Below are 57671 nucleotides of genomic sequence, written 5' to 3'. Positions count from 1 at the left end.
ATATAGTTTATGTAGCTATTTAATGTTATATTTTTAAATTTAATCATTTGATTCCCTTAGTAATGACTCAAAATATTCAATGTATTTTTCAGCTGTGGCTTTGTGAGATAGTTTGTCATTGATAATGTTTTGTGAATTAGCAGTTAAGCGCTCCAATGTCTCTGGAGAGTTATATAGAAGTCTTGTTTTTTGAGCTATTGCTTTTGCATCTTTGATTGGAACTATAAACCCATTAACATCATCTTCTATGATTTCAAGGCTGCTTTCATTTGCTGATGCAATAACCGGAGTTTTGCTGGCCAGGGATTCAAGTATTACGCGAGGTAAACCCTCTTTTCTTGTTGAAGCATGTATTAAAACATCAGATGCTGCAATGATCTGTGGTACATCACTTCTGTATCCAGTAACATGAATTCTATTTTCCATACCACTATTTTTTATCTCTGATAGGTAGGGTTCTTGCGATATTTTATTTCCTATTAGAAGAATGTGTAAGTTTTCTAAATCAGCTAGTTCATAAGCCGCTTTAATAACATAAATCAAACCCTTGTGAGGTCTTACATTTGCAACAAAAGCAACATTGAAATTATTTGAGTTTGTGTTAAACTCATCTAGATTTGTAGGCATTTGGTTATACCATGATACATCATGCCCTTTGTATATAGTGACAATCTTTTTTGATTTTGAAAAAACCTGTTTTGATACATGGTTTGTAACTGCTTGAGATACGCAAATGACACCGTCTACTCTTGGATTTAATGCATTTAAATATGAACTTGGATCATGACGATAGAGTCCGCCGGTTGTTCCTCTGTAGCTCACTAGTTTGACTTTAGTAGCTACACAAGCAAATGTGGCATTTGAAATTGCCCTAGAGTTCGTAGCATAAATGATATCAATATTTTTTTCTTTAATTGTTTTTTTAATTAATTTAATACTTTTGATGCTTATTTTTTTGTTGAAGGTTGTATCTATTATATCAATTTTATACTTATCAAATCTGGCTGAATAAGCACTCTCTTTTTGAGTCATAAGTGTAATATTGTGCCCAGCTTTAGCCAAAGATATATAAATTTCCAGTTCGGGTCTAACACTGTTAAATGAGTCGTTTGATGATGTTAGTACTAAAATATTCATAATTTACAATATGACCTTAATTAAGGATTCTAATTTTTAATAATTAAATTCTGTGGATTTTATCTAAAGTTTACTTATAAGCAGATTTTTGCAGTTTATTGGCTATTTTAACGATTTTGGCTACTTCTATTTCATATATTGAAAAGTCATTTTTATTTAGTCTGTAATGATTTATCTTACTGCTTGATTTTATGACTTTGTTGATTGGTGTGATATAAACACGATTTATTGGAGTTGGACCAAAAATAGTTATTGATGGAATATTTAGACCCCATGCCATATGCGTTGGTCCTGTGTCATTTCCTATAAGCAAATTGCATTTTGAGATGACATATTTTAAGTCGTTTAAAGAGCCTTTTGGAAGTACATGTAGATATTTTGATTGCTCTTGCATCCAAAGTGCTTTTTGATGTTCTTCCTCACTTCCCCAAACTATGTAAGTTTCTGTTTTTAACTCTTTTGCAATTTCTACAAACTTCTCTTTTGGATAGTTTCTGCTCTCCCAAGTTGAACCTATGACAAATAGGTTGAAAATATCCGGTAGATTTTCTACATGTGAAGAAGAAAAAAGAAATTTTTCTTTATTGATTATTTTCTCGCTTGTAACCTCTATTCCAAGTGGTTTACAAATAACGGTTGCATTTCTGTCAATTGTATTTGCGTCATAAGGTATATGTACTTTTTTGTTATAAAAAATAGAAGCTATCCCTTCACGAATTGAATCTTTATCAAAACCTGCAATAATTTTTGCACCTATTATTTTAGAAACAATTGCAGATTTGAGTAATCCTTGAGCATCTATAACAATATCATAATTATTTTTAGAGTAAGTCTTCAAAATTTTATATTGAGTAAATATTTCGCTTTTTTTCTTTTTGATAGATTTTATATTTACAGCTAAGATGTTGTCAATATGAGGATTGTTTTCTAAAATACCTTTGAATCCGCTCTCGACAACCCAGTCTATTTTAGCATCCGGTAATTCTTGTTTTATAAACTGTAGAGCCACCATCGCGTGTATGATATCTCCCATAGCCGATAATTTAACTATGCATATTTTCATAATAGTATTAACATTTGTCTATAATGTCATATAGTTTTTCAACTTGTGTGTCATGGTCAAAAACTTTTTTTACTTTTTCATAACCAGCCTGTGCCAAAGCTTCTTTTTTATCTGTATCATTATATAAAAATTCTATTTTTTTGGCTAAGTCGTCACTAGTTCTATCAAACAAAAGACCATTTATATTATCATCGATTATCTCAAGAGGACCGCCATTATTAGTAGCGATCATGCATATTTTATTTGCCATAGCCTCAATGACAACAAGTCCAAAAGTCTCTTTTTTTGTAGCTAGGACCATGGTGTCGCAAAGTTGCATATGCTCATTGACATCTCTGGTAAAGCCTGTAAATATTATATTGTTTTGTAAATTTAAACTCTTAATTTGTGTTTTTAATTTGTCAAGATAGTTTTCATCCATAGTATGTCCAATGATTAAAGCTTTGATGTTTAAGTTTTGTAGTTTTTTAATTGCATCAATTAGTATATATTGCCCTTTTTCAGACTCAATTCTACCAACCATACCAACTATAAATTCGTTTTCTTTGATTTTATATTTTTCTTTAAACTGGTCAATTTTTTCTTTATCAACTTTAGGTTCATTAACACCTAGGTAAACTACTTCAATAGGAGGTCTTATAAAGTCAGGTATAAACTTTTGCATCTGTTCTTTTACTTGATTTGTAACAGCATGAAGTATATCTATGTTTTTGTATAACCAATTATGATACATGTCATCTTTAAATCTTGTCATGCTCATGTGCCTAGAGTGTATTATTTTTGGTTTTCTTTTACTTAAAAGCTTTCCAAGAACAACGGTTATTATATCTTTTCCCCAGTGAAAATGAATAATATCTACATCATTTGTATCTATAAATTTTGCAAGTTTTAAGGCAGGTAAAAAAGGCAAGAGCTTGTTTCGTTTTAAAGTGAACTTATTTTTATCATCTACCGACTTGTCGAGTTTAGTATCGGGTGCAACCATTAAACTACATTTTGTTTTAGTTTGAAAGCATTTAAAATAATCTACAACACATAGCTCCAATCCACCAAAGCCATGCGCAAGACAAAATTCCAATATATGTTTGTTTTTCATGAGTGAATTTTACATAAAAAAGTATGAATATAAGATAATTTACAGGCTATTTTTATTTTTTAGCTAGAATACAGACTTAAATAAGAACTTTTGGAATAATTATTGAAAAAAACTTTAAAGCGATATCTACCATATATAAAAGATTATAAATTACAATATTTTTTAGTATTAATCGGTATACTTTTTACTGTTAGTGCTACAGCTGCAACAGCACATATTATGAAACCTTTGATGGATGAGATGTTTATTGAAAGAAAAGCAGAGATGCTCTACCTTATTCCAATTGGTTTAATCGTTATATACATCTTTAAGTCAGTTGGCAGATATATTCAATCGGTCTTTATGAAATATATAGGCTTGCATATCATCACTAGACTTAGAGAAACACTTCTTGAAAAAATCATCAATCTTGACATGGCTTTTTTGTATGTAAACCGTAGCGGTGAGCTTATATCAAGGATTACTAATGATATAGAAAGAATTCGTTATTTTGTATCAAATATGTTACCGGAGCTTTTTCGTGAAAGTTTGACTGTTGTTGCTCTTATAGGATATGTTATATACTTAAATCCAATGTTGGCATTCTACTCTTTAGTTGTTTTGCCAGCTGCTATTTATCCACTAATATACATAGCTAAAAAATTAAAAAAATATTCTCACAGATCACAAGAGAAAAATGCAGATGTTGTTAGTAGGCTTACAGAAGTTTTTAATAACAGTGAAATTATAAAAGCAAATGCAACTGAAAAATTTGAGATGGATCGTTTTAACATTCAAAATTGGCAGTTTTTTAAGATAACTATGAAGTCTGTTTATGTTGGAGATATCGTCTCACCTATGATGGAGTTGATTGGGGCAGTTGGACTTGCAGCAGTTATTTTTATTGGGGCTAGGGAAGTTTACAATGAAAACATGAGTGTTGGAGAGTTTACAGCCTTTTTGACAGCTGTTGGACTTGTATTTCAACCTATTAGAAGAATAGGTTCAATATATTCAAAAATTCAAGATGCAATAGCGGCAAGCGAAAGAGTGTTTGAAATTTTAGACACAAAGAGTAAAATAATTGATGGAGAAAAATTTCTTCAAGACAATATTGTACATGTAGAGTTTAAAAATGTAAAATTAAAGTATGAAGATTCATATGCATTAGATGATGTAAATATAAATATAAAACAGGGCGAGAACATAGCACTCGTTGGAGATAGTGGAGGTGGGAAAAGCACATTTATAAATATGCTTCTTCGTTTTTATGACCCGGATGAAGGCGAAGTACTAATAAACAATACTAATATAAAAGAGTTTAATCAAAACTCATTAAAACATCATATCTCTCTGGTGTCACAGAGAATTTATATATTTCAAGACACTCTTGCGGCGAATGTCGCTTATGGTCAAGAGATTGATGAGGATAAAGTAAATGAAGCGCTAAGGCTTGCTGATGCATCTGATTTTGTTAACTCACTTGAAAATGGAATTCATACAACGATGGAAGAGTTTGGTGTAAATTTATCTGGAGGACAGAGACAAAGAGTCGCTATTGCAAGAGCTATTTATAAACACTCTTCACTTATCCTTTTTGATGAAGCGACATCCGCACTTGATAATGAGAGTGAAAAGAGAATTCAAAAAGCTTTGGATGAGTATACAAAAGACAAGATAACCATAACAATTGCTCACAGACTTGGTACAATTGAACATGCTGATAAAATTTTGGTTCTGCAAAAAGGAAAGATAGTTGCAAGTGGAAAGCATAGTGAGCTTTTGGCAAATTCTGAGGTCTATCAAAGATTGGCTGGACAGTTTGAAAAATAAAGAGGAAATAAAATAGATGAGTCAAATGCTAAAACTAATCGGCAGAGAAAAAGAGCTGTTTGAAAAAGATATTAACAATAACGACAAAGAATTAAAAAGTATAGTTTCATCTTCATCTTTTTTGGTTATCGGCGGTGCCGGCTCAATCGGTCAAGCTGTCACAAAAGAGATATTTAAACGCAATCCTAAAAAACTACATGTAGTGGATATAAGTGAAAACAACATGGTTGAACTGGTTCGCGATATACGAAGTTCCTTCGGCTACATTAACGGTGATTTTCAGACTTTTGCTCTTGATATCGGTTCTGTAGAATATGATGCGTTTATAAAAAATGACGGCAAATATGATTATGTTTTAAACCTCTCAGCACTTAAACATGTAAGAAGCGAAAAAGACCCATTTACTCTAATGAGAATGATTGATGTGAATGTATTTAATACTGATAAAACCCTTCAACAATCAATAGATAACGGTACTAAAAAATATTTTTGTGTCTCAACTGATAAAGCAGCAAATCCAGTTAATATGATGGGTGCTAGTAAGCGAATCATGGAGATGTTTTTGATGAGAAAATCACTAGAAATAAATATCTCGACTGCCAGATTTGCCAATGTAGCATTTTCGGATGGCTCACTTTTGCATGGATTTAATCAACGCATTCAAAAACAGCAACCTATAGTTGCTCCAAATGATATTAAAAGATACTTTGTAACACCACAGGAGTCAGGGGAGTTATGTCTCATGTCTTGTATCTTCGGTGAAAATAGAGACATATTTTTTCCAAAACTTAGTGAGGAGTTGGACCTTATATCTTTTGCAGATATAGCAGTAAAATATCTTGAAAATCTAGGCTATGAGCCATATCTGTGCAGTGATGAAGATGAGGCAAGGGAACTAGCTAAGACTTTGCCTAAAGAAGGAAAGTGGCCTTGTCTATTTACATCTAGCGATACAACAGGTGAGAAAGATTTTGAAGAGTTTTTTACAGATAAAGAAGTTTTAGATATGCAAAGATTTGAAAATCTTGGCGTTATTAAAAACGAGGCTTTGTTTGATGAAGATAAGTTGAATTTTTTTACTAAAACTATGCAAGGTTTTAAACAAAATCTCTCATGGACAAAAGAAGATATAGTAAAAGAGTTTTTTAAAATGATTCCAAATTTTGGACATAAAGAGACCGGTAAATATTTAGATGGGAAGATGTAATATGCAAAAAATTGTAGATTTTATTCAGGATACTTTTAAAACAAAAGAGTTTATCCCCTTACATGAACCAAGATTCATTGGAAATGAGAAAAAATATTTAAACGACTGCATTGACTCTACATTTGTCTCAAGTGTCGGTAAATATGTCGATACATTTGAAGCAGAATTTGCTAAAAGGGTTAGTGCTAAATACGCAGTAGCAACTGTAAACGGTACAGCAGCTCTTCATATATCCCTCCTTCTAGCAGATGTGACTAAAGATGATGAAGTAATAACACAACCGCTTACTTTTATTGCTACATGTAATGCAATAAGCTACATCGGGGCAAAACCTATTTTTGTTGATGTTGATTTGGATACTATGGGTTTATCTCCTAAGTCTTTAGAGGAATTTTTAAAAGATAACTGTGAAATAATAGGCAACAGATGCATAAATAAAACTACTAAAAAAACAATTAAAGCATGTGTCCCGATGCATACATTTGGTCACGCTTGTAAAATTGAGGATATAAAAGATATATGTAATGAGTGGCATATAGCTTTAGTTGAAGATGCAGCTGAGAGCTTAGGTTCATACTATAATGAAAAACATACAGGAACATTTGGAAAAGTAGGTGCATTTTCTTTTAATGGAAATAAAATCATTACTTCTGGTGGTGGCGGTGTTATAGTAACTGATGATGAAACACTTGCGAAAAGAGCTAAACACCTCACGACGACGGCTAAAATTCCACATAAATGGGAATATGTTCATGATGAGATAGGGTATAACTACAGAATGCCTAATTTAAATGCTGCTTTGTTAGTTGCTCAATTGGAAAAATTAGATGATTTTATAGATTCTAAAAGAAATTTAGCCTTGAAATATGAAGAGTTTTTCAGTAGCATTGATGATATTGATTTTATAAAAGAACCTGAAAATTCAGTATCCAACTATTGGTTGCAGGCAGTAATTGTTAAAGATGTAAAAAACAGGGATGACTTTTTAGATTTTACAAATAAAAATGGAGTCATGACAAGACCAATTTGGAAGCTTATGAATGAATTAGATATGTTTAAAGATTGTCAATGTAGTAATTTAGAAAATTCAAAATATTTAGAACAGAGAGTTGTAAATATACCAAGTAGTGTGCGATTATGAAAGAAAAAATACTTTTAATCGGTGGTGGTGGCCATTGTCGGTCAGTCATAGATGTAATTGAGCTAGAAGATAAGTACACCATTGCAGGAATAATTGATAAAAAAGAACTAATTGGCCAAGAGATTTTAGGTTATAAAGTTATTGGTTGTGACGATGATTTAGAAGAATTGTTTCAAAAATATAAATATGCACTTATAACCATAGGACATATAAAATCAAACCTGCTAAGAGTTAAACTCTTTAATATACTAAAAGGCATAGGCTATGATTTACCTCTTATTGTTTCACCATTGGCTTATGTATCTAAACACTCTACAATTGATGAGGGCACAGTGATAATGCATCAGGCGTTAATAAATTCAAATGTTAAAGTAGGAAAAAACTGTATAATAAACTCAAAAGCATTGATTGAGCATGATAGTATTATAGAAGATAATTGTCATATATCAACAGCTTCGGTAATTAACGGCGATGTAAAAGTGGAAGAGGGAACTTTTTTCGGCAGTAATGCTACCTCAAAAGAGGCGATTGTGATAGAAAAAAGTAGTTTCATTAAGGCTGGGAGTTTACAAAAATGAGCGTATTTATAATAGCAGAAGCCGGCGTAAATCATAATGGTTCAATAGAACTTGCAAAAAAACTTATTGACGCGGCAGTAGAAGCTGGTGCTGATGCTGTTAAGTTTCAAACTTTTAAAACAGAAAACTTAGTGTCTAAAAATGCGCAAAAAGCCCAGTATCAAAAAAAGAATATGAACGACAAAGATGATTCACAGTTTAATATGCTTAAAAAGTTAGAACTTGATGTAGAAACTCATCATGAACTTATCTCATACTGCAAATCAAAAAATATCATGTTTCTCTCAACTCCTTTTGATCATGACAGTATTGACATGTTAGATGATTTAGGACTTGAAATATTTAAAATTCCAAGTGGTGAAATAACAAATTTACCATACTTAAGACACATAGGAAAACTAAACAAAAAAGTTATACTCTCAACCGGTATGGCAGATATTGGCGAGATAGAAGATGCTTTGGATGTGTTGGTTGGCGAGGGAACTAAAAAAGAGAACATTACCGTGCTTCATGCTAACACAATGTACCCAACCCCCATGGAAGATGTGAACTTAAAAGCGATGGTAACTATAGGAAATACTTTCGATATAGCATTTGGATACAGTGACCACACTTTAGGTATAGAAGTTCCTGTTGCTGCAGTTGCTATTGGAGCTAGTTGTGTTGAGAAACATTTTACACTTGATTGTACTATGCAAGGACCAGATCATAAAGCTTCACTAGAACCAGATGAGCTCCAAGCAATGGTAAAAGCTATACGAAATATTGAGCTGGCATTGGGCAGTAGTGTAAAAAAACCATCTGAGAGTGAAAAACCAAATATAAAAATTGCCAGAAAGTCTATAGTAGCAAACTGTGAAATTAAAAAAGGTGAAATTTTTACTGAAAAAAATCTTGGTATAAAAAGACCAGGTAATGGTATTAGTCCGATGAGATGGGATGAGGTGATCGGAACAAGCGCCATGAAAGATTATAGTGAAGATGATTTGATATGAAAAGAAAAATATGTGTAGTAACTGGAACGAGAGCAGAATATGGCTTGCTTTATTGGCTCATGAAAGAGATGGGGTCTGATAATGAATTAGAACTTCAACTGATTGTTACAGGTATGCATCTAAGCCCAGAGTTTGGATTAACATATAAAATAATAGAAAATGATTTTAAAATTGACAAAAAAATAGAGATGCTTTTGTCATCAGACACTTCTGTTGGCATCTCAAAATCTATGGGTTTGGCTCAGATAAGTTTTGCGGAGGCTTATGAAGATTTAAAACCTGACATGTTGGTAGTGCTTGGTGATAGATATGAAGTATTTAGTGCAGTAAGTACTGCTATGATTGCTGGAATTCCAATTGCGCATCTTCATGGTGGTGAGACAACTGAGGGTGCATTTGATGAATCGATTAGGCATAGTATTACAAAAATGAGTCATTTACACTTTACGGCAACAGATGAGTATAAAAATAGAGTAATCCAGCTTGGTGAACATCCAGATAGAGTTTTTAATGTTGGTGGCTTGGGTATAGATAATATTAAAAAGCTTAAGTTATTATCTAAAGAAGAGTTTGAGAAATCAATTGATTTTAAACTAAATAAAAAAAATATTTTAGTTACTTTTCATCCTGTTACTTTGGAAAATTCTACTGCAAAAGATCAATTTGGGGAACTGCTTGATGTTATAGATGAACTAGAAGATACAAATATAATACTTACAAAAGCAAATAGTGATACAGATGGAAGAGTTATAAATCAAATGATAGATGAATATGTATCAAATAACAGTGATAAAGCTGTTGGATTTACTTCATTAGGGCAGTTGAGATACTTAAGTGCTTTACAGTGGATAGATGCAGTGGTAGGAAATAGTTCAAGTGGACTTTTAGAAGCACCAACATTTAAAATAGCAACTATAAATATCGGAGATAGACAAAAAGGTCGTCTAATGGCAGATAGTGTTATTAATTGCAGTTCAAAGTATAAAGATATAAAAGAGTCATTTGAAAAAATATATTCAAGAGATTTTAAAAAAATACTAAAAGAGACACAAAACCCATATGGAAATGGTGGTGCTAGTGTTAAAATAAAAGAGTGTATAAAAAGCTTTAGTTTAGAAGGTATATTGAAAAAATCATTTTACGATATAAAGGTTACAGAATGAAAAACTATAAAAATGTTTTGTTAAAACCAACATCAACAGTAAAAGAAGCTTTAAAAATAATAGACAGTGGTGCTATGCAAATTGCTATTGTAATAGATGAAAATGAAAAATTACTAGGAACAATAACTGATGGAGATATAAGGAGAGGACTTTTAAACAATATTTCTCTTGATGACTCTATAGAAACTATAATATATACAACACCAACTGTAGCAAATATTAGTGACACTAAAGAAGAGATTTTAAAAAAAGCACTTGATAAAAAATTGCATCAGATACCAATAGTGGATAATGAAAATAGAGTTGTTGGACTAGAGGAAATTGATGAGCTTGTAAGACCACAAGTAAAAAATAATAAAGTCATTTTAATGGTTGGAGGGCTGGGCACAAGGCTTGGATCTCTAACAGAGAACACTCCAAAGCCAATGTTGAAAGTTGGAGATAGGCCAATTTTGCAAACTATTGTAGAAAAATTTGCTGAGTATGGATATGTAAATATTGTAATGTGTGTAAATTACAAATTTCAAATAATAAAAGATTTTTTTGGTAACGGCAGTGAGTTTGGAGTAAATATTGAGTATGTTCTAGAAGAAGAAAGAATGGGTACAGCCGGCGCACTAAGTTTACTTAAAACTGTACCAACAGAACCATTTTTTGTAATGAATGGAGATCTTTTAACAAATGTAAATTTTGAGCATCTTCATAAATACCATAATTCAAATAATTCAGTATCAACAATGTGTGTAAGGGAATATGACTTTCAAGTTCCTTATGGTGTAGTGAATTTAGATGGTAACCAGATAGTGTCTATAGATGAAAAACCAGTTCATAAGTTTTTTGTAAGTGCAGGAATATACATGTTGTCACCTGAGGTATTAAAGTATATACCTGAAAATAAATTTTATGATATGCCAACACTTTTTGAAAAGCTAATAAGTGAAAAACAAAATACAGTATCATTTCCACTTCGAGAATATTGGCTTGATATCGGAAGAATAGAAGAGTATAAAAAAGCCAATGATGAGTACGATGAGGTGTTTTAATGTATAAAGATAAAACTTTTTTAGCAATTATCCCTGCGCGAGGTGGGAGCAAAAGACTGCCTAGAAAAAATATTTTAGATTTAGCAGGAAAGCCGCTTATAGCTTGGACTATAGATGCTGGATTAAAAAGTAAATTTATAGATAAAGTCGTTGTTACAAGCGATAATGATGAAATATTAAATATAGCAACAAAGTTTGGTGCACAAATCATAAAAAGACCATATGAACTTGCCACTGATAAAGCTACTAGTTTTGATGCGGTTGAGCATACAATTAATAGCTTTGATGATTATGACTACATTGTATTGCTACAACCTACATCACCATTGAGAAATGAAGTGCATATTGATGAAGCAATAAAATTACTAGAGACTAAAAAGGCTGATGCAATTGTATCAATATGTGAAATGGATCATTCTCCTCTTTGGTCAAATACTCTGTCAGAAGATATGAGTATGAGCGGATTTTTAAGAGATGAAGTTTTAAATAAAAGAAGCCAAGATTTAGATACTTACTATAGACTAAACGGTGCTATATATATCTGTAAAACTGATAAATTATTAAAAGAAAAATCATTTTACATAAAAAATGATATATATGCGTACAATATGGATAGAAAAAGTTCTATTGATATTGATGAAGAGATTGATTTTGAGATCGCAAAAGTAATGTTAAATGAAAAATAATTTAAAAAATTTATTTATATTGAGATCACCACTACAGATAATTAATGCACTGGATGCAATAGAGCATTTTAATTTAGAGAATAACATAGTAGTTCCGGTGTATAATCGCTCTGATAGCAATACGCAACAAATGAAGAAATTATTAAGCCTCGGAAAATGGGAACAAATAATTCATATAGAGGAATCTTTTAAGTCGAAATTTTTTAGATATGTAAAAATAATAAGAGCTTTAAAAAAACATAACTATAAGAATATTTTTATTGGAGAGCTTGGAATATTTTACAAAATAGTTGTAGCTAACACAAAAAAAGAAAAGGTTTTTCTTTTAGATGATGGCACTGTAACTATGAAATATTATAATAAGTTTATTATACATGATAAGTACAATAAGTATAATTTTAGGGAACTTAGATTTTTATTTGCAGGATTGAAAATCAAGGTTAGAGATAAAGTTAATTTGTATACTTATTTTGATTTAAAACCGGTACATGGGATAGAAGTTGTGAAAAACAACTTGAATTATTTAAAAAGAAAATATTTAAAAGATGCGAAAAAAGACACCAGTGTAATATACTTCATAGGGCAACCTTTAGATGATGTGAATGTAATTGATGTTCAAATGTATAAAAAAGTTTTAGAAAATATCATCAAAATGTATCAAAAAAAAATTGTATATATTCCACATAGGTCAGAATCTGAAAAACTCAAACAAACGATAGCCTCTATAGATAATCCTCTATTTGAAGTGAATAATTTAAATAAGTCAATTGAGATGTATCTTTTAGAGGAAAAAATATACCCTATGCATATAATGTCATTTTCTTCGACAGCTTTAACAACATTAGGCATGGTTTATGAAGATAGTCAAATAAATGTCATTAAGATTCCTGAAAATAGTAATAATAAAGAGTATTTTGATAACTTTTTAAGGGAATATTATAATAGTACAGACCAAAGTAAAATTATTACATTTAAAGATTTAGGGATAATTAAATAAAAACTTTATGAGTATTTCAACTCTTTTTAGAGATAATCGCGGTAACTATATAAAAAATGGACTATTAATATGTTAGATTTTGCAAAATTTACAAAGTACTCAAAACCAGGACCTCGTTATACGAGTTACCCAACAGCACTAGAATTTAGTGACTCGTTTGGATACGATGAGTATATACAAAAGCTAGAGTCTCAAGACTCTTCTCGACCACTTAGTCTGTATTTCCACCTGCCTTTTTGTAAAAATGCATGTTATTTTTGCGGATGTAATGTTGTTTTCACTTCTAAAGAAGACAAAATGCTTCGTTATATGGAGTATTTAAAAAGAGAGCTGAAAATACTTTCTTCACATGTAGATTGTAAGCGAGATGTTATTCAGATGCATTTTGGTGGCGGTACACCGACATTTTTTAGTGCTTCTCAATTAAAAGAGGTTATAGATGAGATTAAATCATTTTTTCCAAATTTTGTAGATGGTGCGGAGATTAGTTGTGAAATAGATCCTCGTCATATAGATGAAGATCAGATGCGTGTTATGAGCGAGTCTGGATTTAACCGTGTAAGTTTTGGTCTGCAAGATTTCAACGAAAAAGTTCAGCAAGCGGTTCATAGAATTCAACCGTATGGCATCTCAAAGGATGCAATGGATTTGGCAAGAAAATATAATATGGTCTCTGTAAATGTTGACCTTATTTATGGACTTCCATTTCAAACATTAGAGACTTTTAAAGAGACTTTAGCTCTTTCTCTGACACTAAATCCGGACAGATTTGCAATATTTAACTATGCACATGTTCCTTGGTTGAAAAAGACAATGCGTAAGATTGATGAGACAACTCTTCCTCTTCCAGATGAAAAACTTCAAATTATGCAGTATACAATCGATTTTTTAACTTCAAACGGCTATAAGATGATTGGTATGGATCACTTTGCAAAACCTGAAGATGAACTATTTCAAGCGATAGAAAAGGGTGAACTTCATAGAAATTTTCAAGGTTATACTACAAAAGGTGGAGCTGATTTGATTGGAGTAGGTCTGACTTCTATCGGTGAAGGTGTTGATTATTATGCTCAAAATCATAAAGACATGAAAGAGTATGAGGCTGCTATCGATGCGGATAAATTACCTTTTGAGAGGGGAATATCTTTAAATGAAGATGATTTAATCCGTCAGTATGTAATCATGGAGCTTATGAGCAACTTCAAGCTTGATATAAAAAGATTTGAGAAACTTTATAATGTAGAGTTTAAAACATATTTTGCAGATGCGATTGAAGCACTTAAACCTTTTGCCGAGGAAGAACTGTTAACTATGAATGATGATTTTATAGAGTGTAGCGAAACAGGAACTCTGCTTATTAGAAATATTGCAATGCCATTTGATGCATATATGAAAAAACACGCGGCAAGTTCTAAAACATTTTCTAAAACGGTATAAACATTGAGTAAAACGCCCCAGGATATTTTTGATTATGCAAATATAACAGATGATTGCATTAAGTGTGGAAAATGTATACCAGTCTGTACCATCCATAATGTAAATGCTGATGAGGTAACATCTCCTCGTGGTTTTTTAGACCTTTTGGGAGCTTATCAGCGAGGAAATCTAGAGTTAGATCAAAACGCAAAAGATATATTTGAGAGCTGTTTTTTATGTACTGCTTGTGTTGAAGTTTGTCCAAAGTCTCTTCCTACAGATATGGTCATAGAACAAGTCCGCTCAGATATTGCTAAAAAGTTTGGTATTGCTTGGTATAAGAGACTCTTCTTTATGCTTCTTCGTCATCGCTGGATGAATGATTTGGCTTTTAAGCTTGGTTGGGTGTTTCAGACATGCGGATTTAAAATCAAAGCAGATGCGGATTCAATGAATGCTAGATTTAATCTACCGATGTTAAAAGCAGACAGAGTACTTCCAAGTCTTAGAAAAACATCATTTTTAAACTCACATGTAGAAAATATAAATAATGGCGGAAAAAGAAAAGTGGCTATATTTATAGGATGTTTAGGCAACTACAACTATGTAGATGTCGGAAATTCACTTTTAGAGATTTTAGAACATTTAGAAATAGATGCATTTTTGGCAAAAGATCAAAAGTGTTGTTCTGCACCTGCTTACTTTACAGGTGATTTTTACACTGTTGATTATAATGCCAAGTTCAATATCGAGTACTTTGAGAGTTTTTCAAAAGATGTCGAGGCTATAATAGTTCCAGAAGCTACATGTAGCGCAATGCTCAAAATTGATTATGAACACTATTTTCACGACCAGCCTGAGTGGAAAGAAAGAGCTATAGCAATTAGAGACAAAATCTTTATGGCTACCGAGTGGCTGCAGCATCATACCGGGCTTGAAGAACTTTTAGCTTCAAAGAAAAAAGATACAAAAATTGTTACCTATCATGACCCTTGTCATGCAAGAAAGATGCAGGGAATCTTTATGGAGCCTAGAAATCTTATAAGTAAAAATTACGATATAAAAGAGATGAGTGATCCAAATAGTTGTTGTGGATTTGGCGGTGTGACCATGCAGAGCGAGAAGTATCATTTTGCTAAAGCAGCCGGTATTCCAAAAGCTGCAATGATAAATAAAACAAAAGCGGATGTTGTAAGCTCTGAGTGTAGTGCTTGTAGAATGCAGATAAACTCTTCACTTGGATATACAGACGCTAAGGCATTGTTTAAAAATCCTATTGAACTTATCGCTGAAGCGCTGAGATAATAAACCTACATGTCATCATGGAACAATATATATGAAACATTTGATCCGATAGCTTTTAGTCTCTTTTCTATACCGGTTCATTGGTATGGCATTATGTATGTTTTAGCTCTTGTGAGTGCTTTGTATATCGGAAAGTACTTTATTAAAAGAGATAAGCTAGACTTTAAAGGCGAAGAAGTCGACAGTTACTTTATATATGTAGAGATAGGTGTAATACTCGGTGCAAGACTAGGATACATTCTTTTTTACGACACCCAAACATTTTACTATCTTTCGCATCCTTGGCAGATATTTAACCCATTTCAAAACGGCGAATTTGTAGGCATACGAGGTATGAGTTATCATGGCGCTGTTTTAGGTTTTCTAATTGCTACTTACATGTACACTAAAAAGCATAAAATAGCACTAGGCAAGATAATGGACCTTGTTGCGATAAGCGTGCCTTTAGCCTTTGTATTTGGCCGTATAGGAAACTTTTTAAACCAAGAGCTTATCGGACGAGAGACTGATGTGCCATGGGGAATTTTAGTTGATGGAGTGTTAAGGCATCCCTCACAGCTTTATGAAGCCATTTTAGAAGGCATTGGTGTATTTATAGTTGTTTATATCTATAGAAACTATCAAAGATTCAGCGGAGAACTGATTTTAGTTTACGCTATCAGTTATGGAATTTTTAGAGCCATTGCAGAGATTTGGCGTGCTCCAGATGTTCAAATAGGTTATATATGCTGTGATGCAATTACCTTCGGACAGGTTCTAAGTCTAGGTATGAGCGCGGCAGCTTTAATAGCCTGGTTTTATTTTTATGGCAAAAGTAAAAATATAAAATCAAAAAATAATGCATAATTTTGCTGATAATGCGTTATATACGGCGAAAAATAATGGACGCGATAGAGTAGAGATATATAAGACTTAATTACTGAGTTTAATTATTTGTTTCTATGGTGGCGGTGAAGTTTTTTATCTCTATGGACTGAAGATATCCAAAAGCGATTTACTAGGTAATAAGCTAAGGATGAGACGACTACTGAATAAAAAACTGCTCCAGTGTACAGAGGAATAAATATATTTCCAATGTTTTCACTAAACCAATCCATCGTCATAACTACGGGAGTTGTATCCATGCCTAAAATATAACTTCCGGTGAGATACTCCATATAATACATTGCCGGCATGGTAAAAGGGTTGCTTAACCAGCACATTGCCAGAGCAATAGGAACATTAAACTTGCTAAAAGGTATAACGGCGATAACTGCCAGCATCTGCATCGGCATCGGTATAAAAGCAATAAGGAGACCTATGAAAATAGCTTTTGATACCATTCTTCTGCTAGTAGAGAGATACTCCGGCGGAATTTTATATTTTTTTATAAAGTCTTTTAATTTATGATGTTTACTTGTTTTTTTAAGAGTTTTTCTTATCATTATGTATACCATTATTACAAAGTGTAAAGATTATATCTATAAAGAACTTATATTTTTAATAATATATTTAAATTTGTAAATAATTTCATAGAATTATATATAAATTTTCATGTTTAAGTATTAGTATACTGAGTTAGGATACAATATTGCTAATGAAACGACAAAACATCATCTTTTTGGCACTACTGTTTGTTATGAGCTTTTCTATTATTCATGAGTATCTATTTGCTATTTATGATGATGATCACTGCAGTGCAAGTGAGTATGTTTTAGAATTAGAATCACCGAGTGACCATGGGGATTTATGTGAGATACACTTTGAATATCATTCACCGTATATCTTAACTCAGAACAATGTTTTTAGCTGCGTTAAACAGCTTGATTTCACTATATTTTTTAAACACGATAGTTACGACTTTAAAGCAAGTCTTGATTTCTTAAAACCGCCAATAGTATAACTCCTTTTCTCAACCTATATTAATACCAAATTTTTATTTACAAAAGGATAGTTATGTTGAAAAACATACTTATGTCTTTATTTCTGTGTGCACCTATTTATGCAGTAAATTTTGATATTTTTTTACAAAAGGCCATTAAAAACAGCCCATATTTAAAGTCTTCATCTTTAGATATTGATGAAGCAAAAGAAGAAGCGTCACTATTACTTAGATATGAAAACCCTACTCTTGAATTGGAGTATGCAGATTTTAAACCTGAGAGTGGAAGTAGGGACAATGGATATCGCATTAACTATACTCAGCCAGTTCGTCTATGGGGAATAGCAGATGACAAGAAAACCTTATCGGAGGCTACGACTAAAAGAGCACATATCGGTTATGCCAAGAAAAAGGCACTTTTTATAAGAGGATTGTCCCTCTTGTATACACAATACTCACAGCAAAAAATGCTTTTGAGTTTAGGAGATGAAGAGCTAAGCATTGCTAAAAAAATATATGATATTTCCAAAGCTCGCTATGACAGCGGTACAATTTCAAGAGGTGTAATGCTAAAAGCTCAAATAGCTTATGAGATGATAGAAGTTGCAAATGAAACACTGCAGTTAGCTTCGATAAAAAGTTACTATGATTTGCTGAAGTTTGCTGGTATGAATGAAGAGCTGAATCTTGATGTTGATTATACCTTTACCTCTGCACAAAACTATGAAGAGTTAAAAAATCTAGATATTAATATATTGATATCTGAACAAGATATAGCACTTTCAGAGGCAAAGGTAAATTCAAACAAACTAGAGTGGATGAACCTCTTTACAGAGTATGAAAGCGAACCCGAACAAGATATCATAAGAGTCGGGCTTAGTTTTCCATTAGTGATTTTCAATCAAAAATCACAAGAGAGAAGAATCGCAAACTTGCAGGCATCCCGCTCAGAGTTATTAGTTAAAAATGAAAAAACTCGTGTTGAGATTGAGAACACAAAACTTCAAAAAGAGTATTTTTCTTTGAAAAAACTAAGTGTTCAAAATGAGAATATATTAAAAAAAGAATTAGAGCTGTTAAAGATGTTTGAAGAGGGATATAAAATTTCAAATATCAACTTATTAGAACTTGAAGATATAAAAAATAGAGTTATATCAACAAAAGAATCTCTTATTAAAATAAAAACAGCATTGAATCAAAATGCAATCAACAGAAACTACCTTCAAGGAAATTATAATGAATAAACTAATATTGACAGTACTGCTTTTAAGCCCTTTTATGCACGCTTTAGATATACCGGTTGAGTATGCTAAAGTCCGTACTTTTTCAAAATCTATAGAGTTGAACTCAAAAGTTATTCAACTCTCAAATGCTCAACAGTCTATCATGTCTTTACTTAGCGGGCACATAGAAAAATACTATGTTGAACCAGGTTCAATGGTTAAGAACAATCAAAAAATTGCTTTGATTAATTCTATAAAGCTCTCTCAAATGACAGCACAATATATCTCATTAAAAGAGCAGTTTTTAGCACTTGGCAATAATTACTCTGCTACAAAAAAGCTATACGATAAAGGTATGACATCAATGCAGGAGTTGAATGAACAGAGTATGAAAAAAAATGCTATGTCAGCAAAAATAGATACTCTGCAATCACAACTAGAAACATTAGGTATAAATACACAGACACTGAACAAAGCTTCATCTGAGTATATTTTGTATGCCCATAGTTCTGGAAGAGTTTCGGAGCTTCTTCAGTCTCTACACTCCGTAATAAGTGAAGACACACCAATTATTTCAATAGTAAAGAGCCAAGCTTTTTATATTAAATCATATCTGCCTTTAGAATATGCAAGTCTTGTAAAAGTGGGGCAAAAAATTGTAGTAAATTACAACGATAGAGATATTGTTACATATATAACTCAGATTCTTCCTGCATTAGATGAAAAAACTCAAAGGATTATTTTACTTTCAAGTGTTGATGAAAAAGCGGATGATTTATATATTAATGCATATCTGGGATCTAAACTATATATTGATACAAATGAAAAACATGTAGCTGTTAAAAAATCTGCACTTTCATTTTTTAAGAATGAGTGGGTTGTTTTTGTGCCAAAAGAGGAAGAAGGACACAAAGAGCATGATGAGCATGAAGAAGATAAGCATAATGAGTCTGAAAAACATGATGAACATGAATCTAAAGATGAACATGTGGATGAAGAAGTTGCTTATGAAGCTCGTGTTGTTGATATTATAAATAAAGACAACGAATATGCTGGAGTCAATGGATTAGCTGAAAATGAAGAGTATGTTAGTGATAAAAGTTACTATGTTAAGTCGATGATGTTAAAATCATCTCTTGGCGGACATGGTCATTAGGGATTATATATGTTAAATAAACTTATAGAACTATCTCTAAGATACAAAACATTGGTTATTGTACTTTTTATTGCAATAAGTGCTTTTGGTTTGAAGGCATACAAGGAGATACCTGTAGATGCTTTTCCGGACATAACACCAAAGCAGGTCGTGGTATATACTGAGAGCCCGGGTAACTCTGCAGAAGATATTGAAAAACTTATAACTTATCCTATTGAGTCAGCCGTATCAGGTATGGCCGGTGTTAAGAAGATAATGTCAAATTCACTCTTTGGGCTCTCTTATGTATCTGTCTTTTTTGAAGATAATATGGATATATATTTTTTACGCCAATTAATGAGTGAAAGACTAAACAATATAGATATACCGGCTGGCTGGGGAAAACCTGTTCTTGGACCAAATACAACAGGGCTGGGACAAGTATTTTGGTATGAGTTAAATGATGCCACTTCAAAATACTCTCTAGGTGAACTTCGAGAGATGCAAGACTATATTGTTACTCCTCTTTTTAAAAGCGTTAGCGGGGTTGAAGAGGTTATTGGCTGGGGTGGAAATGAAAAACAGTACGATGTCCTGATTGATACAAAAAAACTTCAAAACATAGGTATAACTTATGATGATATAGTTGAAGCACTTCAAAAGAGCAATAAAGCCGCAGGCGGACAGTACTTGGAGTTTAATCGCGAACAGTATCTCATTCGCGGGGCTGGATTGTACAAGTCTTTAGAAGATATTCGCAACAGTGTAATTATGGCAGGAGCAGGACAAGCTGTAACTATTAGAGATGTAGCTGAGGTTAAAGCAGGCTCAGCTCCTCGTTTCGGGGCCGTTAGTATTGATGGAAGTGAATCTGTGATGGGCATGGTACTACAACGATCAGCAACTAATGCGGCAGAAGTAGTAGAACTTCTTAAACAGAAGATACAAACTGTCAATACTGCTCTTCCAGATGGTGTTACAGTAAAAACAATTTATGACAGAACAGAGATAACTCATAAAGCAGTAAGTACAATGACATCAGCACTCTTTAGTGGTATTATTCTTGTTACAATTGTTCTGTTTTTATTTTTATTTGAATTTCGCTCTGCATTTATAGTTATTGTCTCCATCCCAACATCTCTGCTTATTGCTTTTTTATTGATGGATTATTACAATGTAAGTGTTAACTTGATGAGCCTTAGCGGACTTGCCATCGCTGTAGGTATGATAGTTGATGGAACAATAGTTGTGGTTGAGAATAGTTTTAGAAAACTGCACGATGAACCAGATCGTGATAAATTGAGTGTTATTTCAGACGCAGCAAAAGAGGTGGCTACTCCTGTTACATTCGCTGTATTAATTATTGCCGCAGTATTCATTCCTCTGCTTAGTTTAGATGGCTTAGCCGGTAAACTATATTCACCGATGGCACTGAACATTGTTTTTGTAATGCTTGGTTCATTGTTTGTAGCCTTGGTATTGGTGCCGGTTTTGACATTCTTACTTCTAAAACCAACAAAGTCCAGTGATAATGCAGTTATAAAAGGTGTTAAAAACCTATATACACCTATTTTGATGTATGCACTATCACATGCCAAGACTCTGCTTCTTGGTGTATCTGCACTATTTTTTGTTTTGGTCTTTGTTCTTACTCAACAAGGTAGAGAGTTTATGCCAGCGTTAAATGAAGAGTCAATAATGTACCGTGTCATATCAATTCCTGGGACTGCTTTGACTCAGTCTATAACAACAGCTCAGGAAGTTGAAAAGCATATACTTAAGAAGTATCCAGATGAAGTGGAGTCTGTTCTTTCAATGATAGGACGAAGTGAAAAGGGTGAGACTGCGCAAGCAAACTACATGGAAGTACTGCTTACTTTAAAGCCCGGTATAGAAGACTTGGAAGCTCTGACACATAAAATGAATGAAGATTTAGAACATAGTTTTGAGTATGTTCAGTTTGTGCCTACACAGCCTATCGCCATGAGGATAGAAGAGTTGTTAGAGGGAGTAAAAGCAGAACTTGCTGTAAAAATTTATGGTGATGATCAGAAAATTCTTGATGAGATTGCAAAGGAAATAACAGAGAGTATTGCTGATGTAGATGGACTCCAACGAATGGAAGTTGAAACTCAACTTGGTCAGGCTCAGATTAATATCACGCCGAACTATTTATCTCTGGCTCGTTACGGAATAAGTGTAGAGGAGGTTATGAAAGTTATAAGAAGTGGTATCGGTGAAGAGGCTGTAAGTGAGAAAATCGAAGGTATTAGACGCTTTGGTATTGTCGCAAAAATAAAAGATGCAAAACTAGATATAGACTCTGTTAAAAATGTAACCATCCGCTCTAGTAGTGGTGAGATTGTCTCATTAAAGCAGATATGTGATATTACTATTACTCAGGGTGCAGCTTTTATAAAGCGTGAAAATCTAAGTCGTTATATGGTTTTATCTATGGAAGTTGAGGGCAGAGATGTAGCCTCATTTGTAGAAGAAGCCAACAATATAATTAAAGAAAAAGTAAAAACACCAACAGGTTACTATATAGGTTGGGCAGGGGACTTTAAGAATATGCAAGAAGCTACACAAAAGCTTATGATAATTATCCCAATAACTCTATTTTTGGTTATATTACTTCTATTTACTGCATTTAACTCACTCTCAAAAGCTATGCTGATTTTGATAAATGTGCCCTTTGGTCTTATTGGTGGGATTGTAGCACTTATTGTAAGTGGAATATATCTTTCAGTATCAGCAATCATAGGTTTTTTAGCAATATTTGCCATTGCTATTTTAAATGGAATAGTACTTGTAAGTTTTATAGATGAGATGCGTCTAAAATTTCCACATGTAGATTTGAAGATTGTACTAAAAGATGCAACACTTTTACGACTTAGGCCTGTCTTGATGACAGCTTTTACCACCTTGTTTGGTATCTTGCCTCTACTTTTCGCAACTGGAGTTGGTAGTGAGATACAGTATCCGTTGTCAGTGGTTATCACAGGAGGAATTATAAGTTCAACACTTTTAACGCTACTTATTTTACCTTCAACTTATCTACTCTTTTATAAAAATAAGCCGACCAAATAACTACCTTAAGTAGCGTATTTTTTAGTACGCTACTTTATGCCTTGATAAATATGCTAAAATTTCACTAATTATTTAAAAGTAGGTATACATGTCATTTGAAAAATTAGGAGTTATGAAACAACTTCTTGGCGCTATAAACGATTTAGGCTATAAAAATCCTACTACAGTACAAACAAGAGCTATCCCTTTGGTATTGGCTAAAAGTGATATATTTGCTACAGCTCAGACAGGAACAGGCAAGACTGCTGCATTTGGGCTTCCTATGATTCAGCGTCTGCGTTCTAACTCTGATGATCCAAATAGAGCAGTCAGAGGCGTCATTCTTTCACCTACTCGTGAGTTGTCAAAGCAGATATATCAGGACTTAAAAAGCTTTGCAAAATATATGGACTTGAGTATAGCTCTTTTAGTTGGCGGAAAAGATATAGAGTCTCAACAAAAAACTCTTAAAAAAGGTGTAGACATTGTTATTGCTACACCGGGTAGGATGCTAGAACATGCCCAGGCAAACCTAAGTTTAAAAAGTGTGGAGATATTTGTACTCGATGAAGCAGACAGAATGCTTGATATGGGTTTTGTAAAAGAGATAAGAAAGATTCATCCGATGCTTCCTAAAAGACACCAAACACTTCTTTTCTCAGCTACATACAGTGACAAAGTAAGAAAACTTTCAAAACTGATTTTAACCAAACCGGCATTTATTGAAGCATCCAAAAAGAACTCAACTGTTGATAAAATCAATCAAAAAGTATATCTTGTTGACCGTGATAGAAAAGCTGAACTTTTAGCATACATAATAGGTTCAAGAAACTTTAGGCAGGTTTTGGTTTTTACTAGAACTAAAGCAAGTGCGGATGAGTTAGTTATAGAACTTAAAAAAGATGGTTTGAAGTGCGGAATTATTCATGGTGACAAGACTCAGGCAAACCGCTCTAAAACACTTGAACAGTTTAAAGAGGGACAGATAAGAGTGCTTGTTGCAACTGACATTGCATCTCGTGGTTTAGATATAGAGCACCTTCCTTATGTAATTAACTATGAACTACCATCTATTCCTGAAGATTATGTGCATAGAGTAGGTAGAACAGGCAGAGCAGGGCGAGACGGTGAAGCAATTTCACTTATTGACATCTATGAGAAGTACGATATAAAAGAGATTGAAAGACTTATCGGTGTTAAAATTCCTCAAGAGACAGTTGAAGGTTTTGAGCCTGATCCAACTATTCGTAGAAAAGATGAAGACGAGGTAAAACTAAAGAGCGAACATAAAAAACAAGAGAAAAAACATGTTAAGAAAAAAGCTCCCCAAAAAGTCACCGCAAAAAGTTTGAAAGTAACTAAGAAAAAGAGAAAAACTACAAAACGAGATTAATAGTTTTGTTAGAAATATTATATAAAGACGAATATTTTGTGGCTATTAACAAGCCTTCTGGGCTTTTAGTCCACCGCTCTCCGATAGACAAAAACGAAACTGAGTTTGCAGTTCAACAACTTAGAGACCAGATAGGGCAGTTTGTCTACCCTGTTCACCGACTCGACAAACCGACTTCTGGAGTTTTACTTTTTGCACTTGATAAAGAGAGTGCCAAACTCATGTCTGAGCAGTTTAAAACAAGAGAAACAAAAAAGACTTACATCGCAGTTGTTCGAGGATATACAGAGGATTGTGGAATTATTGAGCATGCATTAGTTGAAAAGCTTGACAAGATTGCCGATAAAAAAGCCCAAAAAAACAAAGAGGCACAAGAGGCTACAACAAAATACGAGAGGCTTGCAACAGTGGAGCTTCCTTTTGCAGTTGGCAAGTATGACAAAACCCGCTACTCACTCGTAAAGCTTACTCCTCAAACAGGCAGAAAGCATCAGCTTCGCCGTCATATGAAACATATCTCTCACCATATTTTAGGGGATACAAAGTATGGACGAGGCGAGCACAATAAGTTTATACGAGAGCAGTATGATTGTCATAGGCTGCTTCTTCATGCACTTTCTTTAGAATTAAAACATCCGTATAAAGATGACATGTTAATAATCAAAGCATCATTAGATGAAACATTTAAGGGCATAATAAATTACTTTAATTGGCATGAAATCATTTAATATTTTTTATGTATAATCACATTAATTTTATACAGGAGTTTTAATGGAAGCTATCTATCCGTACGCACATATCATACACTTAGTTTTGGCAATTATCTTTTTAGGCTATGTTTTTACTGATGTTTTTATGATATCAGCACTAAAAAACAGGTTTAACAGCGAGACAGATAAAGAGATAAATCAAACACTAGGTAAGAAAAGTTTTAAAATTTTCCCTCTAGTACTTTTGGTTATTGTTTTAACAGGTGGAATGATGATGTCAAAATTCATTAATTCTAATGCAGGATTCTTTGAGACAAATTTACAGCAACTGCTTGTTATAAAAATAGCTCTGGCAACCATAATCGCTTTAGGGGTACTTTTTAATCTTTTTAATAAGTTTACAGGAAGAAAAAAACCTGCTTTCATGGAAAATCACTTTCATAAATTGGTTTTAGTTTTAGGACTGGGTATAGTAGTTCTTGCAAAAATGATGTTTACAGCCTAAATAAGGAACCATAGTTGAATAAATTAAAATTTACTGCTCTTGTAGCACTAATTAGTATCGCTTTTACAGCACAAGCAGTTGCGGAGAAAATCCCTACACCAAACGAACCGCCGGCTGGCGTTAAAATGGCAACAGAGCAAGATTTGATGGATATATTTCACGCAGGTGGAGAAGTTTACGATGTTAGATGGCATTATAGTGAGTATGAATTTGAAGGTCATATTCCTTTTGCAAAGAGTGTGCCGTTTTCTGAGTGGTCCTCTTTGGATATTAACTTTAACATAAAAGAAGATAGCTGGGATTATTCTGTTTTACCAAAAGATAAAAATACTCCTATAGCTTTTTACTGTATGGGTGTGAACTGTTGGAAGTCCTACAAGCTTACTGCTGAGATGGCTAAAAGAGGTTATAAAAATGTTTACTGGTACAAAGGCGGTCAACCTGTTTGGGATGAAAAGAATCTGCCGGTTATAAACTCTAACCCAACATACAGACCGATGCAAAAAATCTTTTCTTCTGATAATAATCCAAGTGAGTGGTTAACGACTCCTGAAGAATTAAAACAGTGGTTTACAGACAAAGAAAAAGTAAAAGTAATTGATTTAAGAGATGTAGAAGAGTTTAAAAAGAGCAGACTCCAGAGTGCTTACCAAGTTCCAATTAATCAACTGCTTTCTCGTGATGGCATACAGCTTATGCCAAAGCCTCAACTTGGTTACAAGATTGTTTTAGTGTCACAAGACGGGATTTTAGCTGCCGCTGGGGCTGTACCACTTGCTGCACTTGGTTATGATGTGAAAATCCTTAATGGCGGTATGAAAGCTTGGAGTGCCAAATACTCTACTGCAAATACTGTAAAAGGTGAGCTAGAAGTTAACTGGCCGGGGAAAAAAGGCTGGAAAGCTCAAAACTTTAAACTACCAAAAAATAAGTAGTAAATTGCTACAATGTATAGATGAATAAAATTAAATTTATCACTATACTAGTAGTTGCTACTCTACTTTTTTCAATCATTAGTCAAAATATTGACGACGAGACTTCTTCACATGTATTAAAAAAAGATGATGTAATACTTGCTTTTGGCGATAGTATCACTTACGGATACGGTGTGCCAAGCGCTTTTAGCTACCCATCACAACTTCAGATGAAAACAGGACTACATGTAATAAATGCCGGAGTCTCCGGTGAAGAATCCTCAGAAGGCTTACTCCGTCTTCCTGCGTTGTTAAAACAAAAGCCTAAGTTAGTTATTCTTTGTCACGGCGGAAATGATATTTTGCGTCAACGCTCACATGTCAAACTGAAAAATAATTTATTAGCAATGATAAAACTTATTAAAAATAGCGGTGCAGATGTTTTACTTGTGGGTGTTCCTGATTTTGGTATTTTTGGGTTTAAAACAGCAAAACTATATAGTGAAGTCGCTAATGAAACAGGGGTTGTTTTTGAAGAAGATATACTATCTGTTATAGAATCAGACCGTAGGTTTAAAAGTGACAATATCCATCCAAACAAGATAGGGTATGAAATGATGGCTGACGCATTTATTGAGCGTCTTGCTATAGAGTAATTTTAGCTCTTAAATTGATTTAATTTATCATCCAAATCATGAGAATTTTTTGTGATAAGCTGGATGTTTTCATTGATAGTCTCTATAATTTTTTCACTGTCAGTCGCAACTTCTTTAACATTATCCATATTTGTGATTAGCTCTTTAGTCTTGTAAGCGATTACTGTAGCTAGTTTAGCTGCTTTATTTGAATAACCCATTGTTTGATACATTGCTTCTTTAGTAGTCTGAGTTTTTGCTTCTATCTTGCTGCTGACATCACTGATAACAAGCATCTGCTTAGCGCTGTTATTCATCTGTGCACTAGTGTCTGAAATAGATTGTACAACAACACTGATTGTAGTATTGATTTCTAAAAGACTTTTTTGTGTTTTTTCAGCAAGTTTTCTTACTTCATCAGCAACGACAGCAAACCCACGCCCATGTTCACCTGCTCGTGCTGCTTCGATGGCAGCATTAAGTGCAAGAAGGTTGGTCTGGTCTGCAATTTCATTGATAACTTGAAGAACCGCTTGAATTTGTGAAGCATCTTGGTTTAGTTGCTCAAGTTTTTCTGCGAAGTCTTCTTGCTCTGTACTGGCCTCATTTATATGAGCGGATATTTTAGAAAGTTCTCCAATCATAACATCAAGTTCAGCAGATGTGCTGTTAAGATCCTCAGAAGTCTGTATAGAAGCATGTTCGCTTTCATCAAATGAGCTGCTTATATCTTTTACTAAGTCTGAAGATTGGGCAATGAGTTCATGCTGTTTTTTTGTATGCGATGTTATAGTACCAGAAAGTGCTGCAAGCTTATCTGATGATTTCACAGTTGTGTCAACTGCTGCTTTAGCAACATTGATAGTAACTTGGATTTTATCAATAAATTTGTCAACATAACCGCTAGCTTCAGACATTTCTGACTTGTTTGAAAAGTTTAAGCGTTTTGTTAAATCACCGTCTCCTTGAGCTAAGTCCTGTGCAACTTCGATAAGATTTTCTACAGGTTTTACTATAGCTCGTTCAAGAAGTTTTCCCACTAAAGCCAATATAACAGCAATGATTAATCCACCAATGCTCATTGATATCAAAAAAGTTTCTTTTAAATCTAGAAAATAATCCTCTTTGTTAACACCGGGTACTACCCACATATCCCATGCTTTGATGTATTTAAAAGCTGCAAGTTTATCTTGACCTGTAGTGCTTGAAGTATACTCATAAACACCGCCTTCTTTATGTGAACGAATATGATCTCCATAATTAGTCCCAGCTAAACTTTCGCCTTCTTTTTTAGGGTGCACAATCATCTTTCCACTTGCATCAATAATATATACATAGCCGCTTTTGCCGATAGTGATTGTTTTAAGCATCTCTTTAAAAGTTTTGCTTTCATAACCTTTTTTGTTTTCATTTGCATAAAAATTAATGTTTTTTTCTAAGGCTTTTGCAACATCCATTACATCATTTAACATAATGTTCTTTATAGCACCAGATGCTACAAAATATGCGAGGATTACACTTATTAAAATACCACTTAAAGATGCAAACAGATATAGAAGTAATTTTGATTTAATAGTGCCAAATTGCATGTGAGGCCTTTTATTACAATTTGTAATAATTGTACTAAAAAGATTATGGTTTTATTGTTAAGTTTGCTAACTACATTTTATTTTTTAGGTCACTATATTTAAATATCAAGTTATCATCTGATAATCGTTGTCTATGTGCTATAATAACTCTTAAATCGTTAATTGTGAAAAAAGGAGATGTTTTTGAAAGATAAACATAAACATTATGAAGATTTAATTGAAACCGAATATTCTACTTTATCATTGGAAAATATTGAATCTATTATTCATAACAAAAATATCTTTGAGAGTTTTGAAAAAGAGTATGGTGAGAGATTGTACTCTGAAATATTGCTTGCATTAACTCATGAAAGGTATGAAACCGATGAAGCCAAATTATTATGGGATAAAATAAGTTCGCATCTTGATACTTTAACGAAGAAGCTTGATAGAAATCCCGGTATTGTTGTAGCTACACTTGATTATCTTTCAAACATTGATAATTCATTATTATCTCCTGTTCTTATTCAAGAAGATAAAAGTGATTTTATATCTGAAACAACAACTAGAGATGAATTAACTCAACTGTATCTAAAGAGTGTATTTAATTTCGCATTGCAAAAAGAGTTAGAAAAAAGTTTTCGAACCAAACATAACCTTTCTTTGCTGATGATTGATATTGATGATTTCAAAAAAGTAAATGATACTTTTGGCCATTTAGTGGGAGATGAAGTATTAAAAGCAATTGGTAAGTTGATAAATAATAATATTAGAAGTATGGATATTGCGGCGCGATATGGAGGCGAAGAGCTTGCTATAATTGTGCCAGAATCAAAACCTGAAGAAGCTGTTTTTCTAGCCGAAAGGATTAGGAAGAAAATATCAGAGATTAAATTTTCTGGTTTTTCTGTGAAAGTTAGTATTGGGGTATGTCATTCGTCATTAGATATAAAAACCGCAGATGATATTGTTAATGGGGCAGATAAAGCACTATATGAAGCAAAACAAACTGGAAAAAACCGCGTAGTTGTATTTAAAGGTAAACAATAGATGCCAATAGCGCGTAATTGGTATTTTAATTTAGAAGACGCAAGCCAAATTGCAATTGGTTCATTTGCTCTGGCTGTACCTATATCATTTTCAGAAGAGGCATGGAGGCTTAGTGAAACACTGCCAATGTTTAATCTTATTGTTATTTTTGTGATTTCTATGGGATTCTTGGCATTGTTTACCTATGGAAGTGTATTTCAATCAAATATTAAAAATCGATATCCTGTATTTTTATTTCGTATTATTGCAGCATATTTTATCGCTGTTTTAGTAGTCGCTTTAGTATTATGGAGTCTAGATAAGTTTCCTCTTCTGAGTGAGCCTGCTATCGCTATAAAAAGGTTGATTGTTATAGCAATGCCTGCTTCAATGGGAGCAATAATTGTAGATGCTTTGGACAAAGAGTAACTACTTAATGCCAGCATCACTTAAAATACGAAATTGCTTGCATCCTTTGTTGTTTCCACTATCGCAAGCTCTTCCGAAGAACTCTTTAGAGGTACTCTTATTTTGTCTTACACCTTCTCCTTGTAAGTACATCAATCCAAGACTATAGCAGCTTTGGCTGTTTTTTAAATCACATGATTTTGTATATAATTCAACTATTTTTTTATAGTCTTGTTTAAAAATTTTCCCTTTTAGGTACATTCTCCCTAAATAAAAACATCCATCAGCACTACCGCCATCACAAGCTGTTTCATAAAATTTTGCAGCTTTTTTCTTATCTTTTATAACAGCTCGCCCATCTTCGTAAGTTATTCCTAAATTAAAACATGCTTCTGGATTTGCATTGTTGCATGCTTTTGTAAAAAAATCATTTGCTGTTTTATTATTTTGTCTTACACCTTTTCCTTTAGTATATAAAAGGCCCAAATGATAACAGGCGTTGCTATTCCCGTCATTGCAAGATTGTAAATACAATTTGGCAGCTATTTTTACATTACCATTGAGTTCTTCATTAAAAGCATTTTCAAATGAATCTGCATAGAGATTAATACTACAAATTATACTAAAAATTAATATTAGTTTTTTCATTTATATCACCTTCATTTTTTAAAATTATACTACAATAATAGTAGAGGCAAATATTGTCTAGTTTATAGGAAAAATTTCGACTTAATTTCACACATATATTTCATGAAACTTGTATGTTGTATCAGATATAATATAGTTGTTTTATTATAACTGATAATGCATCTAAAGTGCTAAATAAAATTTATTATATTATAAAAAAGAAGGTTGACAGATGGGTGTAAGTGTATTATGGAGTTTGGTTGTAATTGTTGTTACATATATTAGTTTCAGATTGTTCAAAAGAATTTTAAATAAAATAGCCATAGGAAAGAAAGTCGATGTAAAAAGACTCTTTTATATTCAAAAAGTTTTTGAAATACTGTTCGTACTCATGGGAATGGTTGCTATGGCTTTTGTTTGGAGTGTTGACTTAAAGGGCATTTCACTTTTTGCGTCATCGCTTTTTGCCATTATCGGTGTTGCGATGTTTGCGCAATGGTCAATACTAAGTAATGTAACAGCCAGTATTATTATATTTTTTACATTTCCTGCAAGAGTCGGTGATAAAATTAAAATTGTGGATGGTGACAACAGCGTAGAGGGGACAATTAAAGAGATATCTCTTTTTCAAATAGAACTTGTAGACAGTGAAGAGAATCTTATCTTGTACCCCAACAACCTTGTGCTGCAAAAACCTGTTATCAGAATAAATAAATAATCATAGTTATACTATAGCAAAACATATGCAAGGGGGATGAAAATGAAGCAATTAGTTCTTCTCTTATTGTTGTTTTCTTCGCTTTTGTATGGGGATTTTGTACCGATTTACTTTAAAGGCAATGAGCAGATAAAAGAGCGAGAGCTTTATGAGGCATTAAACTTACATAAACCCTACATGTACGAATTTTGGAAAAAAGAACCTACCGTAAATCCTGATACAGCTGCCGTGCTTAGCCAAACTATTAAAAATTTTTACCGCTCAAAAGGATTTTTTCACGCAGAAGTGACACATGAAAAAAGTGATAATGAGGTAAAAATTACAATTTCTGAAAAATTACCTATACGCATAGCCGATATTTCAATAATATCAAAACTAAAAATCAACTCTGCAATTCCTTTTAAAAAAGGGATGATTTTTGATGCTGATAAATTTGATATTAGTAAAAAAGATATAAAACTTTTATATGCCAATGAGGGCTACTGTAATACTGAGCTTGATTCCAAAACATGGATAGACATAGAGACAAATAGCGCGTATATTTTGTATGATGTAACGCCTAATAAATTGTGTTATTTTGGAGAGATTGAGATAAGTTCTCCGCAGAGTATCGATCCTCAGATAGTAAATTCAATGCTTCATATCAAACAAAATAAACCATTTTCTCCAGAAAAAATACGCAAAAGTTATCAAAGTCTATATGCAAACGAAGGTATTAGCAAGGTCTTGATAGATACAAGCGTTAAAAATAATGATACTGCTCCGATAAAAGTGTCTGTAACTGAGCTTGAAAAACCAATTCGATTTCAAGCAGGTATTGGTGCGAGCAGTGATGAAGGAGCTATGCTCTCTCTTGGCGTTAAGCATAGAAATATATTTAAAAATCTCAAAACTGCTGCAATTGAGACACGACTAACAGAAACAAAACAGACAGTTAAAACAAATTTTTTTATGCCTCTAACAAATAGAAATTCAACAGGTGCCGAGATAGGATTTGAGAAAGAAAAATTTATAGGTTTTAAGGAGGATAGATATTTTGGAAGTATCTTTCTTAAGCAAAATGAAACATCTCATATATTTCAAGAGACGCTGCTTTTTGATAATGTGACTACTTATGATAGTGAGGATGATACTCTGTTTCCAGAAGGTCAACTGTTTGTCGTGTCTGCAAAACTTCAATGGAGCTATGATACCAGAGACGATATTCTTAATCCTAAAAAAGGCTATTTTTTGCGACCGCAGGTAAGCGGCTCGCTTAAGTCTAAAATATCAGATGCAAGCTATTACAAATATAATCTGTCCGGAGGATACATATTTCCACTTCTGCCGTCAGTCGTAGCCTTAAAGGCAAACTTCGGCTCACTTCGACTTTATGATGGCAATATTCCGGCATCTTACCGTTTTTATGCAGGCGGCATGAACAGCAACCGCGCATATAGTTATAGAAAACTGGGACCCATTAATGATCAGGGCAATCCGATAGGACTTCATTCCCTTTTGGAGATGACCGCTGAATACCGCTTTGCAATTAGCGGTAATTTTCGAGGAGTGGTTTTTAACGACACCACATTTATAGGGGAGAAAGAAACACCTGAATATAAGAAAGGTTACTACTCTCTTGGAGCAGGAGTTCGTTATGTTACACCGATTGGACCGATAGCATTTGATATCGGGTTTGACATAGAAAATCCGACAAAGCAGTATGCTTTTCATTTTCATATAGGTGAACAGTTTTGATTCTTAGGATTTATCTGTTTGCTTACTATTTTATAATCTTTATTGTAGCCGTTGGCTTAGCTGTTGCAACTATAGCTTTGCAGCCCGATACTCTAAAGCATCTTGCAGATAAGTTTTTAACAGAAAATGAAATTGCGTATAGCAAAGTGGAAGGTTCTCTTCTCACGGGGGCAGCTCTGCATAATGTAGATTATGGGGATGTTTTTAGTGCCAAAAATATAGAGATAGGCTATAGTTTTGACATGCTTTTTAGTCCGACTCCTCTTATTGGAAAAATCAAAGCAGACGGAGTATCGTTAAATCTTGATAAGTTGCCAAAGAGTGAAGATGGCAGTAGTGATTTGTCTTTATTTTCTTTTGCCCTTACAAAACTTCAACTGACAAATGCAAGTATTATCCTTGACGGTGAAAGATTTGTGTTTAATCTAGATGCTTCAAAAGTTAGCTATAACAAAAATTTAAATGTTAAAAAACTCTCGATAGAGTTGTTTACTCCCTACGCAGATGCAACAATGAAAGGGAGCATAAAACAAAACAGACTCTTAGCAAAAACTTTTGTGACTCCCAAAACATCTATTGTCAAAAAAATCGCCATTGATGTTGATGCATCGCTGCAAAAAGTATTGATGCGTACCCATCTTAATCATTTAAGTCTCAGCACAGACCAAAATATAAGTATAGGAAATGCAGATGTAACGCTAACATATTTTATAAAAGAGGATTACTTCTCGTTTGAGAGTTCTTACATGTTTTTTCATCAAGAACTTGAAGCAGAGGTAAAACAAAACGGGATATTTAACTCTCTTGGTACTTATACCACAGAGTTGAGTGCCAATTTGAGAAAATATCCACCGCAGATTCCTTTTGATAAGTTTAGCGCAGAGGTCTCAGGAGATACTGAGAGTATGGCAGGGAACATAAAAGCACAGCATTTAAATCTTGATATTAAGTCCAAAGATTATAAAGAATTTTTACTACATGTAGAGAGTAAAGCACTGGCATTATCATCTATATCTGAGCTTCCCGATGTGCTTAAAGAAGATGCTGTTGCAGTTAATGTAGACGCAGTTTTAGCAATGTCTCCATTTTCATTGACGGGAACATTTACTACTAAAGGAGTGTACTGTAGCGTAGATGGGAATGTAGAGCTAGATAAGAGCAGTCAGCTAGTTGTAGCGCAAATACATCCAAAACTCGAATCAGAGATTTTCAAAGAATATCCTATAGATAAGTTTTCGCCACTTAAGTTTGTATATTATAGTGAAGATGAAAAAACTGTTTTAAATCTTGATGCGAAAATGCTTGATGTAACTCTATTTAAGAGTGGACAAACTCTTAGTGGATTAGGAAATCTTGGCTCAGAGAGTTTTGAAGTTAAAGGCGATATCTCTGATAAAAATATAATACTCAACGCAAAAATAGCGTCAATTAATGCACTGTTGAGCGAGTTTGGTTTGAGTAAGCCAGAAGAGGGTGTTTTATTTGATGCAGAGGCAAATATAGAGGCTAGTGTTGATTTTTCTAAAAATATAGAGATAAAAAGCCGTCTGCATGTTCCTTGGTTTATCACAAAAATTGACACTAAAACAACTTATAGAGGGGAAAATCTTTATTTAGAGGCAACCATGGTAGATAACAACATAAGCATAGAACAATATAGCTTTGATTTCATGAATCATAATTTTTCCTCCCAAAAAAAGTCAAAAATAAGTTTTGATGAAAATATAACTTTAAATCTAAAAGAGTTTTGGATATATGACAACCTGCTTGTAACCGGCCTTTTTAATCCGGTTGAGATGAAGGGGGATGTACGGATAAAAAGTGATATGTTCAGATATGAGGGCAAAGAAGCAAATGTTACTCTTAAAGCTGATTTAGAGGCTTCTTTTGACGGCAAGGGTACCCAAAAGATACAAGGAAATGTAACGCTGATTGATGGCGTGATAACTTATGAACCGCCTGTTGAGTATACAATCTCAGATGACATAATTGTAATACAGGACATTAAGCCGCAGACAGGGTATAAGCGTTTTGTAAATATACATATAAATTCTCTAAAACCCATTACTTATAAAACAAAAGATATTGATTTACAATTTGTTCCAGATATTGTTCTTTGGCAAGAGTCATCAAATCCTTTAGCTCTTTTGGGAATGCTAACGATTGAAGAGGGAAAAGTGACGGCAAGTGACAAGCTCTTTACTTTTGATAAAAGTGAAGTTTATTTTAACGGAGCGAATCCGATAAATCCATATTTGAACCTCAATATGCACTATCAGACATTAGACTATATTGATATAGAAATTTATGTGACAAATACGCTTGCTTCGCCTGTGGTTATATTTAAATCAACACCATACTTAAGTCAAAATGACATAATGTCATATATACTCTTTGGAGAGCCTGCTTCATCAGCCTTTGATAGCTCATCCGGAGCAAAAACATCTGTCAGTTCAATGCTTTTGGCAACAGGAGTGAAACAGATATTTAATGACACAGCAGGGATAAATATAGATACTTTAAATGTATTGACAAACGAGGAGGGAACCTTGGGATATGAAATCGGGGCTCGTTTTAACGATAAGATACGAGTCATATACAAAAACAACACAATCTCAAGCATAATTTTGCAGTATACTCTTAGCAGGTCAATAAGATTTGACATAGATGTTTATGAAACAGGACACGGAGTGACAATTTTATATATAAAAGATTTTTAGTAATTTTTGTATATAAAATCTAGTTTTAAAATTTATAATCAGTATGATATTTATGATATAGTTATATATAATAGTCTTATCTTGATTTATAATGCACTAAACAACATGTCATGTAGATACCGTAAAAAAGCAGGAGAAATCTATGGAAAAATTAGAACAACTAGTAGACGACCTTCATCTTGAAGATTTGCGTAATGAGCTTCATCCATCTTTTTTTGATGAAAATGATGGTTATGATATGCTTATTGTCAGACTACCTATAATAAATGCTACTTTAGAGGCAAAATCTATAGGTTTTGTTATAGCAGACGATAAAAGTTATCTGTATGACAAAACCAAAAAGCTCTTTGACGAAACGGGCGATAAATTTGAGGGTCCGTATAAAATTCTTGATAAAATTCTTGATAAATTTTTGAAATCTTTTACATATTATCAAGATACAGTTGCTGACTTAGAAGAGAATATGTATGAAGATAAGGTAACAGATGATTTTATGAAAAATTGGCTTGCTCTTAAGAAGGATATAGTTCGCATAGAGAGACTTCTGTTGCGTTCATCATTGACAATTGATGAGCTAATAGAATTTTATGAGCATGAAGAAGCGTTCCCAATTAACCACTATATTGATTTACATGAGCATATGGAAAGAACAATGCGTTCTGCAGGTCTTCAGCTGTCCAAACTTGATTATCTTTACAGTTTTTACACAGCCCGCACCAATGATAAGATGAATAAAATGATATTTATACTTACTCTATTATCTGCTGTTTTTCTTCCTCTTAATCTTGTTGTCGGCTTTTTTGGAATGAATACAAGCGGTCTTCCATTTGCAGGTGGAAGTATGGGAACTTTAAATGCCGTCTTGCTCATGGTTTCACTTCTTTTAGTGAGTTCGGGTGTTTTATACTTATGGAAAGGCAAGACTGATAAAAATATTTAAGACTAATATACTGTATTTATGAATTATGCTCAGTTTTTTTTAAGTATAATTCTATTTTAATTAACTATAGACGGAGATAAATTATTGAAAAAATTTATAATGATTTTAATTGCAATATGTTCATTTTCTCAAGAAATAACAGCAAAGAAGAATAAACCATATGAATATCTAAATATAGATAATCAGTGGCTAAAAATTTATAAAAATGTAAAAAGTTATGACCGTTCGATATCATTGATAGCAACATATGAAAACCAACTTATAAAAGCCAACAAAAATAACGATTTAGAAAGAATAAGAACTTTGAATAAAAAGTTAAATATTCAGCAATCAAAACTTTTACTTTTTCAAAAAAATAACAATCTTATGGTTTTAATAAACCCATATTTAAATTTTGTGATGAAAGAAGTAGACTTTTTTGACTATTTACTAGAATCCTCATTGAATAATGTTGATAATAAGATACTGCAATATAATATATTGATTAACGAATATAATCTTGCAAAATCACACTTAGAAAAGATGTATAAAACCAAGTCTACCAATAGTGAAAATGAGATGTTAAAAAAAGTCTCGCTTAAAGAGTTAGAATCAGATATAGAGTATTTTAAAGACTTTAAAGAGATTATAGATAAAAGTGAACAAAATTTAATTGACTCAAAGATAGAGATTAAAAAAGCCTACAAAACTTATTATGAAAATGTTTTGGTAAAACATCTCATAACACTTGTTATCATTCTCATAGCATATATTTTGCACTTACTTAACTCTAAATTGAGTGTAAAACTCATAAAACAGGATGAAGACAAAGCATCTTATAAAAAGCTTGGAAATATTATTTTTACATTAATCGTTATTATCACCATATCACTAAGATATAGTGACAATATACTTCATGCATTAACACTATTAAGTGTTATTGGTGCCGCATTAACCATTGCTACTAGAGAAATTATATTAAACATTGCAGGATGGGTGTATATATTTAGTACAAGTATTGTTAAGCAAGGAAACAGAGTCTTGTTTTTAGTTGGAACAAAACATACTGTGGGTGATATTAAATCAATAACACTTATGAAGATGACTCTTAATGAAGTAGAAGATTATAGTAATTTAAAAGAGATTAAAAATGCCGGACGAAGACTTCACATACCAAATAGTTATATATTTACGCAAGTTTTCTACAACTATTCAACGGCTAATAATGGAATAATAAGGGATTTAATAGAGATTGATTTTGACCTTGATAATGATTTTGAATTTATTGAACAAATCACAAAAGAGGTTTTTGACAGAGAAAATATCATACATCAATTTTCAATACAGTTAAACTCGTTAAAAACTTCTATGAGTAGTCAAATATGGTATGAAACTCAATTTAAAACTTCTTTAAAAAATAGAGGTGATTTAACCATAAAGTTACTAAATGAATATAAAAAATATCCAGAAATCCAATTGAAAAAAAGTCCGGGCAAGTCTACAAAATTGAAAGACAATGAGATAGAATAAGTTTAATTATCTTTTGCCTTAAATGAGAGGTTTTTCTGAGTTGTATCTACTATAAAGCCTTGATTTAGAAGTTCTCGTCCGATTAGCAGTGGGTATCTCATACTGTCTCTAAAGGTTAAAGACAGCTCAATATCATATGTTTTATTATAAATCACTATTTTTGTATGTACAAAGTATCTCTGTTCAATTTCTCCATTTGAACTTTTTACATTTGCTACTCTTGAGATAGGCTTAGTGATATAACCTTTGGTCAATTGATTGTTTTTACCATCTAAAACTATAAACTTTACCAGATTATCACCTACTGGTATTATATTGCTACAATGAAGTGATGATGTCTTTGCGCCGGTATCTATTTTTGCTCTAATATTGTATATATTAAGCTCAGGTAAATCAAATTTATCAATTCTTCCCAATGTGTCTTTAGCATATAGATTAAAAACCAAAAGTAGTAATATTAGATATTTCATTTAGTATACAACCTCTTTATTGTTTCTCTCAATATTATGCCTGCTTTTATAAACTCATCTGTATCAGTTTAAGCTCTTAAGACTAAGAGCTTATCTGATTATATAGAGAATATCTATCGCCCAATACTTTTATATCGGTTATTTTTCCGTTTTTAATACTAAAAAATGATGCACCTGAGTAATTAATCTTATTGCCGGTTGGCTCATAATCAAGCAATTTACCACTGTGCGTACCAATGTAACTGACATATACCGCTACTTGTGAATCTTCCGCTACAACAATCTCAGTTGCATGATATAAATTTGGAAATGCAGTTAAAATAGTGTTTGCATAATCTTTAAACTGTTCTATTCCAACAGTGTCGGTTCCAATAGACCCACGAAAATGTACACCTTTGTCAAAAATCATCTCTGCTGCATCAAAATTGTGAGAGTTCCACATTTCGTAATATTTAGCTACAAGATTTTTATTTGTCATCTTTTTTCCTCTAAGAATATTGTTGTCTGTGCGGGAATTTTTCTATTGAGGCATACTCATCTTCTTCCCAATTATCATAATCATCATACGAATCATAATCTATAGTGAAAATCTTTGTATAACCTCTTTTAAGAAGTTCTTCATCAATAAAGTCACTATTAAACCCTTTGTTTTCACAAAGTGCAACAATCTCAGCAATATCTGCTGCATCAACGCCATTAAGTTCCATTTCAAACACTACATCAGAAACTTTCATTATATCCTCGATAAATATATTTATTCTACATGAGATAATTGTTTGATATCTTGTTATCAAACACAACAAATCACCAAAGTACCGAGTGGAATTCCATTGAGGTTATCTTTTTTTTCTATTAAGATAATTTTTAGCAAAAAAAAATGATTTTGGGAGTATAATTCCACTGCGAATAGTGAAGTTTAATCTACTTTGTATATCAATATAGCTTGGCGGTTAATATTGATATACTCCTAGTAAAACGAAAATGCAGTTTTGTTAAGGATTAAGTTACGGTTTATTTAAAACCGTAGTGAAATCCTAACAAAATAATCTTATCAAAATATTAAGCTTTATATTAAAAACTTAAATATTCTTCAGAAAATGCAAAAACGCAGCAAAAAAACTACAAAAAACTTTGACTAAATTACACTACTGGGTCAATATAAAATTCCTATTTGCAAAAAAATTTATCTCTATAAGTACGAGCCCAGATTTCACTTATTGCAAGTATATGGTATAATTTATAAAATTCAGGATTGAGAATATGAAGGAAAAAAAAGTAATTGGTAAGAAAGAGCTTATATCAATTTTAGATTTAGAGTTATATGATCTTGATGCAAAAGTAGACACTGGTGCTGATTCAAACGCTTTGCATTGCGACCATATATATATAGATGATGAAAATAATGTGCATTTTCACCTGCTAGATGAAGTTCATTTGGCATATCACGGTAAAAAAATGGTTGTGCCGCTCTATAAAGTTAAAAAAGTAAAAAGTTCAAATGGCGAAATACAAGAGAGACCTTCTATAAAAGTCAGTGTTAAATTTTTTGGGAAAAAATATAAAACAGTTATCTCTTTAACAAATAGAGCAGATATGAAATACCCGATGCTTATAGGAAGAAGATTTTTAAGTGGAAAATTTTTAGTTGATGTATCACAAGAGTATCTATCCAAAGAGAATAAATAAAAGGAAAAATAATGAGAGTGTATATATTATCTAGAAACAAAGAATTGTATTCAACAAAAAGATTGCTTGAAGCGGCAGAGCAAAAAGGTTGGGAAGTTAGAGTAATTGACTATTTAAAATGTTCTATTGAGATTATGAAAGGGCAATTGAGAATCAACTATCTGGGCGAACAATTGCCAATTCCTGACGCTATCATTCCTAGAATCGGAGCGAGCAGAACATTTTATGGAACTGCTATGGTTAGACACTTTGAAATGATGGATGTTTTCTCGACTTCAGGTAATCTTGCAATAGCAAGAAGCAGAGATAAGCTAAGAAGCTTGCAAATACTTTCTAAATATGGTGTAGATATGCCAAAAACTGTTTTTGCTTCAAATAAATCAAGTGCAAAAGATATTATTGCATTAAGCGGTGGTGCACCATTAGTTTTGAAAATTCTTGAAGGTACTCAGGGTGTCGGCGTAGTACTTGTAGATACTGCAAAAGCTGCAAAATCAGTTCTAGATGCGTTTTATGGAATGGATGTGAGCTTACTTGTTCAAGAGTTTGTAGAAGAAGCCGGTGGAGCTGACATAAGAGTCTTTATTGTTGGTGGAGAGGTTGTTGGAGCTATGAAGCGCCAAGGTGCAGACGGTGAATTTAGGTCTAACTTGCATCAAGGCGGAAAGGCCACTATTCATAAATTAACTAGAAAAGAAAAATCGACTGCGCTTGCTGCTGCAAAAGCTATGGGTCTTGGTGTCTGTGGCGTTGATATGATTCCATCTGCTCGAGGACCGCTTGTAATGGAAGTAAACTCATCTCCAGGATTAGAGGGAATTGAAAAGTCTACAAATATTGACATTGCTGGAAAAATCATGGATTATATAGCAAAAAATGTTACTCCAAAATCTGATACGACTGCTAAAAAGAAAAGAATTAAAAGAGATAGTATAGGAGCTTAAATGCTTAATCAAGTATTTACATTAGGCGGCGTTGAAATACCAAAAGGGGTTAATGTTACCATAAATATTGATTTGCCTAAGTTATATAATACTCCAACACAACTGCCAGTTAGAGTAATTCGTGGTAAAAAAGATGGGCCAATTGTTTTTGTGAGCGCAGCAATCCATGGCGATGAATTAAACGGTATAGAGATAATAAGACGCTTACGAAAGTTACATATTTTAAAAAAACTAAAGGGTACTTTGGTTTTAGTTCCAATAGTAAATGTGTATGGAATTATGACACTTTCTAGATATTTACCAGATAGAAGAGACTTAAATAGAAGTTTTCCCGGAAGCTTAAAGGGTTCACTCGCTAGTAGAGTCGCAAAAACTTTTTTTGATGAGATTGTAAGAAAGTGTGATTTGGGAATAGATTTGCATACAGCGTCTATACACAAATCTAACCTTCCACAAGTTAGAACAAATATAGATAATGAGCATACATTTAATTTGGCAAAAGCTTTTCAGGCACCTGTGATTTTGCACTCTGAACTCAGGGATGGTTCTCTAAGAGCAGTAGCGCAAGAAAAAGGGGTGCCGATTCTTTTATATGAAGCCGGTGAAGCCTTGAGATTTGATGAAGCTTGCATCAGGGTTGGAGTTCATGGAATAGTTAATGTGCTTAGAGAAAACGATATGCTCCCTAAAGTAGCAAGAAAAAAACCAAGAAAAACCCCAATAATTACAAAAACAAGTCAATGGACACGCGCAAGTGAAAGCGGAATGCTTAGAACCATAAAAGCACTTGGCGACACAGTATCAAAAGATGAAACTATTGCATTTATAGATGAACCTTTAGACGATGAAAGTTTTGAAATCAAATCACCATTTGACGGAGTTATCATAGGGAAATCAGAAATCCCTTTAGTCCAAGCAGGTGATGCTATTTTTCATATTGCTAAATTTACAAATCTTGAGATGGCAGAAGATAAAATGGAGTATTTTAATGAAGATATTAATGAGTCAAGTGAATTTCATGAACTCAATGATGAAGATATAATAGAGTAACTATGGAACTATTTTACGATATATTAAAACAACTAATTCGTATACCAAGTGTTGTCGGTGCTGAACACCCATTTTTCATGTTTGTAAAAAGAGACTTAGAAGAACTTGGTATAAAAGTTGAATACTATGATGGTGTTCTTGTGGCAAAAGGAAGCAGTCCTGAGAGCGGATATATTTCGGCACACTCAGATAGACATGGACTTACATGTACAGGACACAATGAGTTTCAATATTCGGCATTTATTGCAAAAAATAAAGCTGATTTGACTGGGGATTCAAACTCAGAACAACTGCTGCATAATTTTACAACAAGATTTATAGATGAAAAAGTTCAGGCATATGAACCATGGTCAGGTTCATATCTAGGTATCGGAACAATAAAAGAAGCTTTTCTTTGTCAAAGAAGAAATAATATTATTTTCAAAGTAGATGGCTTTGACTATCTGTTTCCCGGAACTCCGATAGCATTTATGGATAAACTTGAAGTAAAAGATGAGTTGATATCAGCTCAACTTGACAATGTAATATCTGTTGCAATCATTATTTACATGTATAGTATTGGATATCAAGGCACTGCCTTTTTTACAGCTTCAGAAGAGGCCGGAAAAAGTTGGAGATTTTTACTTGAATGGTTTAGAAGATTTAATATAAACACAAAAGAACTTCTTGTTCTTGACACAAGCCCGTACGACACTTTAGAAGATATCAATAATCTTGATATTATTTTAAGAAATCGCGATGCAAATGCTGTTTTTAGGTCACCTTTAAAAAATGAAATTAAAAATATAGCTATAAAAGAGAATATAAAATATCATTTTAAAGATGCTTACTTAAAAAATAAGATGAAGCAAAATGGAACAAAAGGTTCACTTGGAACTACTGAACTTGGACGACTTATTCATGCTACAAAGGGTGAAATCCAAGGAGCAACTCTACAGCTTCCTACTATTGGGTACCACACTGTACATGAAACAACATCCATAAAAGCTGTTGAGAGTATGATTTGTATATTAAAAAAGTTGTATATTAAATAGCTAGTGTATAGTTTAATTTATTGGGGATATTCCAAAGTGCAATAACTTATAATTAGAAATACAAGATTGAATATAGTAGACATTAAAGGGCATATTATTGGCACAGTAGCTAAATAATTCAGTTGGAAAGTACGGTATTTTTGGGTTTGTGAGTGTATGGCTCCTATTAAAAATAAGAATAGACAGAGTTGTAAAAAATATTTCAGCATATATAATGCTTGGAATCACTCTTGATGGCCAAAAAGAGATTATCGGTATTTGGATTGGAGAGAATGAAACTTCAAAGTATTGGCTGACACTTTTAAATGAACTCAAAAATAGAGGTGTTGAAGATGTCCTGATATTTGCTATAGATGGTCTCAATGGGTTTAATCAAGCCATACAAGCCGTGTATCCAAAAGCTGAAATACAAAGATGCATCGTTCATCAGATAAGAAGCTCTCTCAGATATGTCTCTTGGAAAGACAGAAAAGCGGTTGCAAAAGATTTAAAGACTATCTACACTGCAGCAACAGAAGAAGATGGACAACTTGCGCTTACAGAGTTTAATGATGTATGGGGTAAAAAATATCCTCACATCACTCTGTCCTGGCAGTCTCACTGGAATGAACTTTCCACATTTTTCAAATACCCAGAAGCTATAAAAAAGCTTATTTATACAACAAATCCGATTGAGTCTCTTAACTCAAATATCAAAAGAAAAACCAAATCCAAAGGCTCATTTCCAACTGTAGATTCAGCTTTTAAATTATTATATCTGGCAACTCAGGAGGTTCAGGAAAAATGGAAAAGTGCTAAAATTAGAAATTGGAGTGAGATTTACCCTCAACTTAGTATATTTTTCAGTGAAATTATGGAAAAATATACTAAGTGATTAGATAGATAGAGGTGGATTTACACAGTTTATTTTACAGGCTCCATAAACAACCAATATTTAATGGCTGAAAGCGATTAACTTGACTTTCATATGCTTAGGATATCAAAATAATTGTGCTACATTTTTTATATTAGATATTCTTACTTGTTTGCTAGGATGATCTTGAAATCCACCTTCTTTTTCTTTATCATCGTATTTACTATTATTTACATTTGCTATAAAATTTTTAACATGATCCTCTTTCCTATCAGGTATAAATGCGTTGATAGTTTTTAATCCACATGCATCTGCCTCTATCTCTTGTTCTTGTGGATAAAGCTCATAACTTGCTTTAATGATATCTTTTGTCATAAATCCAGTTGCAACTTTGGTGGCAACATTTTCATCTTGCATTTCTTTAATTAATTTCATAATATCTGTAATATTGTCATATGACATAACAATTTGATATTGTATTTCTTTTGTTGCGTGCCTTTTTGATACATGTGCCAACTCATGTGAAAGTATTGTTTCATACATTCCATTTTCAATATAATCTTCACTAATAAAAACATATCCGTAAGGTAATGATTCAGCTTTTTTTTGTGTTGATAATATATATATTTTTATATCATATGGATACTTTAAATCATTTTTTTCTAGATAGGAATTATATTTTCTGAGATACTTATCTATCTTCGCATACATTTTTTTGTATTTTTTATTTCTTGTTGTTTTCAAAATAACATCACCAGACTCAATTCTATGTTTATATTGCTTTTCACCATAGATTTTTTCAACTTCTAATGGAATCCATAAAAAGTTTTTAGCCATTATTTTTGAAAGCTCTTTAAAATCATCGCTTGTTATATCTTTACCGCTAGATTTATTAGTATTTAAAAAATCTAATATATTGTCTGATTTTGATATACCATACATAGATGTAGTTTTCAATAGTGCTTCAGTGTTTAAATCATAGCTTTCGAATGCTTGATTACACTCTCTATCTACATTGATTGTACTTGTTTCTCCATCCATACCTAAAGCCGATGCACCACTTTTAACTACACTAATTAAACTACCAATACCTAAATCAAATGCGAATAAACTACTTATAATTAAACTACTTAAGAATATTTTTTTCATCTCAGAATGCTCCTTTTAAAATTATGTTCCGATCATATGTCAAACCATATTGATCATAAATAACACTTTTTATATATCTTATTGACTTTTCATCATTAAGACTTTTAACTAAATTAGTAATTTCGTTATTCATCTCTTTATAACTGTCTTGATCTAATGTATCGAAACTACCTTCATAGGTGATTGTGTCAAGCTTAACTTGCCAATAATATTTTTTTGAGTATTCTAATAAGTTTCCAGGTATGTCAACTACATCACTTGTATGGTTCTTTTGCAAAAGAATCTTTTTATAGCTATTCATCAGTACTAATTCAATGTTATACTCTTTATCTAACTTTATATGCAAATTGTTTTTTGGTTTTATAATTGTTCCATTTGGGATTCCAATATCTTTTGCTTCGTTACCAAATCTTTTTATTCCAAATGAAGTTTTTTTATTTGTATTAAAAGATAAAAGTCGTTTAAAACTTAAACTATTTGTATCTATCTTATCAGCTGAATAAGAATCCCCTTTGAATAGTTTTTTGCATCCTAATGATGCGTTTAGAAAGTAACAGATACTTATATCTGTTACTGCTTCAATATTTTTACAATCCATAAGACTTATCGGATGACCAATTTCAGAATCACATTTAAATGTATCTTGCTTGCTACCCATAAACAGTATGTTTGCTAATAAGCTACTTGTAAACAGAAAAAATACAAAGTTATACTTTATCATTTGACTACCTCCATTTTATATTTAAATACTATCAATAAAGCTATATCCACCAATAAAAACTAAAGATGCTTTTATTACATATACTAGGTTTATATAGTTTCCCTTATCTTCAACTTCTTCTTCTCCTAACCCAGTTATTGAGTCAATAAACATTCCAATAATTAAAGGAACAGGGTTAAGCCAAAGATATAGGTTGTGAAATATGTAAGATGAAACTATTAAAGAAATAAATAAAAAGACAGCAGCTACAGTGATCAAACTAAAGTTATTTAGGGCTAACTTGCTTTGTGTAGAAATTTTCTTTCTTTGTTTAATTAGATAACTGATAATTACTCCGAATAGTAAACCAATAATTACATCAGTAATTATTAGTGTCGTTAATGCGTCTGCTTCGTCAATTTTATGTTTTAAAGAATAATATATAGCATTAAGTATTTCAACACCATATTTTTCTCCGTATGGAGTTATATATTTATCACCAAACCCATAACTACCACCTAAAAATACAACCTTGTTTGTAAGATTATATTTATCTAAATCTTTAAAATTATCAATCATAATCGTATTTTTGTTAATAGTTTGGTAATTTACAGGAAGTTGTTTAAATGTATGATGTTCCTCAAAATAGTATTGATTGATGTCTTTTAAATCTTTTATATCAGTTCCAGTAATTTTATTACATACTCCTAAGTTAGAACTACCTTCTTGTAAACTATGTGTAAACAATGAAATATGATTAGGGTCTTGATAATATTGTAACACTGATCCTATTTCATCAGTTATGAATGGAAATGCAAACTTAATATTATTTTCACACATTTGTTTTGCCCAAGTAAGTTTTAGAGTTTTATTTTCTTGTGTGTCTGCTATGAAGGCAAAAGGCAAAAATATCTTTACATTATCGGAATTATTCATCAATATATTATATAAATTTGTTTGTATCTGCTTTTTATTTTCAAAATTATAATCAGGTGATATATCAAGGTCAAAAATAAGACTTTTTGGATTTTTATCCAAAATATTTTGAACTAAAATACCAAGCTTATCTTTGTTTAATGGAGTTTTGGAATTAAATTCTTTTTCAAACGTTTTATTACTAATTAATATTACAACAGAATCAGAATGATTGGAATAAACAGGAGTGCTCTCATCATATGTACTAGAAATATTTCTAAGCATAGCTGAGTGAAGCATGTCAAAATACCCTAATTGTTTATCCAGTATATATATTATCCCGTTAACAAACAAGAATGAGTAAATGATTAATACAAGGGTATTTTGTTTGATGCTATTTAAATTCATTTATAATAATAGTACCTTGTTTTAATATTGTCTTTCGTTACATTCAATTGTATTATATATAAAAATATTTAAATTACTATGATGTTTTATAAAAAAAGTTACATAATGTGGCATGCAAAAAAATAAAAGAGTATATTCGAAATTATATGGTGTTACCGTTCTAGAACTAAAAGTGCTTATCTACAGTTGCAGTAAAATCTTAAATTTCTGTTTTTAGGAGATGTAAGTGATAAAAAGTGTAGTCAGATCAGGTAAGGATGGAAAATTAAAAACTGAATCTAGTTATAGAGAGATTGAGATTTTAGATTCACTATTGCCTTACTTGAAAAATCAATATCAACTAACTGGTTCACAAAACTCTTATGTGTTTTTAAATGAGAATCATGAACCTCTATATGATATAAAAAGGATACGAGATAATCAATGGAAAAAGACACTTATAAAGTGTAAACTTGATTATCGACCTATTTATCATACAAGACATACATTTGCTACGGTAATGTTGGAGAACGGTGAGGATATTCTGTGGATATCAAATATGTTAGGTCATAAAGATTCTACAATGACACTTAGCAGATATGCAAAGTATATAAAGCGTGATGATAAGAAAAGAGCTACATTCTTAGAAAAAACAGTGGCACTAAAAGACACCGAAACGACACCGATTATTGAAAAAGTTGGTTGAAAGTCGCTGTTTATGGGGTTTCAAAAGTAATGGCTCCGGATACTGGATTCGAACCAGTGACCAAGTGATTAACAGTCACCTACTCTACCGCTGAGCTAATCCGGAATGTAAAAAGTTCTTAAAAAATGGTGTCAGAAGAGAGACTTGAACTCTCGACCTCCGGCTTATGAGACCAGCGCTCTAACCAGCTGAGCTACCCTGACATCTTTTAAGAGGCAGAATTATATTGTTTTAAACCTTTAAATAGCTTAAAATAAATAATTCTAAAGTAATTTACCAAGGATTTAACAAAAATTTAGTAGAATCACATTTATTAAATTAATTAAGGAGATATATATGAATTTTCAACCTTTAGGTAAAAGAATTTTAGTTAAAAGAGTAGAAGAGGCTAGCACTACAAGTAGTGGAATTATTATCCCTGATAGTGCACAAGAAAAGCCTGCAAAAGGTGAAGTAGTTGCAGTAAGCGCAGAAGTTACTGAGCTGGCTTGTGGAGATGTTGTAGTATTTGGAAAATATACAGGCAGTGAGATTTCATTAGATTCACAAAAGTATTTAGTTATGGAAACTGATGATATTTTTGGAATTATAAAATAATTCAATTCAATACAATTAATAAATTAAATAATAAATTAAAATAAGGAATATTAGATGGCAAAAGAGATAATTTTTTCAGATAATGCAAGAAATGCATTAGCTCGTGGTGTTGCGAAACTTACAGATGCAGTAAAAGTAACAATGGGGCCTCGCGGTCGTAATGTACTTATTCAAAAAAGCTATGGTTCACCGGTAATTACTAAAGATGGTGTTTCTGTTGCAAGAGAGATAGAATTAAAAGATAAACTAGAAGATATGGGTGCTCAACTTGTAAAGCAAGTGGCATCAAATACTGCAGATGAAGCAGGTGACGGTACTACCACAGCTACAGTTTTAGCAAATGCTATTTTTTCTGAAGGTCTTAGAAACATCACTGCGGGTGCAAATCCTGTTGAAGTAAAACGCGGTATGGACAAAGCTTGTGACGCTATTTTAGAAAACTTAAAAGAAGCTTCTAAAGTTGTAAACGGTAAACAAGACATTGCTCAAGTTGCTACTATTTCAGCAAACTCTGACACTTCAATTGGGGATATGATTGCTGAAGCTATGGATAAAGTCGGTCAAGATGGTGTTATTACTGTTGAAGAAGCTAAAGGGATAAGTGATGAGCTTACAGTTGTTGAAGGTATGCAGTTTGACCGTGGTTATCTAAGCCCGTACTTTATTACAAATACTGAGAAGATGATTGCAGAAGTAGAGAATCCTTGGATTTTACTAGCTGACAGTAAAATCACTTCATTAAAAGACTTGCTTCCGGTTTTAGAGCAAGTTCAAAAAACAAATCGTCCACTTCTTATAATAGCTGAAGATGTAGAAGGTGAGGCACTTTCAACTCTAGTTGTAAATAAACTTCGCGGTGTTTTAAATATCTCTGCTGTTAAAGCTCCTGGCTTTGGCGATAGAAGAAAAGCTATGCTTCAAGATATTGCAACACTTACAGCGGGTACTGTTATTTCAGAAGAGACAGGTCACACACTTGAAGGTGCAACAATTCAGATGTTAGGTCAAGCTTCTCGTGTTGTAATTGACAAAGATAACACTGTAATCGTAGCAGGTGCCGGCGATGAAGCGGCTGTTAAAGCTAGAATCTCTGAGATTAAAGTTCAAATCGACGCTACTACGAGTGAGTATGACAAAGAGAAACTTCAAGAGCGTTTAGCGAAACTTTCAGGCGGTGTGGCAGTTATCAAAGTAGGGGCTGCAACTGAGACTGAGATGAAAGAGAAAAAAGACCGTGTTGATGATGCACTATCAGCTACAAAAGCTGCAGTAGAAGAGGGCATTATAATCGGTGGTGGAGCTGCATTAGTTCGTGCAGCTGCGAAAGTTACTCTAGACCTTGAGGGTGATCAAAAAATCGGTTGTGAGATTATTCTTCGTGCAGTAAAAGCACCGATGAAGCAGATAGCTGAGAATGCAGGTTATGATACCGGTGTTGTTGTAAATGCAGTTGAATCTGCTCAAAACCAAAGTACAGGTTTTAACGCTGCAACAGGTGAGTATGTAGATATGTTTGAAGCTGGTATCATCGATCCGCTTAAAGTTGCTCGTGTAGCTCTGATAAACGCAACTTCAGTTTCAAGTCTTCTTTTAACTACAGAAGCTGCAATTTATGAAATTCCAGAAGAGACTCCAGCTCCAGATATGGGTGGTGGAATGCCTCCTCAAATGGGAATGCCGGGTATGATGTGAGACCCGTAAAAAAAACGACAATTTCTTGTCGTTTTCAGGGTCGGAACCACAGACGATGTCCGAAGGACCGCCGAGAACTAAAGCGTTTTCAAAACCACATATGAAACTTATCTAGCTTCTTTTATAGCATCTAACGCAGCTTCATAGTTTGGCTCTGCCGTTACTTCCGGTACGATCTCTTTATAAACAACTTCTCCACTTCTATCCACTACAAAAACCGCTCTTGCACTTAAGCCTACAAGTTTGTTGTCAGCCATTAATACACCATACGCTTTACTAACTGCTTTGTCAATATAATCAGATGCTACAGTAAGGTTTTCAATCCCTGAAGTTGTACAAAAACGCTCAGAAGCAAAAGGTAAATCCATAGAAATAACAGTAGTTTCACATATATCCAAGTTATTTACATCTTGATTAAATCTTCTAGTTTCAGCTGCACATGTATCAGTATCTAAAGATGGGACAGTAATGATTAGTTGAATATTATCTTTAGCTCCGCCAATCTCAACATCACTTAAGTCAGTTGCTACAGCAGTCACAACTGGTGCTTTGTCTCCTACATTGATTTCATTTCCTGATAATTTGACAGGACTCCCGTTAAAAGTAGTAGTTTGCATAGACATTCCTTAAAAAAAATTTAAAATATATTATCATAAAAATAATGTAAGTTATCTTATTTATTATATAATTAATACACAAATAACTACAAAGAGAACAAATGCAAAATCCTTTTGAATCGGGTCATATCAAAAATTATTTATTACTTTATGCGAGTGTGGTAGTTATAATGGTGCTTTTTTTTATTGCGAGTACTTTGTTTCTTGATGTTGAGGATATTGAGAAAAAAACTTTTGCTACAGAGTCAAGTAAAATTTCAACAGTAGACAAAGAGAATAATATTGTAGAAGAAAAAAGCCAAACAAATAGTTTTAGACTTTTAGAAGTAAATTCAACGAGTTATGGTGGATATAATGGCAATTAAAAAGTATAGAAAGTTTTAACATGGAAGAAAAAAGAGTATCTCTAGTCCTTGGTAGCGGTGGCGCTAGAGGAATGGCGCATATTGGTGTGATAAGATGGCTTGAAGAACATAATTATAAAATAGAGTCCATTTCAGGCTGTTCCATGGGAGCCTTAGTTGGTGGTTTTTATGCTGCAGGTAAGCTTGATATTTTTACAAAATGGATAATTGAAGTTGATGGTATTGACTTGCTAAAGCTTTTAGACTTAAGCGGTTCAGGCGGTCTTGTATCTGGAAATAAAATTGTTGATAAGATGCAAGAATTATTAGGAAGAAATTATCTCATAGAAGAATTGCCAATAAAATTCACTGCTGTTGCGACTGATATAGATGCAGAAAAAGAGATCTGGATAAACAAAGGCCCGATGCTAGATGCCATTAGGGCCTCTACATCTTTACCGCTATTTTTTGCTCCTTATGTGCTTAATGGAAGGTCTCTTGTAGATGGTGGTACCTTAAACCCAGTTCCTATCGCTCCAACTTTTCATGATTCTACAGATATGATTATTGCTGTCAATCTTGGTGGTGAGATGCTGCCAAAATTTGATTTGCAAATAATTGAAGAGAACAAAACTTACTATTCAAAAATAAAAGCGTATATAAGCAAAATATCATTACCTGAGTCTATAGTTGAAGAAGATGGTATGTATGCTGTTGCAAATAAAGCTTTTGAGTCTATGCAGAGTACAATTGCTCGGATGAAACTATCTGCATACCCACCTGATGTAGAGATAATTATCCCGAAAAATCTGTGTGATACTTTTGATTTTGACAAGGTAGAAGAAGTTATTGAGTATGGTTACAACATGTGTGATAAAACTTTTGCTAAAAAATAGAGCTTATTAATTATTTTCTTTTGTGATTATATATAGCTGTTCATGCTTTAGGCGCTTTAAAATATCCATAACACTTACAAAGTCTTGAAATTTTGACTCTTTGTCACTTCTAAGAACTACCGCTTGCTCTTTGGATATAGTTGTTAGTTTTTCTTCAAGCTCTTTTAGGTTTACTTTTTGTTTTTCAAAAAATAGTTCACCTTTAGCATTTACATAAATAGTAATCTCTTTTTTAATATCTTCTTTAGCGCTTGTCTTAGTGGTCGGCAAATCAACAGGAATAACACCTTGGTTGATAAATGTAGCCGTGGTTAAAACCATGACCAAAAGAACAAGCATGATGTCTATAAAAGGTATTACATTTATTTCATCAAATCTTTTGCGTTGTATTTTAAATTTTGCCATAAGTAGTTATTTACTTGCTTTTTCTTGTGCTACATCAAATATAGTTAATATTTTTTCAACTTTGCGTAGTAAAATCGTATATGCAACAATTGCGGGCATAGCTACCATAAGACCAATAGCAGTAGCTTTTAAAGCAAGAGCAAGTCCTACCATAATCTTTTTAGCATCCACAGCTCCAGTATCACCCATAGTGTAAAAGGTAAACATAATTCCCAGCACTGTTCCAAGAAGACCGACATATGGAGCATTTGAGCCTATTGCTGAGATTACATTTATATTGTCAGTTAAATCCATTTCAAGGTTGTCTCTATGATCATAATCTTCACTGCGAACAGTTGAATAAAACATCATTCTCTCTATAAACAACCATAGGGTAATTATACTCATAAGGATTAAAACCCCAATTACACCGTAGTCAATAGCATCTTCTGCATAAGCTAAAAAATTGTTTTCCACTAATCTTCCTTAAATTTTAATATAACTGTCGTACCAACATTGGGCGTGGATTTGAAATTTAACAAAATTCCATTCGCGTCACAAAATCTTTTTACCATACTGAGTCCTATTCCAAAACCCTGTATATTGCTGTTGCTTTGGTAATAGTTGTCAAATATTTGCAACAGCTCAACTTCATCCATTCCGCAACCGTAGTCTTGAATTTGAAGTTCATTGTCTTGTAATCTTACATCAATATTGTGAATGTTTTGTGAATATTTTACAGCATTATCTATAAGATTGTCAATAACCTTGGATAAGCCTACTTTATCATTGTTAATTTGTGTAGAGTGAAGGTTGAGATTAAATTCTACATGTGGATATATCGGCTTTAAAAAAGCAACTCTTTGAGTAATTAGTTCATCAAGATTGAAATCTTCTTTTGTAATGTTTGAGCTTTGCAGTTTTATCATATAGTCTAGTTCATTATATCTCTGCTGAAGCATATCACAGGCCCTCTCAATCCTAGTGGCTCTTTTTAAATCTTTTTCATTTTCAATATTTTTTCTTAACATATGCATATTTGTTTTTATTGTACTTATGGGAAGGTTTAGTTCGTGTAGAGTCTCTTTTGATAGGTTTTGAAGATTGTTTACATGTTGAACGAGAGGATCAACTGAAAGTTTAGATATTACAACTCCTCCAAAGGCGATTAAACATAACAAAACGACTGTCAGTAAAGGAATATTTGTTATTTGAACAATTGCTATAAAGTAGTATAAAACAGCTAAAAAAGTAGCTGTCGTTAAGAAATAGTATAAAAAAACATTTATACGAAGATTACGAAACAAGTTTATATCCTACACCACGAATATTTTCTATGCTCATTTGAGGAAGAAGCTGCTTTATACGGTTTATATAAACTCTTATTGCTCCATCACTTCCGGTCTCACCAATAGCCCATAGTTCATCTAAAATCAACTCTTTTGGTACAGTACTGTTTACATGTTGCATAAGTAAAAGAAGCAATTCATACTCTTTTTTTGATAGTTCTAGCTCTTCATTATCAAACAGAATACGCTTGTGAGTATCATCATGACAAAGCAGACCAATGCATTCTATTTTATTTAGGTTAACTCTTTTTAAAAGTGCGTTAATGCGAAAAAATAGCTCATCACTGTCGAATGGTTTGGTTATAAAGTCGTCTGCTCCGCTAACAAAACTATTTTTTAGAACCTCTTTATCTTTATGCGATGTTAAAAAAATTGTAGGTGTATTGTCATTGGCTTCTCTCAATTCTTTTAAAAGTGTAATACCATCGATAAGAGGTACATTTATGTCAAGAAGGTAAAGGTCAAATTTTTGTGAGTAAGTAGTATCAAGTGCACTCTGCCCATTTGGAGCGTGCGTGACTTCAAAGTCAGAGTCTTCTAGCAAATCGACAAGAGTCTCTGCAAAGAGCAGATCATCTTCTAGTAGTAAAACTTTAGTCAATGCTCTCAATCGCCCAATTTATAGCATTGCCTGCATACATAGGTACAACCCCGCCATAATTCTCAGGTACTACAAAGGGTCTCTTCTCTAGAGTAACCTCTTTAAACTCAGGACAGATTCCATAAATGCGTTGTGCATTGTCGCTGACAAAATCTTGAAGATTATCAAGTTTGTCATACTGCTCAAAAATCTCACATAAAAGTTGTAAAGCAATAGGTGCTGTAAAAACTCCGGCTGCACATCCACAACTCTCTTTTTTGTCTTGAGGATGAGGTGCAGAGTCTGAACCAAACATTACTTTTGGGTGCGCTTCAAGAGCAACGCTTAAAAGTGCATCTAAGTCTTCAGGTCTTTTTGCAATCGGTTTACAAAAAAGATGTGGCTGCATCATCCCGCCAACAACATCGTCAAGAGTCAAAAGCAAGTGGTGAACGGTGATAGTCGCATAAAGATTTTCATATTTATCTAACATGTCAACAGCTGCTTTTGTCGTAATATGCTCCATAATGATTTTAAGGTCTGGAAAGTTTGTAGCCAAAAGTTCATAAATACTCATAAACTCAGCTTCTCTGTCCATAACAAAACCGTCAGTCTCACCATGAACACAAAGCGGAATTCCTAAGGTGCTCATAGCTTCTAATGTCTCACGCATTTCCTCAATGTCAAAAGATGAAACACCGCCTTCAGAGTTTGTAGTTATTCCTGCAGGATAAAGTTTGATAGCTGCAATATCATCAACAACACTAGCCAAGAATTTTTTATCATAGTTTTTATAAAACAGAGTCATATATGGCTCAAAATAGTCATTTGGAACTGCTGCCATAATTCGCGCTTTATAAGCTTGTACATCTTCTAAAGTCGTAACCGGAGGTACAAGATTTGGCATAATTATCGCACCGCTAAAACTGTAAGCAGTAAGCGGAGCAACATTTTCAAGCATAACTCCATCACGAAGATGTAAGTGCATGTCAAGTGGCATTAAAAGAGTATGAGTTTTCATTGGTTTGTCAATCCTGTATTAATTAGTTTTAAAATTATATCTAAATAGAACTTTTAGCCTCTAAAATTAAATTGTTTATTGCTTTTTCATAAACTAAAACCTCTTCTTGAGAGGTTGATTCAAAGCGAGTAACTAAAACTGGAGTTGTGTTACTAGCTCTTACAAGTCCCCAACCATTTTCAAAGTTGATGCGAACACCATCTACATCAATAATATCTTTGATAATTGGAAAAGTAGCTGATGGATGAAGTAAAAGTTCTTTAACTTTATCTATAATTTTAAATTTTTCAGATTCAGTTGTTTTTACTTTTATCTCCTCAGTTGAAAAAACTTGTGGAAGTTTTGCTAACTCAACATCCAAATCTATTCCATCATGAATAAGCTCTAACATTCTAAGAGTTGCATAAATAGCATCATCGTAACCAAAGTAACGGTCTTTGAAAAACACATGTCCACTAACTTCACAAGCTAAATCAGCACCTGTTTCTTTCATTTTTACTTTTAGATTTGAGTGACCAGTTTTGTACATGATAGCTGTTGCACCACGACGCTCAAGCTCATCGTACATAACTTGAGAACATTTTACTTCACCAATAACAGTAGGTTTGTCCATTTTCATAGAGTATAAAAGGGCCATCATGTCGCCTTTTATATTGTTTTTATGCGTTAAAACTGCTATTCTATCGGCATCACCATCATACGCAAAAGCAATATCATTACCATCTGCTAAAAGTTTTTTTACATCTTCTAAATTGTGTTCTTCTGAGGGGTCTGGATGATGATTTGGAAAACTTCCATCTGGATCTACATAAAGACCAGTTGTTTTAAGGTTAAGACGAGAGAAAATATCTTCTGTAACAACACCTGCAACCCCGTTTCCACAGTCATATACTATCTTTGTCTCCATGCCTTTTAAGTGCCCAAATGCATTTACTATAAAATCGATATATCTTGTGAGAGCATCTATTTTAGTGACATCTCTTTGTACTTTAGCCGGCATCTGCATAGCCTCACACTCGCGACCTAAAGCATAGATGTCTTCAGAGAAAAACGGTGCTTTATCTACGGTGATTTTAAATCCGTTGTACTCGCTTGGATTGTGTGAGCCTGTAATCATAATAGAAGCAGATGGAGTAACGCTAGCATTTCCTATTTCCCACTCCTGATAGTTTGTAAAGTAGTTAACCGGAGTAGGCACAAGACCCATGTCAAGAACTTTTTTACCACCGGCATTAAGACCGTGAACAAGATACTCAAAAAGAATAGGAGAGTGACTTCTGGCATCATAACCAACAGCAACATATTCGCCGTCAATTTTTGAAGCAAGTGCGTAACCAATACGGACAACACTCTGCTCGTTTAACTCTTTTTCGTAGATGCCTCTTATGTCGTATTCTCTGTAAATGCTCACAATATTTGCCTTATAATTATTAATGATGTAATTCTACAATAAGAATCTTACAAAGCAATTATTTTACTTGTTGTCATACCCTTAATGACTTATGCTATCATTAGAAAAAAATAAAGAGAATTTATGAGTAAAGTAGAGACGATTTACCTAAAAGATTATAAAGCACCAGAATTTAAAATACATAACTGCGACTTGGTTTTTGAACTATTTGAAGAGTATACTTTAGTGACCAATATGATGAGTATTACTAAAGAAGACAAAAATGCCAAAGACATAGTTTTAAACAGCATAGACTTAGAATTGGTAGATATATATTTAGATGATTTGAAGCTTGATAATACAAGATATGTCATAGGTGAAGAAACTCTTACGATTTTAGATGTCCCAGATGAGTTCAAAATAATTATCCTCAACAAAATTTATCCGCAGTTAAACAGTGAATTAGAAGGGCTTTATAAATCAGGAAATATTTTTTGTACACAAAATGAACCCGAAGGTTTTAGAAGGATAACTCCATATATAGACCGTCCTGATGTTATGGCTGTG

Annotated in this window: 58 protein-coding genes, 2 tRNA genes and 1 pseudogene (1 of these 61 running past the window's edge); 39 read left to right on the top strand and 22 right to left on the bottom strand. The window is 33.0% G+C overall.

The window, feature by feature from the left end:
• The 4 genes from OQK60_RS09880 to OQK60_RS09865 all read right to left on the bottom strand — a co-directional run.
• Positions 1–47, bottom strand: partial view of an O-antigen ligase family protein gene (locus OQK60_RS09880; RefSeq protein ID WP_297686563.1) — the 5' end (the start) only. Its footprint begins 1171 nt before the window's first position; 47 of the gene's 1218 nt are visible here — the first part of the coding sequence; it begins with the start codon at positions 45–47; the stop codon falls past the left edge of the window.
• Positions 40–1137, bottom strand: coding sequence for a glycosyltransferase family 4 protein (locus OQK60_RS09875; protein WP_297686561.1), 1098 nt, complete (start codon positions 1135–1137; stop codon positions 40–42). Before OQK60_RS09875 ends, OQK60_RS09880 begins: the two co-directional genes overlap by 8 nt.
• Before the next feature lie 70 nt (positions 1138–1207).
• On the bottom strand, positions 1208–2200 hold the full coding sequence (gene waaC / locus OQK60_RS09870; protein WP_297686560.1) for a lipopolysaccharide heptosyltransferase I: 993 nt from the start codon (positions 2198–2200) through the stop codon (positions 1208–1210).
• 7 nt (positions 2201–2207) lie between these two features.
• A complete protein-coding gene (locus OQK60_RS09865) occupies positions 2208–3296 on the bottom strand; it encodes a glycosyltransferase family 4 protein (RefSeq protein WP_297686558.1) in 1089 nt (362 codons plus the stop codon).
• A gap of 102 nt (positions 3297–3398) precedes the next feature.
• Between OQK60_RS09865 and OQK60_RS09860 the strand changes: the two genes are divergently transcribed.
• The 12 genes from OQK60_RS09860 to lgt all read left to right on the top strand — a co-directional run bounded on the left by OQK60_RS09860 (position 3399) and on the right by lgt (position 16485).
• Complete coding sequence (locus OQK60_RS09860; protein WP_297686556.1) at positions 3399–5108, top strand: ABC transporter transmembrane domain-containing protein; 1710 nt, start codon at positions 3399–3401, stop codon at positions 5106–5108.
• Positions 5109–5124: 16 nt separating this feature from the next.
• Complete coding sequence (locus OQK60_RS09855) at positions 5125–6315, top strand: UDP-N-acetylglucosamine 4,6-dehydratase (RefSeq protein WP_297686553.1); 1191 nt, start codon at positions 5125–5127, stop codon at positions 6313–6315.
• A 1-nt stretch (position 6316) separates the two neighbouring features.
• Positions 6317–7456, top strand: a complete 1140-nt coding sequence (locus tag OQK60_RS09850; RefSeq protein WP_297686551.1) for a LegC family aminotransferase — start codon at positions 6317–6319, stop codon at positions 7454–7456.
• Positions 7453–8034, top strand: coding sequence for an acetyltransferase (locus tag OQK60_RS09845; protein ID WP_297686549.1), 582 nt, complete (start codon positions 7453–7455; stop codon positions 8032–8034). The genes OQK60_RS09850 and OQK60_RS09845 overlap by 4 nt, the downstream gene beginning before the upstream one ends.
• Positions 8031–9029, top strand: a complete 999-nt coding sequence (gene neuB / locus OQK60_RS09840; protein ID WP_297686547.1) for an N-acetylneuraminate synthase — start codon at positions 8031–8033, stop codon at positions 9027–9029. The genes OQK60_RS09845 and neuB overlap by 4 nt, the downstream gene beginning before the upstream one ends.
• The gene (gene neuC / locus OQK60_RS09835; RefSeq protein WP_297686545.1) at positions 9026–10192 is read left to right on the top strand and encodes a UDP-N-acetylglucosamine 2-epimerase; all 1167 of its coding nucleotides are present in this window, start codon (positions 9026–9028) and stop codon (positions 10190–10192) included. The genes neuB and neuC overlap by 4 nt, the downstream gene beginning before the upstream one ends.
• On the top strand, positions 10189–11235 hold the full coding sequence (locus tag OQK60_RS09830; RefSeq protein WP_297686543.1) for a nucleotidyltransferase family protein: 1047 nt from the start codon (positions 10189–10191) through the stop codon (positions 11233–11235). The genes neuC and OQK60_RS09830 overlap by 4 nt, the downstream gene beginning before the upstream one ends.
• Positions 11235–11921: an acylneuraminate cytidylyltransferase family protein gene (locus OQK60_RS09825; RefSeq protein WP_297686541.1), complete on the top strand. Its 687-nt coding sequence runs from the start codon at positions 11235–11237 to the stop codon at positions 11919–11921. Before OQK60_RS09830 ends, OQK60_RS09825 begins: the two co-directional genes overlap by 1 nt.
• Entirely contained in the window at positions 11911–12918 is a 1008-nt protein-coding gene (locus tag OQK60_RS09820; protein ID WP_297686539.1) for a polysialyltransferase family glycosyltransferase, read from the top strand. The genes OQK60_RS09825 and OQK60_RS09820 overlap by 11 nt, the downstream gene beginning before the upstream one ends.
• A gap of 69 nt (positions 12919–12987) precedes the next feature.
• Positions 12988–14355, top strand: a complete 1368-nt coding sequence (gene hemN / locus OQK60_RS09815; protein WP_297686537.1) for an oxygen-independent coproporphyrinogen III oxidase — start codon at positions 12988–12990, stop codon at positions 14353–14355.
• A 3-nt stretch (positions 14356–14358) separates the two neighbouring features.
• Complete coding sequence (locus OQK60_RS09810; protein WP_297686535.1) at positions 14359–15639, top strand: (Fe-S)-binding protein; 1281 nt, start codon at positions 14359–14361, stop codon at positions 15637–15639.
• Between the two features lie 9 nt (positions 15640–15648).
• Positions 15649–16485 (top strand): prolipoprotein diacylglyceryl transferase, encoded by an 837-nt coding sequence (gene lgt, locus OQK60_RS09805; RefSeq protein ID WP_297686533.1) that lies wholly within the window; start codon positions 15649–15651, stop codon positions 16483–16485.
• Between the two features lie 83 nt (positions 16486–16568).
• Here lgt and OQK60_RS09800 read toward each other — a convergent pair whose 3' ends face one another.
• The gene (locus tag OQK60_RS09800; protein ID WP_297686531.1) at positions 16569–17063 is read right to left on the bottom strand and encodes a DUF2062 domain-containing protein; all 495 of its coding nucleotides are present in this window, start codon (positions 17061–17063) and stop codon (positions 16569–16571) included.
• A 152-nt stretch (positions 17064–17215) separates the two neighbouring features.
• Here OQK60_RS09800 and OQK60_RS09795 point away from each other — a divergent pair, with 152 nt between their 5' ends.
• The 9 genes from OQK60_RS09795 (at position 17216) to OQK60_RS09755 (ending at position 27105) form a co-directional block, all read left to right on the top strand.
• Positions 17216–17521 (top strand): hypothetical protein, encoded by a 306-nt coding sequence (locus OQK60_RS09795; RefSeq protein WP_297686529.1) that lies wholly within the window; start codon positions 17216–17218, stop codon positions 17519–17521.
• 53 nt (positions 17522–17574) lie between these two features.
• On the top strand, positions 17575–18744 hold the full coding sequence (locus OQK60_RS09790; RefSeq protein ID WP_297686527.1) for a TolC family protein: 1170 nt from the start codon (positions 17575–17577) through the stop codon (positions 18742–18744).
• Positions 18737–19879, top strand: coding sequence for an efflux RND transporter periplasmic adaptor subunit (locus tag OQK60_RS09785; RefSeq protein WP_297686525.1), 1143 nt, complete (start codon positions 18737–18739; stop codon positions 19877–19879). The genes OQK60_RS09790 and OQK60_RS09785 overlap by 8 nt, the downstream gene beginning before the upstream one ends.
• A gap of 9 nt (positions 19880–19888) precedes the next feature.
• Positions 19889–22948 (top strand): CusA/CzcA family heavy metal efflux RND transporter, encoded by a 3060-nt coding sequence (locus OQK60_RS09780; protein WP_297686523.1) that lies wholly within the window; start codon positions 19889–19891, stop codon positions 22946–22948.
• A gap of 88 nt (positions 22949–23036) precedes the next feature.
• The gene (locus tag OQK60_RS09775; protein ID WP_297686521.1) at positions 23037–24320 is read left to right on the top strand and encodes a DEAD/DEAH box helicase; all 1284 of its coding nucleotides are present in this window, start codon (positions 23037–23039) and stop codon (positions 24318–24320) included.
• 5 nt (positions 24321–24325) lie between these two features.
• Positions 24326–25048 (top strand): tRNA pseudouridine(65) synthase TruC, encoded by a 723-nt coding sequence (truC, locus tag OQK60_RS09770; protein WP_297686519.1) that lies wholly within the window; start codon positions 24326–24328, stop codon positions 25046–25048.
• 43 nt (positions 25049–25091) lie between these two features.
• Positions 25092–25535, top strand: a complete 444-nt coding sequence (locus OQK60_RS09765; RefSeq protein WP_297686517.1) for a hypothetical protein — start codon at positions 25092–25094, stop codon at positions 25533–25535.
• A 14-nt stretch (positions 25536–25549) separates the two neighbouring features.
• A complete protein-coding gene (locus OQK60_RS09760; protein ID WP_297686515.1) occupies positions 25550–26470 on the top strand; it encodes a rhodanese-like domain-containing protein in 921 nt (306 codons plus the stop codon).
• Positions 26471–26490: 20 nt separating this feature from the next.
• Positions 26491–27105: an arylesterase gene (locus OQK60_RS09755; protein WP_297686513.1), complete on the top strand. Its 615-nt coding sequence runs from the start codon at positions 26491–26493 to the stop codon at positions 27103–27105.
• A gap of 2 nt (positions 27106–27107) precedes the next feature.
• On the opposite strand, the gene OQK60_RS09750 is transcribed toward OQK60_RS09755, so the two are convergent.
• A complete protein-coding gene (locus OQK60_RS09750) occupies positions 27108–28673 on the bottom strand; it encodes a methyl-accepting chemotaxis protein (RefSeq protein WP_297686511.1) in 1566 nt (521 codons plus the stop codon).
• A gap of 183 nt (positions 28674–28856) precedes the next feature.
• Here OQK60_RS09750 and OQK60_RS09745 point away from each other — a divergent pair, with 183 nt between their 5' ends.
• Entirely contained in the window at positions 28857–29702 is an 846-nt protein-coding gene (locus tag OQK60_RS09745; protein WP_297686509.1) for a GGDEF domain-containing protein, read from the top strand.
• Entirely contained in the window at positions 29703–30110 is a 408-nt protein-coding gene (locus OQK60_RS09740) for a DUF2391 family protein (protein ID WP_297686507.1), read from the top strand.
• Here the strand turns inward: OQK60_RS09740 and OQK60_RS09735 are convergent, their stop codons facing one another.
• On the bottom strand, positions 30111–30737 hold the full coding sequence (locus OQK60_RS09735; RefSeq protein WP_297686505.1) for a tetratricopeptide repeat protein: 627 nt from the start codon (positions 30735–30737) through the stop codon (positions 30111–30113). It lies immediately after the preceding gene.
• A 211-nt stretch (positions 30738–30948) separates the two neighbouring features.
• Here OQK60_RS09735 and OQK60_RS09730 point away from each other — a divergent pair, with 211 nt between their 5' ends.
• The 5 genes from OQK60_RS09730 (at position 30949) to OQK60_RS09710 (ending at position 38340) form a co-directional block, all read left to right on the top strand.
• A complete protein-coding gene (locus OQK60_RS09730) occupies positions 30949–31434 on the top strand; it encodes a mechanosensitive ion channel family protein (RefSeq protein WP_297686503.1) in 486 nt (161 codons plus the stop codon).
• A 42-nt stretch (positions 31435–31476) separates the two neighbouring features.
• Positions 31477–33171 (top strand): outer membrane protein assembly factor, encoded by a 1695-nt coding sequence (locus OQK60_RS09725; protein WP_297686501.1) that lies wholly within the window; start codon positions 31477–31479, stop codon positions 33169–33171.
• The gene (locus OQK60_RS09720; RefSeq protein ID WP_297686499.1) at positions 33168–35891 is read left to right on the top strand and encodes a translocation/assembly module TamB domain-containing protein; all 2724 of its coding nucleotides are present in this window, start codon (positions 33168–33170) and stop codon (positions 35889–35891) included. The genes OQK60_RS09725 and OQK60_RS09720 overlap by 4 nt, the downstream gene beginning before the upstream one ends.
• A gap of 142 nt (positions 35892–36033) precedes the next feature.
• A complete protein-coding gene (locus tag OQK60_RS09715; protein WP_297686497.1) occupies positions 36034–36831 on the top strand; it encodes a CorA family divalent cation transporter in 798 nt (265 codons plus the stop codon).
• Positions 36832–36915: 84 nt separating this feature from the next.
• The gene (locus tag OQK60_RS09710; RefSeq protein WP_297686495.1) at positions 36916–38340 is read left to right on the top strand and encodes a mechanosensitive ion channel family protein; all 1425 of its coding nucleotides are present in this window, start codon (positions 36916–36918) and stop codon (positions 38338–38340) included.
• 2 nt (positions 38341–38342) lie between these two features.
• Here OQK60_RS09710 and OQK60_RS09705 read toward each other — a convergent pair whose 3' ends face one another.
• The 3 genes from OQK60_RS09705 to OQK60_RS09695 form a co-directional block, all read right to left on the bottom strand.
• A complete protein-coding gene (locus OQK60_RS09705) occupies positions 38343–38810 on the bottom strand; it encodes a RimK/LysX family protein (protein WP_297686493.1) in 468 nt (155 codons plus the stop codon).
• Between the two features lie 82 nt (positions 38811–38892).
• Positions 38893–39288 (bottom strand): ester cyclase, encoded by a 396-nt coding sequence (locus OQK60_RS09700; protein ID WP_297686490.1) that lies wholly within the window; start codon positions 39286–39288, stop codon positions 38893–38895.
• 10 nt (positions 39289–39298) lie between these two features.
• Positions 39299–39544 (bottom strand): hypothetical protein, encoded by a 246-nt coding sequence (locus OQK60_RS09695; protein ID WP_297686488.1) that lies wholly within the window; start codon positions 39542–39544, stop codon positions 39299–39301.
• A gap of 526 nt (positions 39545–40070) precedes the next feature.
• On the opposite strand from OQK60_RS09695, the gene OQK60_RS09690 reads away from it, so the two are divergent.
• The 5 genes from OQK60_RS09690 to OQK60_RS09670 all read left to right on the top strand — a co-directional run bounded on the left by OQK60_RS09690 (position 40071) and on the right by OQK60_RS09670 (position 44398).
• Entirely contained in the window at positions 40071–40496 is a 426-nt protein-coding gene (locus tag OQK60_RS09690; protein WP_297686486.1) for a RimK/LysX family protein, read from the top strand.
• A gap of 11 nt (positions 40497–40507) precedes the next feature.
• Positions 40508–41440, top strand: coding sequence for a 30S ribosomal protein S6--L-glutamate ligase (gene rimK, locus OQK60_RS09685; protein ID WP_297686484.1), 933 nt, complete (start codon positions 40508–40510; stop codon positions 41438–41440).
• On the top strand, positions 41441–42490 hold the full coding sequence (locus OQK60_RS09680) for a succinylglutamate desuccinylase/aspartoacylase family protein (RefSeq protein WP_297686482.1): 1050 nt from the start codon (positions 41441–41443) through the stop codon (positions 42488–42490). It begins immediately after the preceding gene.
• A 2-nt stretch (positions 42491–42492) separates the two neighbouring features.
• Entirely contained in the window at positions 42493–43524 is a 1032-nt protein-coding gene (locus OQK60_RS09675; protein ID WP_297686480.1) for a peptidase M42, read from the top strand.
• A gap of 148 nt (positions 43525–43672) precedes the next feature.
• Entirely contained in the window at positions 43673–44398 is a 726-nt protein-coding gene (locus OQK60_RS09670) for an IS256 family transposase (protein ID WP_297686478.1), read from the top strand.
• A 105-nt stretch (positions 44399–44503) separates the two neighbouring features.
• Here the strand turns inward: OQK60_RS09670 and OQK60_RS09665 are convergent, their stop codons facing one another.
• The 3 genes from OQK60_RS09665 to OQK60_RS09655 are packed head-to-tail and all read right to left on the bottom strand — an operon-like array spanning position 44504 to position 47549.
• The gene (locus OQK60_RS09665; protein ID WP_297686476.1) at positions 44504–45526 is read right to left on the bottom strand and encodes a M48 family metalloprotease; all 1023 of its coding nucleotides are present in this window, start codon (positions 45524–45526) and stop codon (positions 44504–44506) included.
• A 1-nt stretch (position 45527) separates the two neighbouring features.
• Complete coding sequence (locus OQK60_RS09660; RefSeq protein ID WP_297686474.1) at positions 45528–46247, bottom strand: hypothetical protein; 720 nt, start codon at positions 46245–46247, stop codon at positions 45528–45530.
• Between the two features lie 21 nt (positions 46248–46268).
• Positions 46269–47549 carry a CHASE2 domain-containing protein gene (locus OQK60_RS09655; protein ID WP_297686472.1) on the bottom strand — a complete coding sequence of 427 codons (1281 nt, stop codon included), beginning with the start codon at positions 47547–47549 and terminating at the stop codon, positions 46269–46271.
• Positions 47550–47775: 226 nt separating this feature from the next.
• On the opposite strand from OQK60_RS09655, the gene OQK60_RS09650 reads away from it, so the two are divergent.
• Positions 47776–48234 (top strand): tyrosine-type recombinase/integrase, encoded by a 459-nt coding sequence (locus tag OQK60_RS09650; RefSeq protein WP_297686470.1) that lies wholly within the window; start codon positions 47776–47778, stop codon positions 48232–48234.
• A 30-nt stretch (positions 48235–48264) separates the two neighbouring features.
• On the opposite strand, the gene OQK60_RS09645 is transcribed toward OQK60_RS09650, so the two are convergent.
• Both OQK60_RS09645 and OQK60_RS09640 read right to left on the bottom strand, forming a co-directional pair.
• Positions 48265–48339 (bottom strand) — tRNA-Asn (locus tag OQK60_RS09645).
• Positions 48340–48360: 21 nt separating this feature from the next.
• A tRNA-Met gene (locus OQK60_RS09640) sits at positions 48361–48437 on the bottom strand.
• A gap of 133 nt (positions 48438–48570) precedes the next feature.
• On the opposite strand from OQK60_RS09640, the gene groES reads away from it, so the two are divergent.
• Positions 48571–48831 carry a co-chaperone GroES gene (gene groES / locus OQK60_RS09635; RefSeq protein ID WP_297686468.1) on the top strand — a complete coding sequence of 87 codons (261 nt, stop codon included), beginning with the start codon at positions 48571–48573 and terminating at the stop codon, positions 48829–48831.
• Between the two features lie 54 nt (positions 48832–48885).
• Positions 48886–50523 carry a chaperonin GroEL gene (gene groL / locus OQK60_RS09630; RefSeq protein WP_297686466.1) on the top strand — a complete coding sequence of 546 codons (1638 nt, stop codon included), beginning with the start codon at positions 48886–48888 and terminating at the stop codon, positions 50521–50523.
• A gap of 107 nt (positions 50524–50630) precedes the next feature.
• On the opposite strand, the gene tpx is transcribed toward groL, so the two are convergent.
• Complete coding sequence (tpx, locus tag OQK60_RS09625) at positions 50631–51140, bottom strand: thiol peroxidase (RefSeq protein ID WP_297686464.1); 510 nt, start codon at positions 51138–51140, stop codon at positions 50631–50633.
• 101 nt (positions 51141–51241) lie between these two features.
• On the opposite strand from tpx, the gene OQK60_RS09620 reads away from it, so the two are divergent.
• Positions 51242–51505 (top strand): hypothetical protein, encoded by a 264-nt coding sequence (locus OQK60_RS09620; protein ID WP_297686462.1) that lies wholly within the window; start codon positions 51242–51244, stop codon positions 51503–51505.
• A 20-nt stretch (positions 51506–51525) separates the two neighbouring features.
• A complete protein-coding gene (locus tag OQK60_RS09615) occupies positions 51526–52380 on the top strand; it encodes a patatin-like phospholipase family protein (RefSeq protein WP_297686460.1) in 855 nt (284 codons plus the stop codon).
• A 6-nt stretch (positions 52381–52386) separates the two neighbouring features.
• Here the strand turns inward: OQK60_RS09615 and exbD are convergent, their stop codons facing one another.
• Genes exbD through OQK60_RS09585 form a run of 6 tightly spaced genes read right to left on the bottom strand, consistent with a single transcriptional unit; the run spans position 52387 to position 57125 of the window.
• Positions 52387–52785: a TonB system transport protein ExbD gene (gene exbD, locus OQK60_RS09610; RefSeq protein WP_297686458.1), complete on the bottom strand. Its 399-nt coding sequence runs from the start codon at positions 52783–52785 to the stop codon at positions 52387–52389.
• 6 nt (positions 52786–52791) lie between these two features.
• Positions 52792–53241, bottom strand: coding sequence for a TonB-system energizer ExbB (gene exbB, locus OQK60_RS09605; RefSeq protein ID WP_297686456.1), 450 nt, complete (start codon positions 53239–53241; stop codon positions 52792–52794).
• Positions 53241–54071: a HAMP domain-containing sensor histidine kinase gene (locus OQK60_RS09600; RefSeq protein ID WP_297686454.1), complete on the bottom strand. Its 831-nt coding sequence runs from the start codon at positions 54069–54071 to the stop codon at positions 53241–53243. The genes exbB and OQK60_RS09600 overlap by 1 nt, the downstream gene beginning before the upstream one ends.
• A complete protein-coding gene (locus OQK60_RS09595; protein ID WP_297686452.1) occupies positions 54061–54714 on the bottom strand; it encodes a response regulator transcription factor in 654 nt (217 codons plus the stop codon). Before OQK60_RS09595 ends, OQK60_RS09600 begins: the two co-directional genes overlap by 11 nt.
• The gene (pyrC, locus tag OQK60_RS09590) at positions 54707–55714 is read right to left on the bottom strand and encodes a dihydroorotase (protein ID WP_297686450.1); all 1008 of its coding nucleotides are present in this window, start codon (positions 55712–55714) and stop codon (positions 54707–54709) included. The genes OQK60_RS09595 and pyrC overlap by 8 nt, the downstream gene beginning before the upstream one ends.
• A 40-nt stretch (positions 55715–55754) precedes the next feature.
• A complete protein-coding gene (locus OQK60_RS09585) occupies positions 55755–57125 on the bottom strand; it encodes a phosphomannomutase/phosphoglucomutase (protein ID WP_297686448.1) in 1371 nt (456 codons plus the stop codon).
• Positions 57126–57248: 123 nt separating this feature from the next.
• Here OQK60_RS09585 and OQK60_RS09580 point away from each other — a divergent pair.
• A pseudogene (locus tag OQK60_RS09580) lies at positions 57249–57671 on the top strand (aminopeptidase N); the annotation flags it as partial.

Origin of the sequence: Sulfurimonas sp., from assembly GCF_026196735.1 — a bacterium.
In the GTDB taxonomy this organism is placed as follows: Bacteria; Campylobacterota; Campylobacteria; order Campylobacterales; family Sulfurimonadaceae; genus Sulfurimonas.
The sequence above is the reverse complement of the archived record's forward strand: the minus strand, read 5'-3'. Positions and strand labels throughout refer to the sequence as shown.

Bases quoted from the DNA above. Each gene is read 5' to 3' on its own strand.
- OQK60_RS09725 (WP_297686501.1), top strand. From the start codon at position 31,477: ATGAAGCAATTAGTTCTTCTCTTATTGTTGTTTTCTTCGCTTTTGTAT.
- lgt (WP_297686533.1), top strand. From the start codon at position 15,649: ATGTCATCATGGAACAATATATATGAAACATTTGATCCGATAGCTTTT.
- OQK60_RS09680 (WP_297686482.1), top strand. From the start codon at position 41,441: ATGCTTAATCAAGTATTTACATTAGGCGGCGTTGAAATACCAAAAGGG.
- tpx (WP_297686464.1), bottom strand. From the start codon at position 51,140: ATGCAAACTACTACTTTTAACGGGAGTCCTGTCAAATTATCAGGAAAT.
- OQK60_RS09665 (WP_297686476.1), bottom strand. From the start codon at position 45,526: ATGAAAAAAATATTCTTAAGTAGTTTAATTATAAGTAGTTTATTCGCA.
- OQK60_RS09775 (WP_297686521.1), top strand. From the start codon at position 23,037: ATGTCATTTGAAAAATTAGGAGTTATGAAACAACTTCTTGGCGCTATA.
- OQK60_RS09830 (WP_297686543.1), top strand. From the start codon at position 10,189: ATGAAAAACTATAAAAATGTTTTGTTAAAACCAACATCAACAGTAAAA.
- OQK60_RS09865 (WP_297686558.1), bottom strand. From the start codon at position 3,296: ATGAAAAACAAACATATATTGGAATTTTGTCTTGCGCATGGCTTTGGT.
- OQK60_RS09755 (WP_297686513.1), top strand. From the start codon at position 26,491: ATGAATAAAATTAAATTTATCACTATACTAGTAGTTGCTACTCTACTT.
- OQK60_RS09730 (WP_297686503.1), top strand. From the start codon at position 30,949: ATGGGTGTAAGTGTATTATGGAGTTTGGTTGTAATTGTTGTTACATAT.
- exbD (WP_297686458.1), bottom strand. From the start codon at position 52,785: ATGGCAAAATTTAAAATACAACGCAAAAGATTTGATGAAATAAATGTA.
- OQK60_RS09765 (WP_297686517.1), top strand. From the start codon at position 25,092: ATGGAAGCTATCTATCCGTACGCACATATCATACACTTAGTTTTGGCA.
- groL (WP_297686466.1), top strand. From the start codon at position 48,886: ATGGCAAAAGAGATAATTTTTTCAGATAATGCAAGAAATGCATTAGCT.
- OQK60_RS09780 (WP_297686523.1), top strand. From the start codon at position 19,889: ATGTTAAATAAACTTATAGAACTATCTCTAAGATACAAAACATTGGTT.
- OQK60_RS09700 (WP_297686490.1), bottom strand. From the start codon at position 39,288: ATGACAAATAAAAATCTTGTAGCTAAATATTACGAAATGTGGAACTCT.
- OQK60_RS09675 (WP_297686480.1), top strand. From the start codon at position 42,493: ATGGAACTATTTTACGATATATTAAAACAACTAATTCGTATACCAAGT.
- OQK60_RS09740 (WP_297686507.1), top strand. From the start codon at position 29,703: ATGCCAATAGCGCGTAATTGGTATTTTAATTTAGAAGACGCAAGCCAA.
- OQK60_RS09785 (WP_297686525.1), top strand. From the start codon at position 18,737: ATGAATAAACTAATATTGACAGTACTGCTTTTAAGCCCTTTTATGCAC.
- OQK60_RS09655 (WP_297686472.1), bottom strand. From the start codon at position 47,549: ATGAATTTAAATAGCATCAAACAAAATACCCTTGTATTAATCATTTAC.
- groES (WP_297686468.1), top strand. From the start codon at position 48,571: ATGAATTTTCAACCTTTAGGTAAAAGAATTTTAGTTAAAAGAGTAGAA.
- OQK60_RS09750 (WP_297686511.1), bottom strand. From the start codon at position 28,673: ATGCAATTTGGCACTATTAAATCAAAATTACTTCTATATCTGTTTGCA.
- OQK60_RS09660 (WP_297686474.1), bottom strand. From the start codon at position 46,247: ATGATAAAGTATAACTTTGTATTTTTTCTGTTTACAAGTAGCTTATTA.
- OQK60_RS09620 (WP_297686462.1), top strand. From the start codon at position 51,242: ATGCAAAATCCTTTTGAATCGGGTCATATCAAAAATTATTTATTACTT.
- OQK60_RS09695 (WP_297686488.1), bottom strand. From the start codon at position 39,544: ATGAAAGTTTCTGATGTAGTGTTTGAAATGGAACTTAATGGCGTTGAT.
- OQK60_RS09800 (WP_297686531.1), bottom strand. From the start codon at position 17,063: ATGATAAGAAAAACTCTTAAAAAAACAAGTAAACATCATAAATTAAAA.
- neuC (WP_297686545.1), top strand. From the start codon at position 9,026: ATGAAAAGAAAAATATGTGTAGTAACTGGAACGAGAGCAGAATATGGC.
- neuB (WP_297686547.1), top strand. From the start codon at position 8,031: ATGAGCGTATTTATAATAGCAGAAGCCGGCGTAAATCATAATGGTTCA.
- OQK60_RS09845 (WP_297686549.1), top strand. From the start codon at position 7,453: ATGAAAGAAAAAATACTTTTAATCGGTGGTGGTGGCCATTGTCGGTCA.
- OQK60_RS09615 (WP_297686460.1), top strand. From the start codon at position 51,526: ATGGAAGAAAAAAGAGTATCTCTAGTCCTTGGTAGCGGTGGCGCTAGA.
- OQK60_RS09705 (WP_297686493.1), bottom strand. From the start codon at position 38,810: ATGAAATATCTAATATTACTACTTTTGGTTTTTAATCTATATGCTAAA.
- OQK60_RS09875 (WP_297686561.1), bottom strand. From the start codon at position 1,137: ATGAATATTTTAGTACTAACATCATCAAACGACTCATTTAACAGTGTT.
- waaC (WP_297686560.1), bottom strand. From the start codon at position 2,200: ATGAAAATATGCATAGTTAAATTATCGGCTATGGGAGATATCATACAC.
- pyrC (WP_297686450.1), bottom strand. From the start codon at position 55,714: ATGAAAACTCATACTCTTTTAATGCCACTTGACATGCACTTACATCTT.
- OQK60_RS09715 (WP_297686497.1), top strand. From the start codon at position 36,034: ATGGAAAAATTAGAACAACTAGTAGACGACCTTCATCTTGAAGATTTG.
- OQK60_RS09820 (WP_297686539.1), top strand. From the start codon at position 11,911: ATGAAAAATAATTTAAAAAATTTATTTATATTGAGATCACCACTACAG.
- OQK60_RS09690 (WP_297686486.1), top strand. From the start codon at position 40,071: ATGAAGGAAAAAAAAGTAATTGGTAAGAAAGAGCTTATATCAATTTTA.
- OQK60_RS09735 (WP_297686505.1), bottom strand. From the start codon at position 30,737: ATGAAAAAACTAATATTAATTTTTAGTATAATTTGTAGTATTAATCTC.
- hemN (WP_297686537.1), top strand. From the start codon at position 12,988: ATGTTAGATTTTGCAAAATTTACAAAGTACTCAAAACCAGGACCTCGT.
- OQK60_RS09790 (WP_297686527.1), top strand. From the start codon at position 17,575: ATGTTGAAAAACATACTTATGTCTTTATTTCTGTGTGCACCTATTTAT.
- rimK (WP_297686484.1), top strand. From the start codon at position 40,508: ATGAGAGTGTATATATTATCTAGAAACAAAGAATTGTATTCAACAAAA.
- OQK60_RS09795 (WP_297686529.1), top strand. From the start codon at position 17,216: ATGAAACGACAAAACATCATCTTTTTGGCACTACTGTTTGTTATGAGC.
- OQK60_RS09855 (WP_297686553.1), top strand. From the start codon at position 5,125: ATGAGTCAAATGCTAAAACTAATCGGCAGAGAAAAAGAGCTGTTTGAA.
- OQK60_RS09825 (WP_297686541.1), top strand. From the start codon at position 11,235: ATGTATAAAGATAAAACTTTTTTAGCAATTATCCCTGCGCGAGGTGGG.
- OQK60_RS09850 (WP_297686551.1), top strand. From the start codon at position 6,317: ATGCAAAAAATTGTAGATTTTATTCAGGATACTTTTAAAACAAAAGAG.